Below are 56,300 nucleotides of genomic sequence, written 5' to 3'. Positions count from 1 at the left end.
GTGCTCCGGTCAGCAGCCGTTCCTCCGCTAGCAGAGGTTGGGGCGTCAGGTGGGGTCGACCGGGGTGAGCTCGGGGCGCTTGGCCCGGACGGTGTCGCCACTGGACTTGCCCTTGAGCCGGCGCTGCACCCACGGCGCCAGGTGGGTCCGGGCCCATTCGGCGTTGGCCGCAGCCGCCTCGCGTCGGGCGAGGGGCGGGGCCGGGGGCAGCGGGGTGGACCAGTCGGCCCGGTCGGTGTCGTGCCCGAGCGCCGACAGGGCGTTGAGCGCCACGCGCCGGTGCCCTTCGGTCGTCATGTGGATCCGGTCCTCGGACCACAGCCGGAAGTCCTGCAGCGCCGTCATGCCCCACTGGTTGATGACGTAGGCGCCGTGCTGCTGGGCGATGCTGAAGAGGTTGGCCGAGTGGATCGCGTGGCGTCCCCTCAGGTGGCGCAGGACCGGCGCGCCCACCGGGTCGGTCGGCGTCGCCAGCAGCACGTCGGCCCCGGCCTCGCGCAGCCGCACGACCGCGGCCTCGAGCCGGGCGGCGATCGCGTCGAGGTCGGCCTTGGGCCGGAGGATGTCGTTGCCGCCGCCGACCATCGACACCAGGTCGGGACCGAGGGCGATCGCGGCATCGAGCTGTGGTCCGATGACGTCGGCCAGCAGCCGCCCGCGCACCGCGAGGTTGGCATAGGCGAACTCGCCCCCCGCCTGGTGGGCGATGACCGCCAGGTGGTGGGCCAACCGGTCGGCCCAGCCGAGGAACGCGTTCTCGCGCTCGGGGTCGGGGTCCGACATGCCCTCGGTGAACGAGTCGCCGATCGCGACGTAGCGGTGCCAGACCTTGCCCCGCTCGGGGAGATGGGTCAGGTTGTCCGCCATCGGCTCGGGGGCGACAGCGTCGTTGGTGGTGTCGTCGGTGGTGGTGGCGTCGGTGGTGTGGGCGTCGCTCATGGGAGCCTCCAGTCGATGGGTGCGGCGCCCTGCTGGGCGAGGAGTTCGTTGGCACGGCTGAACGGCCTGCTCCCGAAGAAGCCCGAGTGTGCCGACAGCGGTGAGGGGTGGGCACTCTCGACGGTCGGTATGCCGCCGAGGTGCGGCACGAGGTTCCTCGCGTCCCTGCCCCACAGGATGGCGACCAGTGGGCCGCCGCGGCTCACCAGTGCCGAGATCGCTTGTGCCGTCACGGTTTCCCAGCCCTTGCCGCGGTGGCTGGCGGGTTTGCCGGGTCGCACGGTCAGCACCCTGTTGAGCAGGAGGACTCCTTGGTCGGCCCAGGGCGACAGGTCTCCGGTCGACGGTCGCGGGAGCCCGAGGTCGGTCTGCAGCTCCTGGAAGATGTTCACCAGGCTGCGGGGGACCGGCTGCACGTCCGGCGCGACCGAGAACGACAGGCCCACCGCGTGTCCGGGTGTCGGGTAGGGGTCCTGGCCGACGATGAGCACCCGCACGTCGTCGAGTGGCCGCTCGAAGGCTCGCAGCACGTGCACACCAGGCGGCAGGTAGCCCCGTCCCGCCGCGACCTCCTCGCGCAGGAACTCACCCAGCGAGGTCACCGCCCCGGCCACGGGTTCCAGCGCGACCGCCCACGACGGGTGGACGAGCTCGGTGAGGGCGGCCGGCGGCATACCCAGAAACTAAACCCCTGTCAGCGGAAGATCGCGGCCAGGTCGTCCAGCCGCGTCGGCACCAGCCGGAACCATGCCCACGTCCCCCGGCGCTCGCGGGTGACCAGACCCGCTTCGGTGAGCACCTTGAGGTGGTGGCTCACCGTCGGCTGGCTGAGCCCGACTGCGGGGGTGAGGTCGCAGACGCAGGCCTCCTGGCCCTTCGACGAGCGGATCAGGGACAGCAGCTGGAGGCGAACCGGGTCGGCGACCGCCTTGAGCAGGTATGCCGTGGCCTCCGCCTGCTCGCGCCCCATCGCCTCGTCCGTGGTGAGCGTGCCGCAGCACGCGTCAGCACCTGCCGTGGGGTCGCTGGCCAGCGCGTCCCGGGTGGCGAGGTTGCCGGGGGTGGTGAGGGTGACGAGGGTGGGGCCGGGCACGGGATCTCCTAGAAATAGACCTGCATCGATATTGACAAACATCGATGCAGCCGATTCACTTCCTGCATAGACAATAGTCGATGAACCAAGGAGTCCGCTCATGTCCCGTGTCCAGCTCGCCCTCAACGTCGCCGACCTCGAGAAGTCGGTCGAGTTCTACGCCACCCTGTTCGGCACCCAGCCGCACAAGCGTCGCCCTGGCTACGCCAACTTCGCCATCGCCGAGCCGCCGCTCAAGCTGGTGCTGATCGAGGTCCCGGCCGACCAGCGTGGCGAGGGAACGGCGCAGGCGCTCAACCACCTCGGCATCGAGGTGGACAGCAGTGCCGACGTCGAGGCGGGGGCGACGCGGTTGCGCGAGGCTGGTCTGGCCGCGTTCGACGAGCGGGACACGACCTGCTGCTACGCGTTGCAGGACAAGGTGTGGGTGCACGACCCGGCCGGTGCGCCTTGGGAGGTCTACACCGTGAAGGACGACAACCCGGCCGACGGACGTCCGGCCACGGCGAGCCTTCCGGTCGTGTCTGGCATGAACGACGGCGGGTGCTGCACCACGGCCACGGCCACGGGCGCCGCCACCGCCACGGGCGCGGTGCCGCAGGAGGCGTGTTGCTGAACCACCCACTGCGCGCCCGACTGGCCGCCGAGCTGGTCGGGACCGCCGGCCTGCTCGCCGCGGTCGTCGGGTCGGGCGTGATGGCCCAACGGCTGAGCGAGGACGGCGCCGTCCAGCTGCTCGTCAACGCGCTCGCCACGGTGGCCGTGCTCGGCGTGCTCATCAGCTCGTTCGGACCGGTCAGCGGCGCCCACTTCAACCCCGCGGTGACGCTGGCTCAGGCCCTTCGTGGCCAACACCGCTGGAGCGACGTCGCGCCCTTCGTGGCCGTCCAGCTCGCGGGTGGCGTTGCGGGCACGGCCCTGGCCAACCTCATGTTCGGGCTGCCCGCACTTCACCTCTCCCACCACGAGCGAGGGGGTGCCGGTCAGCTGCTGGGCGAGGTCGTCGCCACCGCGGGGCTGGTCATGGCCATCGGGCTGCTCCGCGACGGCCGCCGGGCCGCCCTGGTCGTACCCGCGTGGATCTTCGGCGCCTACTTCCTGACCTCCTCCACGTCGTTCGCGAACCCGGCCGTGACCCTCGCGCGCGCGTTCTCGGACACCTTCGCGGGCATTGCGCCGGCATCGGTCCCCGCCTTCGTCGCCGCCCAGCTCGTCGGCGCCGCGGCCGGCCTCGGCCTCCTGTTCACCGTTCAGCTGCACACCGTCCAGGTCCCCACTCCTGAAAGCGAATCCGTATGAGCGACAAGCCCTCCGTCCTGTTCGTCTGTGTCCACAACGCGGGCCGCTCGCAGATGGCCGCGGCATACCTGGCGCATCTCGGTGGTGGCGCCGTCGAGGTGCGTTCGGCCGGGAGCCAACCAGCCGACCAGGTGAACCCCGCCGCGGTCGCCGCCATGGCGGAGGAGGGCATCGACATCGCCGCGCAGACGCCCAAGGTGCTGACCACCGAAGCCGTCCAGGACTCCGATGTGGTGGTCACGATGGGGTGCGGCGACACGTGCCCCTACTTCCCCGGCAAGCGCTACGAGGACTGGGTGCTCGACGACCCGGCCGGGCAGGGCGTCGACGCCGTGCGGCCGATCCGCGACGAGATCCGGGGACGGGTGGAGGCGCTGCTGCGCGAGCTGGGCGTCGAACCCGTCACGAGCGCCTCCTGAGGGTCCGGGTGCGTGGGGTCGACTTCGCCGCAGGGCCGTAGCCTCGTGGCCGTGACTCCTCGCTGGCCCGTCGTCCTCTTCGACTTCGACGGCACCCTTGCCGACACCATCCCCCTGATCGTCGCGTCCTACCACCACGCGCTCGGGTCGGTCCTCGGCGAGGAGGCCGCCGAGGACGAGGTCCGGTCGTGGATCGGACGTCCCCTCCAGCCCGTGCTCGAGGAGCGCTACCCCGGTCGCGGCGCCGAGCTCACCGACGTCTACCGCGAGTGGAACCTCGCCAACCACGATGAGCTGATCCGCACCGTCGACGGCGTCCCCGAGCTCCTCGACGACCTGCATGCCGCGGGCGCCCGGACGGGCGTCGTCTCCTCCAAGAAGGGCGACACGGTGCGCCTCGGCCTGCGTGCCGTGGGCCTGGCCCATCGCATCGATGTCCTTGCAGGACAAGAGGAGACCGAGCTCCACAAACCACACCCTGCACCCCTCCTGTATGCCGCGGCGCAGCTCGGTGCCGCCCCGCGCGACTGCGTCTACGTCGGCGACGCCACGGTGGACGTCGAGGCTGCCCGCGCCGCGGGGATGGGTGCGGTCGCCGTCACCTGGGGCGCCGGCCCCGAGCCGGCGCTCGCCGCGACCCGACCCGATGCGGTGGTGGAGGACGTGGTCGGCCTGAGGGCGGTCCTCTTCGCCCCTGCCCCCGCGTGAGCGGCGCGCCCTAGACTCGCCGCGTGCACGGCTACAGCGACCAGAACCTCGAGGCCCTCGGCGACGCGATCCTCGCCTACTCCGCCGACCGCCTGAAGCTCGACCCGGTGCCCCTCGACGGCCCCCGGACGCTCGCCGAGCTCGACGCCCTGGCCGGTGCCACCATCACCGCCGAGGGCATCGGTGGCATCGAGGCGCTCAAGCTCTTCGAGGAGGACCTGGCCCCGGCCTGCATCTCCACCGACCACCCGCGGTACCTCTCCTTCATCCCGTGTGCGCCGACCGAGGCCGCCGCGATGTTCGACCTCGTCGTCGGGGCGTCGTCGATCTACGGCGGGTCCTGGCTCGAGGGCGCGGGTGCGGTCTACGCCGAGAACCAGGCGCTGCGCTGGATCGCCGACCTGGCCGGCCTCCCGCCGGAGGCGGGTGGTGTCTTCGTCCCGGGCGGGACGATAGGCAACCTGTCCGCGCTGGTCGCCGCGCGGCATACCGCCCGCACCAACGCGGCCCTGGAGGGCAGGACCGGAGCGGGCGCCCGACCCTTCCGCGTCGCCGCGACCCACGGCGCGCACTCCTCGATCCAGTCCGCGTGCGACGTCATGGACGCCGAGTTCGTGGGGGTCGACGTCGACGACATGGGCCGACTGACCGGACCGGCCCTGCGCGAGGTGCTGCTCGCGAACGGCCCCGAGACGTTCTTCGCCGTCGTCGCGACCAGTGGCACCACCAACTTCGGGATCGTCGACGACCTCGCCTCGGTCTCCGAGGTCTGCCGCGAGCTCGGGATCTGGTTCCACGTCGACGGTGCCTACGGTGGCGCCGGGCTGGCCGCGCCGTCGGTGCGCGACCGGTATGTCGGCATCGAGCACTGCGACTCGTTCATCGTCGACCCGCACAAGTGGTTGTTCGCGCCGTTCGACTGCTGCGCGCTGCTCTACCGCGAGCCGGCCCTGGCCCGCGCGGCGCACACCCAGCACGCGTCCTACCTCGACGTCCTCAACGACGCACCCGACTGGAACCCCACCGACTACTCGGTCGGGCTGACCCGTCGAGCCCGGGGCCTGCCGTTCTGGTTCTCGCTGGCGACCCACGGCACGGATGCCTACCGCGACGCCGTGGAGCGCACGCTCGAGGTCACGCGGTTCGCAGCCGACGAGATCGGCCGGCGTGACTACCTCGAGGTCGCCCGCGAACCAGACCTGTCGGTCGTGGTGTTCCGGCGGCTCGGCTGGTCGGCGGCGCAGTACCAGGAGTGGTCGGACCGGCTGCTGGCGGACCAGTTCGCCTTCGTCGTCCCGACCTCGCACGCCGGCGAGACGCTGACCCGGTTCGCGATCGTCAACCCGCGCACCTCCGAGGACGACATCGTCGCCATCCTCGACACCATGGCCTGAGGAAGTCCTTGGAAGTCCTTGGCCCGAGGCGTCGCCACCGCCTGGAGACGGCCTGGCCTGAGGCGTCAGGGCCCTCGTGAGGCGAGTGGGACGGGTGTGACCAGACCCATCACAACTGGGCCGATGGGACTACCCGAGTGGAATGACAAGCGTGTGATTCGCTCCGTATAGTTGCCCTGCACGCACTTGGCAGGGCACGTCTGCGAACCACGAAGGACTGAGTCGAGAGTTGAACGCCGCACACGAGCAGGATCACGTCAGCGCCCCCACGGAGCTGGGTGACCGCGACCGCGAGATCATCGCCTTCGAACGGCAGTGGTGGAAGTACGCCGGAGCCAAGGAGCAGGCGATCCGCGAGCTGTTCGACATGAGCGCCACCCGCTACTACCAGGTGCTCAACGCCCTGATCGACTCCCAGGCCGCCCTCGAGGCCGACCCGATGCTCATCAAGCGACTGCGCCGGTTGCGCGCCTCGCGCCAGCGGGCCCGCAGCGCCCGGCGGTTGGGCATCCAGCTCTGACCGAGCCCCGGTTCACCAACGCCCGTGCAGAAGCGACTGTACGGGCGTTGTTGCGTCCCGGGCCCACCCGCCACCCCGTCCGGAGACACGACGCGCCGCGGCGACGGCGGTTCAGGGCCGGAAACCTCGGCGCGGCGTGTCCTCGGTATGCCGCGCGCGAACCGGTGTCCCCGGCCCGCTCCCGCGTGGTTGACTTCGCGGGTGGGCGAAGTGCGAACCCGGCTGGCAGGTCCCGACGACGCGCTCGTCGTGGCAGCACTCACGCTGCAGTGCGCGCGCCACCGGGGTGGTCAGGGTGAGCCCGGCTTCCTCGACCGCTACGCCCGGGCCTGGCTGGCCTCCTGCAACGCCCACCCGGTCTGGATAGCCGAGGCCGGGGACGAGCACGCAGGCTACCTCCAGGCGGCAGTCGTGGAGCCGCTGCCGTGGCCGGGACGCCCGGCAGGAGCGGGAGCCGACCTCGTGGTCGACACCTTCTTCGTCCGACCTGAGCACCGGGGCATCGGCGCGGGCGAGGTGCTGCTGCGAGCCGCCGTGCAGTGGGCGCGGGACGCCGGCTTCCGACAGGTCCTGGTGTCCGCGGGGACCCACACCACGGCGATGGTCGAGCGGGTGGGGTTCGTGGCCGACGCCCGGGCCCACCGCCTGGAGCTGTGATGGGGGCCGCCCTGCGGATCGGGTCGATCGTCGTCAACGTCAGCGACGTGCCCAGGGCGATGGCCTTCTGGGCCGCGGTGCTCGACTACGAACCGCGTTACGAGCCGGAGCCCGACTGGGTCATCCTCCAGCCCCGCGACGGGGCCGGTCCCAACCTCTCGCTCAACCTCGGGGAGTCCAGACCCGAGGCCTTCCCGCACGTCCACCTCGACCTCTACGCCCCCGACCAGGCCCACGAGGTGGAGCGGCTCGTCGGTCTCGGGGCGCGACGCGTGGAGGACTGGCCCTACCCCGAGGAGGAGCACGACTTCGTCGTCCTCGAGGACCCCGACGGCAACAGGTTCTGCGTCATCGACGCGAGCCCGGAATGATCCGCCCCGGGCCGACCAACTCCCTCACCGACGTCGCGGGGATTCGCGTAGGGCACGCCACTCGGCGCGAGGCCGGCTGGCTCACCGGCACCACGGTCGTCCTCGCCCCGGACGCGGGGGCGGTGGCCGGGGTCGACGTCCGGGGTGGTGCGCCGGGCACGCGCGAGACCGACCTGCTCGACCCGCGGAACCTCGTCGACCGCGTCAACGCCGTGGTGCTGGCCGGGGGGAGCGCGTTCGGCCTGGCGGCCGCCGACGGAGTGGTCCAGAGCCTGTATGCCGCGGGGCTGGGGTGGCCGATGGGCGAACCCGGCGAGGTGGTCCCGATCGTGCCGGCAGCCGTCCTCTTCGACCTGGGCCGTGGAGGCGATTTCAGGCACGCGCCGACCGCCCTCGACGGTGCGGACGCCGTGGCGGCCGCCACTGCCGGCCCGGTGCTGCAGGGCTGTGTCGGCGCCGGCACCGGGGCGAGGTCGGGCGGCCTCAAGGGTGCGGTGGGGTCGGCGAGCGCAGTCCTCGACGACGGCACCACTGTCGCGGCCCTCGTCGTCGTCAACTCGTTCGGCGCCCCGTACGACGAGCTGACCGGCGAGCTGCTGGCCCGGCGGCATGGTCTGGGTGACGAGTTCGCGGACGTCGCACTGCCGGCCGCCCACGAGCTCGCCGTGGCCCGCGAACGTGCGGCCGCGGCATACCCAGGCGAGCCGTTGCGTCCCGGGATGGCGACCACGATCGGCGTCATCGCCACCGACGCCACCCTCACCAAGGCACAGTGCCAGAAGGTCAGCGGGCTGGGTCACGACGGACTTGCCCGCGCGGTCAACCCGGTGCACACGCTGCTGGACGGCGACACGTTGTTCACCCTGGCGACAGGCGAGCGGCCGGTGCCCGAGCTGGCTGAGCTGCACGCCTTCATGGTGGCCGCCGGGGAGTGCGTGACCAGGGCTGTGGGACACGCCGTGCTGGCCGCCGAGTCGGTCGCCAACGGGACGGTCGACCTCCGCTCCTACCGTGACGCCTTCCCGTCGGCTGTCAGGATGGGGTGATGGAACCCGACTGGAGCACACCCGAGGGACTCGCCGCGATCAAGGATGCGCTCGCCGCCACGATCGACGGGTGGGAGCCACCTGTGGCGTATGCCGTGGGCATCAGCTCCGCGTCGTCGTCGCCTGAGCTGGAGTTCCCGCACGTCAACGCCCCCGGCGGGAGGCATGCCCTGCCAGCCGTCATCCTGGCCAAGCTGCTCGGCCATGCCAGCGGGTCGCAGACCTATGAGCTGTCCTTGCCCCAGCTGGAGGCGGCAGTGGAGACGCTGCGCCCCGCCGAGGCCTGCACGACGCTCGAGCACCCCAACCTCGCCGCCTGGCGGACCGTCCTGGCCGACCTCGACGCCAACCCGGCCCGGACGGCCTACGCGGTCTTCGTGGGCGACCTCGACGACCCGGTCGAGTCGGAGGCCGACGCGACCCTGCGCACCCTCCTCTGACCCCTGCTCAGCCGGCCTCCCACGCCGCACCCCTGGTGACGTCGCGGTCGCCGGGGTCGGCCAGCCAGGCCTCGGGCTCGTCGTGCTCGAGGCCCTCGGCGCGCCACAGGTCGCCCAGGGTGCGCACCCACCGGTCGCCCTGCCGCACCTCGATGAAGGCGCCGCTCACCAGCCCCCACACCGAGTCGTCGATCTCCTCGAGCAGCGGGTCGGAACCGTCGTCGCAGGCGTCGCAGCCGCAGGCGGGGATGACGGCGACCGCCGTCGCCGGGTTGCCGGCGCCGATGACCACTCCTGCCTCGAGGCAGTCGTCGATCCGGCTGTGGATCGCCACGAGCGAAAGGGCGCCAGGGCGGACAGGGTCGAGTCTCTCGGTGCGGGTTGCGAACACCGAAGGCTTCTCGCGCCACGCGGAGTCCACGTCGCGGAGCCGGTGGCACAGACCCTGGGCCTCGAGCACCTGCGCCCAGGCCTCGAACCGTGCGCCCAGCAGCCGGTACTTCGCCGGGTCCAGGATGCGCGAGTACTCCTCCTCGTGCGGAGCGGTGCCCGTGGGCCGAGGGTTCGGCCAGGGGCGGAGGCCGCGAGAGGTCGCGGCGAAAGCCGTCTCCACCGCGTCCGTCAGCGCCGTCCGGTCCATGCCTCGACGGTAGGCCGTGTGGTCGCGGCCTCGCACCGGAGTTTCCGCGCCCCGCGCCCGGTCCCAGGCGGGCCCAGCCCCGCGCCCGGTCCCCAGGCGAGCCCTAGACCTCTACGTCCATGGAGTCGAAGGCGAGCTCGACCGTCTCGAGGACGATGTCGCTGGAGGCGGCATCCAGCGGGCTCAGCCGGTAGACGGCCGGGAAGGCGTTGCGGAACCTCCAGGTCAGGACGAGCTGACCGGTCCCGTCAAGCAGCTTGACGGCGACGTTGCGGTCCACGGTGGGGTCGCCGTTGCGCGCGGCCTCCCACCAGTTCCAGAGGTCGAGGTTCGCGGTCAGGCCCCGGCTCAGGACCAGGTGCGAGTAGCTCGCCAGTCCGGGCTGCTTGCGCGGTTCGTTGGCCTTGTCGTTGCCCGACCGGTAGGCGATCTCGTCCAGCAGGGCCACCGGGAGGTCGACGCGGGAGAAGGACGCATCGTCCTCGCCGGCGAAGTCGACGATGAAGTTCGAGCCCTCGAACGGGTCGGGGTGCGCAGCCATGAGCCGAGCGTCCCACCGCGAGACCCCACGGGGAACCCCACGGCTCGGACCCGGGCCCGCGGCTTCTGGCCACTCATGCCGGACGAGGACCGCGAATCGGGGTCGGGACGCGGCACCGGTGGCCAGAAGTCGTCAGCGTGCAGGACTTCTGGCCACTCATGCCGGACGAGGACCGCGAATCGGGGTCGGGACGCGGCACCGGTGGCCAGAAGTCGCCAGCGTGCAGGACTTCTGGCCACTCATGCCGGACGAGGACCGCGAATCGGCGTCGGGACGCGGCACCGGTGGCCAGAAGTCGGGGACGGGGGAAGGCGGGTGGGGCTCCGGCCTGCAGCCGCGAGCCCCGGACCCGTTTGCACTCTCCCCCTGAGAGTGCCAATAATGGCGTTAGCACTCTCACCATGAGAGTGACAATCCAGGCCAGTCCAGGGCGAGGTCCGGGGACCGCGGCGACGTGAGCCGCGCAAGCCGGGCCGTCCGTCGCGGGCGCCCGCTGGCCATCGTTTACGTTTCGCGTGGGAGGAACCACCCGAATGGCCAAGATCATCGCTTTCGATGAAGAGGCTCGCCGCGGTCTCGAGCGGGGAATGAACATTCTCGCCGATGCCGTCCGCGTGACCCTCGGTCCGAAGGGCCGCAACGTCGTCCTCGAGAAGAAGTGGGGAGCCCCCACGATCACCAACGATGGTGTGTCCATCGCCAAGGAGATCGAGCTCGACGACCCGTACGAGAAGATCGGCGCAGAGCTGGTCAAGGAAGTTGCCAAGAAGACGGATGACGTCGCTGGCGACGGCACGACCACGGCCACCGTTCTCGCCCAGGCCCTCGTCAAGGAGGGTCTGCGCAACGTCGCGGCAGGCGCCAACCCGATGGCCCTCAAGCGTGGCATCGAGAAGGCCGTCGAGGCCGTCTCCGCCCAGCTGCTCGAGATGGCCAAGGACGTCGAGACCAAGGAGCAGATTGCTTCGACGGCCTCGATCTCCGCTGCTGACCCCCTGATCGGCGAGATGATCGCCGAGGCCATGGACAAGGTCGGCAAGGAAGGCGTCATCACCGTCGAGGAGTCCAACACCTTCGGTCTCGAGCTCGAGCTCACCGAGGGCATGCGCTTCGACAAGGGCTACATCAGCCACTACTTCGTCACCGACACCGAGCGCATGGAAGCGGTCCTCGAGGACGCCTACGTCCTCGTGGTCAACTCCAAGATCTCCGGCATCAAGGACCTGCTGCCCCTCCTCGAGAAGGTCATGCAGTCCGGCAAGCCGCTGCTCATCATCTCGGAGGACGTGGACGGCGAGGCCCTGTCGACCCTGGTGGTCAACAAGATCCGCGGCACCTTCAAGTCGGTCGCCGTCAAGGCTCCCGGCTTCGGTGACCGTCGCAAGGCCATGCTGGCCGACATCGCCATCCTCACCGGTGGCCAGGTCATCTCCGAGGAGGTCGGCCTCAAGCTCGACACCGCGGAGCTCGACATGCTCGGCCGCGCTCGCAAGGTCGTCGTCACCAAGGACGAGACGACCATCGTCGAGGGTGCTGGCGACGCCGACCAGATCCAGGGTCGCGTCAACCAGATCCGCGCCGAGATCGACAAGTCGGACAGCGACTACGACCGCGAGAAGCTGCAGGAGCGCCTGGCCAAGCTGGCCGGCGGTGTCGCAGTCATCAAGGCCGGTGCCGCGACCGAGGTCGAGCTCAAGGAGCGCAAGCACCGCATCGAGGATGCAGTGCGCAACGCCAAGGCTGCCATCGAGGAGGGGATCGTCGCCGGTGGTGGCGTGGCCCTGCTCCAGGCGACCAAGGCCGCGTTCGAGAAGCTCGAGCTCGAGGGTGACGAGGCCACCGGTGCGAACATCGTTCGCGTCGCAGCCTCCGCTCCGCTCAAGCAGATCGCGATCAACGCCGGTCTCGAGGGCGGCGTCGTGGCAGAGAAGGTCAGCACGCTCGATGCAGGGTGGGGCCTCAACGCCGCCACCGGCGAGTACGTCGACCTCATCGCCGCGGGCATCATCGACCCGGCGAAGGTGACGCGTTCCGCGCTGCAGAACGCCGCGTCGATCGCCGCGCTGTTCCTCACCACCGAGGCCGTCATCGCCGACAAGCCCGAGAAGGCTCCCGCGATGGCCCCCGGTGGCGACGAGATGGGTGGCATGGGCTTCTGACGGAGCCCAGCAACCCGGCATACGCCGCAACGCCTGAAGGGCGGTCCACCGAGAGGTGGGCCGCCCTTCGGCCATCCCCCGAGAGGCTGCGCCGCCTCAGGCACGTCCGGGCGGAGCAGGAAATTCGATGCAGTGCCCCACGCAGGGGGTATGCCGTGTAGAACGGTCCCGTGCCGACTCACCTCCCCGCGGGGCCCCTGACCCTGGGGCCGCTGCTCCGCTACATCGGCGAGACGTCGGCGAYGGTCTGGGTCCAGACCCGTGGCTCGGCCGTGGTGCAGGTGCGGGCGTTCGACCGGGAGTGGTCGGCGCCCACCTTCGGAGCGCACGGGCGGCACTACGCCCTCGTCGTCGTCGACGGCCTGGAGCCGGGTGCCACCGGCGACTACGCCGTCGACATCGACGGTGACCAGGTGTGGCCGCCGGTCGATCCCGACCACCCTGACCTCCCAGCCAGCAGGATCCGGACCCTGCTGCGCAGCGAACCCACCCGACTGGCCTTCGGGTCGTGCCGCACGACCGTCCCGCACGACGCCGAGGGAAACGCCAGCAACGGCGTGGACGCCCTCCGCGCGTACGCGTACCACCTGAGCCGACCCGAGCGGGACGAGCAGGACTGGCCCCACCTCGTCTGCTTCCTCGGCGACCAGGTGTACGCCGACGAGACCAGTGAGGAGATGCAGGAGTTCATCGCCTCGCGGCGCAGCCTCGACGAGCCACCCGGCGAGGAGCTGAAGGACTTCGAGGAGTACTCCCACCTGTACTTCCTGGCCTGGAGCGACCCGCTGAACCGCTGGCTGCTCTCGACGCTGCCCAGCGCGATGATCTTCGACGACCACGACATCCGCGACGACTGGAACACCTCGCAGAGCTGGAAGCGCGAGATCAACCAGACGTCCTGGTGGCACGAGCGGATCGTCGGTGGGCTCTCCTCGTACTGGGTCTACCAGCACGTCGGCAACCTCTCGCCCGAGGAGCTGGCGCAGGACGAGGTGTGGCAGCTGATCGTCGCGCACGCGCAGGGCGGTTCGACCGACGAGCTCGACCTGACCCGCGTGCTCGACGACCTGGCCGAACGCGTCGACCGCCAGCCCGAGACCTACCGCTGGAGCTACGCCCGAGACCTGGGGGAGTCCCGGCTCGTGGTCGTGGACTCTCGCGCGGCCCGCGTCCTGGAGCCCGAACAGCGCTCGATCCTCGACGACTACGAGCTGGCGTGGCTGGACGGCCAGCTGCGCGGCGACGTCGACCACCTCTTCATCGGCACRTCGCTGCCGTTCTTCATCGCGCAGGGCATCCACGACCTCGAGGCGATCAACGAGGCGATGGCCACCGGGGCCTGGGGGCCGCGCGTCGCCAAGTGGGGCGAGAAGATGCGCCGCGCCGTCGACCTCGAGCACTGGGCGGCGTTCCAGGACGGCTTCGCCGCCGTGCTCGCCATGGTCGTGGAGGTCGCCAGCGGCAAGCGGGGCCAGCGGCCCGGCACCATCACGTTCCTTTCGGGTGACGTGCACAACTCCTACGTCACACAGATCCCCCCGGAGCAGCTCCCGGCCGGCAGCAGTGCGATCCTGCAGGCCGTCTGCTCACCGATCCGCAACCCCCTGCCCCGACAGGTCCGCATCGCCCAGGCGTTCCTGGGCAAGGGCCTCGCCCGGCCACTGGCCTTCCTGGTGAACCGCACCGACAAGGTGCCCAACGCGCCCTACCGGTGGGACGTCACCGATGGTCCGTGGTTCGACAACAACCTGGCCACGCTCGAGGTTCGAGGACGTGGCCTGGTGATCCGCTGGGAGGCGGGGGAGGTCAGGGGCGACCGCTTCGACGCGCCCGATCTGCGCCAAGTTGCCCGGGTTGTCGTGCACTGACCCCGGGTGTCCGATGGGTCCGTCGGATCAGGGTCTCAGGGTCGACTCAGGGGCGGGTGGGGGTGCAACCTGAGGGTGCAGGATGAGGGGAATCTCTAGCGTTGGCACCGTGAGAACTGACGCCGTGAGAACAGACCTGTGAAAACCACTGCCATGACTTCGGGAGCACCGATGACCGCCACGCCCTCCACCTCCGCAACCTCGACGACGGACAAACCGCCCTCGGCGACCCCGGCCGCCCGGGTCGTGGACCTGCACAAGGTCTACGGCAAGGGGGAGGCGCAGGTCCGCGCCCTCGACGGCGTCAGCATCGACATCGCCCGCGGGGAGTTCACCGCGATCATGGGCCCCTCGGGCTCGGGCAAGTCGACGATGATGCACTGCGCGGCCGGCCTCGACGCGGTGACCTCGGGTGAGGTCTACATCGGGGACGTCGACATCACCCGGCTCAAGGACAAGGCGTTGACCCTGCTGCGTCGCGACCGGATCGGGTTCGTCTTCCAGGCCTTCAACCTCATCCCCACGCTCAACGCGGAGGAGAACATCCTGCTGCCCTTGGCCATCGCAGGGCGCACGCCGGACCCGGCCTGGTTCGACACCGTGATCGACACCGTCGGCCTGCGTGACCGGCTCAGCCACCGCCCGAGCGAGCTCTCCGGCGGCCAGCAGCAGCGCGTCGCCTGCGCCCGCGCGCTCGTCAGCAAGCCCGAGATCGTCTTCGCCGACGAGCCGACCGGCAACCTCGACTCGACGTCGGGGGCCGAGGTGCTGGGGTTCCTGCGCCGCAGCGTCGACGAGTTCGACCAGACCATCGTCATGGTCACCCACGACGCCAACGCTGCCGCCCACACCGACCGCGTGGTCTTCCTCGCGGACGGCAAGGTCGTCGACGAGATGCGTGAGCCCACTGCCGAGAAGATCCTCGAGCGGATGGCGCACCTCTCCGCGCAGGCCGGCGCCTGACATGTTGCGTGCCAGCTGGAAGAGCCTGATGGGCCGCAAGCTGCGGCTGTTCATGAGTGCCTTCGCCATCATCCTCGGCGTCTCGTTCGTCTCGGGATCGCTGATCTTCACCGACACGCTCGGGAAGGCGTTCAGCGGGATCGTCGACACCGTCGGCGATGTCGTCGTGCGTCCCGACAGCGTGAGCGGCGACTTCGACAGCGCCCCCTCGTCGGCCACCATGCCGGGGGCCATGGTTCGCGACCTCGCGTCGGTGCCCGGCGTGGCCCGCGCCGACGGCAACGTCACCGACCCGACCACCTTCGTCGTGTCCACCAAGGGCAAGCTCATCGGCGGCCAGGGAGCCCCGGGACTGGGCCTGTCGTGGAACGACGCGCCGACGGCGGCGGGTGAGCCCCCGGCATACATCAAGCAGGGGCGCTCGCCCCACCAGAAGGGCGAGGTCGTCCTCGACGCCGGCACCGCGGAGCGAGCCGGCTACAGAATCGGTGACGAGGTCACGCTGGCCACCAGCAGCCCCACGCCGATCGTGCGCGCCACCCTCGTGGGTCTCGCCGAGTTCAAGTCCGGTCTCGTGGGCGCGACCCTCACCTTCTTCGACACCAAGACGGCCCAGGAGCTGTACCTCGGCGGCAGGGACGAGTACACCGACGCGTGGGTGACGGCCAAGGACGGCGTCAGCCAGGAGGACCTCGCCAAGGCGGTCCAGGCCAAGCTGCCCGCTGGCTACGAGGCCGTCACCGGCAAGGCCGTGGCCAAGGAGTCGCAGAACTCGATCAACCAGGCCCTGTCGTTCATCAACACGTTCCTGCTGGTCTTCGCCGGGATCGCGCTGTTCGTCGGGTCGTTCCTCATCGTCAACACGTTCTCGATCCTGGTCGCCCAGCGCAGCCGCGAGCTCGCGCTGTTCCGCGCCCTGGGTGCGGCCCGCAAGCAGGTGACGCGCTCGGTGCTCTTCGAGGCCTTCGTCGTCGGCCTCGTCGGTGCGACGCTGGGTCTGGGCCTCGGGTTCGTCCTGGCCCTGGGCATCAAGGCGCTGTTCGCGCAGTTCGGGCTGGACCTCAGTGGGTCGCCTCTCGTCTTCGAGTGGACCACCGCCATGTGGTCGTATGCCGTGGGGCTGCTCGTGACGATGATCGCCGCCTACCTGCCCGCGCGCCGCGCCGGCAAGATGCCGTCGGTGGTGGCGATGCGCGACGACGTGGCCCTCCCCGAGTCGGCGCTGCGCTGGCGCCTGCTGGTGGGCACCGTGCTCATGGTCGGTGGGCTCGTGGCCGGCTACCTCGGTGCCTTCACCGACATCGACCACTCGGCGCTGTACGTCGGTGGTGGCGTGTTCGGCCTGCTGCTCGGGGTGGCGCTGACCAGTCCGGTGATCGGTCGTCCGGTGATCGCGGCCTGTGGCTTCGTCTACCGACGTCTCTTCCGCACGGTCGGGGTGATGGCCGAGCAGAACGCCATCCGCAACCCACGTCGCACCGCGGCCACGGCCTCGGCCCTGATGATCGGCCTGACCCTGGTGTCGATGATGTCGGTGTTCGGGGCGTCGGCCAAGGCGAGCGTCGACAAGTCGATCGCGCAGAACTTCGTCGCCGACTACGTCGTGTCCAACGCGATCGGTCAGCCGTTCTCGTCGACCATCACGGCCGACGTGGCCAAGGTCCCGGGCGTCGAGGTGGCCACCCCGGTGCGCTACACCGTGTTCAAGAAGGGCGGGGACAGCCAGTTCGCCGCCGCGGTCGACCCGGCGACGTTCGCCCGGGCCGTGCCGATCGAGGTCCTGGAGGGCAAGCTGTCCGGCCTCACCGGAAACACGGTCATGCTCACCGACAAGTCCGCCAAGGAGCTGGGCCTCGGTCTCGGCGACACGGTCAAGGCCTCGATCGCCGCCGGCAAGGAAGGCACCTACACCGTCGCCGCGATCTACAGGTCGATGGAGGCCATGGACATCCCGGTGCTGACCTCGATCGCGACCGCCACCGCGAACGGACGGCCTGAGCAGGACAGCCTCACGTTCGTCGTGCGTCAGCCGGGGGCCGACAAGGCGGCCATCGAGGCGGGCATCGACAAGGTCATCGCCGACCTGCCCACCGTCACCCTCAAGGACCAGGACGCGTTCGCCGCGGAGCAGCGCAAGCCGATCGACCAGCTGCTCTACATGATCTACGCGCTGCTCGGCCTGGCCGTCGTCATCGCGGTCCTGGGCATCGTCAACACCCTGGCGCTGTCGGTGATCGAGCGGACCCGCGAGATCGGGCTGCTGCGGGCCGTCGGCCTCAGCCGCCGCCAGCTGCGGACCATGCTGCGGCTGGAGTCGGTCGCGATCGCCCTGCTGGGAGCGGTGCTGGGGGTGGTCCTGGGCCTCGGCGCCGGCTGGGGTCTGCAGCGCTCGCTGGCCGACGACGGCATCGACGTGCTGGCGATCCCTGTGCCGCAGCTGGCGATCTTCGTGGTGCTGGCCGGTGTGGTGGGCGTGCTCGCAGCACTCTGGCCCGGGCGGCGCGCCTCGCGGCTCGACGTGCTCAAGGCCATCACCACGGAGTGACCGAGGCATCGGCGTCGAGGTGACGCGTGGCCCGGACCCACCTGCGGTCCGGGCCACGCGACGTCAGCTGAACATGCGCAGCGTCTGCGCCTCGGTCTCGGCGTAGTGCGCTCCGGCGGCGGCCAGCACACCGCCGATCGAGTCGAGCGAGGCCCGCACCTGCTTCTGGGTGCCCTGCCACTCGGCGACGAGCGACTGGAAGCGCGCGGAGGCGGTGCCCGTCCACGCTCCCTGGAGCCCGTTGAGCCGCGCCATCATCGCGGTGACCTGGCTGTCGATCTCGCTGGAGATGCGGGCGATGTCGCCCGACGCGGCGTGGATCCGCTCGGTGTCCACCGTGAACTGTGCCGACATGGTTGTCCTCCTGACCCCTGCGGTGCCCCCATGACATCCGCCTGTGGCGAGGCTAGGCACCTCCCCGGCGTCGTCCCCGGGTTATCCACAGGGCCGACCGGCCGGAGCGGTAGCGTCAGCCGGGTGACGATCTGGATCGACCCGCCTGCATGGCCCGCGCACGGGCGCCTGTGGTCCCACCTCGTCAGCGACACGTCGTACGACGAGCTGCACGATTTCGCTGCAGCCCAAGGGATTCCGCGCCGCGGCTTCGAGGGTGACCACTACGACGTGCCCCAGGAGAGCTATGCCGCGCTCGTCGCGGCAGGTGCCGCCCCCGTCGACGGCCGCGAGGTGGTGCGGATCCTGCAGCGCAGCGGACTGCGGATCCAGAAGCGCAAGCACGAGCGCGTCGTGCAGGCCGTGCCCGGGGCGCCTTGGCTGCCACCGGGCTCACGGGCCGACGTGATCGCCTCCCGTCAGGACGCGCCGCCGGCCAACACGGTTCTTGTGCGGCTGGCCCTGGTGCGCGGGCCCGACCTGCTCGTCGTCGAACGACCGGACGGCGGCTGGGACCTTCCCACCCGAGCGGTGGGCGACCACGAACCGGGCGAGACGATGGCCGCGCTGGTCGACGACCTGATGGGCTCGCCCACGACCGTGTCGCCGACTCTGCTGGGCTACGTCCGCAACACCGTTCCGACACCCGACGCCGACTATCCGTGGCCGGTCCCCAAGGCCTGCTTCGCCGTCTACAGCGACCGCCTCGCCCCGGCGGAGGAGGCCGGCCACGGCACCTGGCTGGAGCCCGATCGCGCAGAAACCGCACTGTCGCAACGCCATTGGTGGCCATTGATCGAGTACCTGCAGCACCTGGAACGCCGACGATGAGCCGAACGGTGCTGGCCCGGCTGCGGGACGTGCCCTTCGCCGACGGTTCGGTGGCCCACGTCGAGCTCGTGCGCTCCGACGACCTGGCGCCGGAGTCGGAGGTCTTCGCAGCGATGGTGGTGCTCCAGGATGCCGACGGCAGGTATGCCGTGGTCTTCAGTCCGCGACGCGGCGAGTGGGGGCCTCCCGGTGGTGCCCGCGAGCCGGGCGAGACGGTGCTCGAGTGCGTGTTGCGCGAGGTCCGCGAGGAGACCGGCCTCGTGCTGTCGAGTGAGGACCTGGTGCCCTGGGGGCAGGAACGGTTCGAGCCGCAGTCACCGGGACGGTGGCCGGCAGAGGGTGGTGCGATGCAGCTCTACCGAGCCCGCATCCGCTCGGCGGCACCGGAGCTGACCGCCACCGAGGACGACGCGGTCGACCCGCAGTGGGTCAGCGGGGAGGAGTTCCGCAGGCGCTCCGGCGAGCGCTTCTGGTGGCCGCTCATCGAGGACGCGCCGCCGTCAGGGTCTCCAGCTCGGCCGCCAGGTTGAGCCGCGCGGCGTCCTCCCAGTTGTCCCGGGCGAAGGTCGTCGCGTAGATCGACTCGCGGTCGATGAAGGGCCGCAGGATCGCCGCCCGGGCTGACGCGAACACGTCGTCGGGCACGGCGGCATACTCCTGGCGCACCTGGACGGTGTACTCGTCGTAGCGGGCACGCGGGGCGCTGAGGATCCACAGGTCTGCGTCGTGGAAGGCGGCGGGCAGGCCCTCGTGGGCCAGCTCGTGGGTCTGCGTGGCAAGGACGAGGTCGCGCACGACCTCGATGTCGTCCTGCGCGAAGCCGAGCGCGCTGAGGTCGCGGACGGCGAGCTCGGCGCTGTGGATCTCGTTGTCACCGGGGGCCGTCGTGGGGTCGTAGACCGCATCGTGGAACCACCCGGCCAGCCGCCCCAGTGCCGCCTCGCGCGCGGAGATGACGTGGGCGCGCTCGAGGTCCTCGAGCGCCCAGAACAGCTCCACGAGGTGTCGCGTCGTGTGGTAGCTGCGGTGCTCCTCGTCGAGCCTGCGCACCAGGTCGGACCCGATCGCCAGGACGGCGTCCGAGTGCGCTCCCGGAGCGAGCTCGGCGACGTCGAGCTTCCACCACGTGATGAGGGCCGGCACGGGGCGAGTCTGACAGAGCCCCGGGCCGCGGAGGGCGCAGTCGCCGCGACGACGCGCCAGGACCCCCGACGCTAGGGCCGTTGGGCGAGCTCGGCAGGCAGCGGCTGGGCGTGGACGACGGTGAGGGCCGAGACCGCTCGGGTCAGCACGACGTAGAGCCGCCGCAGCCCGGTGCGCTGGTCGGGCTCGGCGGCGGCGATGGCAGCCGGCTCGACGACGACCACCCGGTCGAACTCGAGGCCCTTGGCGACCGTGGCCGGCACGACGTCGACCTGGTGGTCGATGTCGCCGTGGTCCTGTCCGAGCACGCCGTGGTCGATCCCTCGGTGGGTCAGGGCCTTGGACACCTCGGCCACCAGGTCGTCGGGGGCGATGACACCGATCGACCCCGGCTCGGCGAGCTCGCCGGCCACGACGTCCGCGGTGCGCGCCAGGAGGTCGCCGGAGCTCACGGCGACGAGGTCGAGTCGACCCCGGTTGTCGCGGACCGACACGGGTGCGCCCAGGCCGGGCGCCATGTGGGGGAGCAGCTGGGCGGCGTACTCGATGACGCTGGCCGGGACACGGAAACCCCGGTCGAGGACCTCGACATGGCTGCCCGGCTTGCCCAGGTGGTGCAGTGAGGACTCCCACGAGTCGGTGGCCCACGGCGTCGTCCCCTGGGCGATGTCACCCAGCACGGTCGCCGCACCGGTGGAGCACCGGCGGCCGACGGCGCGCAGCTGCATGGGGGACAGGTCCTGCGCCTCGTCGAGGACGACGTGCCCCAACGACGGCGTGCGGGCGATGTGGTCGCCGAGCTCGTCGAGCAGCACGGTGTCGGGCCGCGACCAGCGGACCGTGCCCTTGGAGCGAGCCGGGTCGTCCCACAGCAGGATCCGGCGCTCGTCGTCGGTCAGGAGCTCCTGCGAGTGACGCGCGAGGACATCGGGGTCGGACAGCAGCGAGAACAGCACGGCCTTCGCGTCGAGCGCCGGCCACAGGGCCGCGACGTACTTCTTCACGATCGCGCTGCGGGCCACCTGGTCCTGCACGCGGTCGTCGGGTGAGTCGCCCGCGCCCTCCATCTGCAGGAGGACCGCGTGGGCAAGTCGCTGGGGCAGCATCTGGCGCGCCGCGTCATAGCGAACGCCCCTCGCCTTCAGCTCGTCCAGGATCTCGTTGACCTCGTATGCCGGCACGCGCCACTTGCGCACGCCTCGGGGCACCACGAGGGGTTCGGTCGCGCGCTGCACCGCCGACCACACGGCATACCGAAGCACGTCGGCGAGGCGCGCATCGCCTTTGAGGACAGCGGTTTCGGTGCTGTCGGTGCCACGGACCGGCACGGACGCGACGAGTTCCTCGATCGTGGTGTGGCCGACGGCCACCTCCCCGAGGGCCGGGAGAACGGCGCCGATGTGTTCGAGGAAGGCCCGGTTCGGGCCGATGACGAGGACCCCGGACCGGGCGAGGCGGTCGCGGAAGGCGTAGAGCAGCCAGGCGGCTCGGTGCAGGCCCACGGCGGTCTTGCCGGTGCCCGGTGCCCCCTGGACGCAGATCGTCTGGTCGGCGCCCGCGCGGACGATCTCGTCCTGCTCGGGCTGGATGGTGGCGACGATGTCGCGCATCGGCCCGACGCGGGGCCGCTCGATCTCCTCGGCCAGGATCTGGCTGCGGACGTCGTGCTCGGCCCGGTCCTGGAGGTGCTCGTCCTCGTAGGCCGTGATCGCGCCGTGGTCCAGCCCGAACCGGCGCCGGAGCACCACCCCCATCGGCTCGGTCCGCGAGGCGCGGTAGAACGCCGTCGACATGCCGGCTCGCCAGTCGATGACCAGCGGGTCGCCGGCCGAGTCCGCGACGTGGCGACGCCCGATGTACCAGCGTTCGTCGGTGTCGGTGTCGATGCGGCCGAAGAAGAGCGTGGTCGACGGGTCGTCCTGGAGCGAGGCGGCACGCAGGTGCAGCGTGCGGGCGAGGTGCTCGGCGGAGATCGGGTCGTGCGCCTGGATCTTCAGCGAGAGGGTCTGCTCGCGCATCCGGGTGAGGGCTTCGCGCGCGGCGACGAGGTAGTCCTGCTCGCGCGTGAGTTCGGGGGCGGGAGCGGTTGCAGACACAAGGGTCTACCTTGCCACCGAGCGACCCCCGCGTCGAACGGTTTTGTCGCGAACCGCCGCCGAACGATCAGCTCGGCGAGGGGCGCGAGGTCGTGAGCACGGCCTGCACCAAGTGTTGGGCGAGCTGGTCGTTCGCCGGTCATCGATGGCGGCGCAGGGCCGGGCGCTCTCGGAAAGGAGACGAGGCGCCCAGCCCGGCCGGGGGAGGACCGGCGGTCAGTTGGTCGCTGCCGCCTTGGCCACGAGGGTCGCGGTGAGGTTGAGCTGCTTGCCGTTGCGCAGCACGGTCAGGGTCACCTTGTCGCCGACGGCGCGTTCGCGGATGTTGGCCACCAGCGACAGGGCCGAGTCGACCCGCTCGGAGTCGACGGCGATGACCACGTCGCCCTTCTGGAGGCCGGCGTCGGTGGCCGGGGTGTTGGCCGCGATCGCGGTGATCTCGGCGCCGGCGCGCTGGCTGGTGCCGTCGGAGGCCGTGCCGTCCCCGAGGCTGACCCCGAGGAAGGCGTGCTCGGCCTTGCCGGAGGAGATGAGCTGCGACGCGATGCTCTTGGCCTCGTTGGCCGGGATGGCGAACCCGATGCCGATGCTTCCGCTCTGGCTGCTGCTCGACGAGCCGAGGCTGGCGATGGCGGAGTTGATGCCGATCAGCTGGCCTGAAGCGTTGACGAGCGCGCCACCGGAGTTGCCGGGGTTGATGGCCGCGGAGGTCTGGATCGCGTTGGTCACGACGGAGTTGCCGTCGCTGCTCGTCTGGGGCTGCTGGTCCTGCCCGGGCAGGCTCTGGCCGAACGGGTCCTGCTGCTGGCTGTTGTCCTCGGCGGCTGTGGTGACCGGGCGGTTCAGCGCGCTGACGATCCCGGTGGTGACGGTCCCGGCGAGGCCGAGCGGGTTGCCGATCGCCATGACCGGGTCGCCCACCTTGATGTCGTCGGAGTTGCCGATCGCGATCGGCTTGAGGTCGCTCGGGGCGCTGCTCAGGGTGATGACGGCCAGGTCCGTGCTGGGGTCGGTGCCCGCGACGGTGGCCTTGTAGGTGCGCCCGTCGTTGAGCGTCACCGTGATGCTCGCGCCGGAGCCGGCGCCGCTCACCACGTGGTTGTTGGTGAGGATGTGGCCCTTGGCGTCGATGACGACGCCGGACCCCTGGGCCTCGCTCTGGCCCGACTTCACGGTGATGGCCACGACGCTGGGCGCCACGGCGGCCGCGGTGGCCGTCCAGTTGGGGTTGGTGGCGGAGGCCTGGACCACCGGTCCGGCGTCCGCGCCGCGGCCCAGGGTCGACGTGCTCGCAGCGGAGGAGGTCTGCGAACCGTCGGCCAGCTGGACCGCGGCGTAGGTGCCGCCGCTCGCGAGGAGGGCGGCGAGCGCCGCGACGGCGGTGAGTTCCGTCAGTCGGCGCCGTTTGCCCGGCTGGGCAGGCTCTGCCCCGTCCCGAGTGGGAAAGGATGGGGGCGGCCCAGCCGGAGTCTGTGAGAACGGCGGGTATGCCGGGTGGGCACCCGTCGCGGGGAGGCCCAGGGCCGCGTGGTCGCGCGGGAGCTCCTGGGTCCGGTTGTCAGGTGTCGTGATCTCCTGCGTCTGGCCGAACCAGACCGGGGCCGCCGGCTCGCCCTGGGCAGGAGCGCCCTGCGTCGGCGCGGCCCACAGCTGGTCATCGTGCGATGCCGTCGGCTGCTGGGGAGGCTGGGCGCCGTCACCGGTGGTGTCCGGTCGGGTGTCCGGGTGGATCTGGGTCATGGCGTTCGCGCTCCTTGGTGTGGCTTGGTGACCTGAGTCAACCGGCCCAAGGTCAAGGGGTGCTGGGCGCCGCCTGAGAGTTGCCTGTGGGCAGCTCCACGATGAACGTGGCACCGCCGCCGGGGGTCTGGGCGACGCCGATCCGTCCTTGGTGCGAGTTGACGATGGCGGCGGCGATGGCCAGGCCGAGGCCGTTGCCGCCACCGGTGCCGCGCACCCGGGACGGGTCGGCGCGGTAGAACCGCTCGAAGACCTTGCGTGCCTTGTCGGGATCGACTCCCGGCCCGTGGTCGCGCACTTCCACGACGATGTGCTTGTCGGATTCCCTTGTGCCCACAGCGATTTCGAGAGGTGAGCCACTGGGGGTGTGGTTGAGGGCGTTGGAGACGAGGTTGGCCAGGAGCTGGCGCAGCTTGGCGTCGTCCCCCGGCGCCACCGTCGGACCCAAGGGCCCGGACAGCCCGGAGACGGCGATCTGGCGGGTGGGGTCGATGGCGCGGGCGTCCTGCGCGGCGTCGGCCGCCAGCACCGTCAGGTCGACGGGTGCGAAGCGCAGCGGTCGCTGGTCGTCCAGGCGGGCCAGGACGAGCAGGTCCTCCACCAGGCCGCCCATGCGGGTGGCCTCGCCCTCGATCCGCGTCATCGCGCTGGCCACGTCGGCCGGCTCGCTGACCGCGCCCTGGCGGTAGAGCTCGGCGTAGCCTCGCACGGCCGCGAGCGGGGTGCGCAGCTCGTGCGAGGCATCCGCGACGAACTGTCGCATCCGCTCCTCGGAGGCCTCGCGCGCGGCGAATGACTGCTCGATCTGGGCGAGCATGACGTTGAGCGAGCGGGACAACGAGGTGACCTCGTCCTTCGCGGTCCGGGTGGGGATGCGGCGGGCGAGGTCACCGTCGGCGATCGCCGCCGCCGTGTCCTCGATCTGGCGCAACGGGCGGAAAGCCCGGTGCACGGCATACCAACCTACGAGGCCCATTGCCCCGAGGACGACGAGACCGATGAGCAGCTCGACGAGGATCAGCCGGTTCACCGTGTGGTTGACGCCGTTGAGGGGCACCGCGACGACGAACGTGGCAGACCCTCCGCCGATGCTGCCGGCCACGGCCCGCCACTGGAGCGGGGAGTCGACGGATCCGATCGTGAAGGGCTTGCCCGTGCGGACGCGCGCGTCGGCGAGGGGGAGGGCGCCGACGCGCGGCAGGGCATCGGCCGTGCTGGAACGCACCGTGATCGGGTCTTCGCCGTCGGTCGGCACGAGGACGAAGGCGTAGTTGCTCGGCAGCCTGGCGTTGCTGCTGCCCCGGACGACGGCGGACAGGGCCTGCCGGGCGATCGGCGCCGCCGCGATGCGCAGGTCGGTGTCGATCCGGCTCATCAGGTCACGACGCATCAGCGCTGCCGTGGCGCCGGCGGTGAGCGTCAGTGCGGCGAGCAGCAGGGTCAGCAGCACCGCGACGAGGCGCACCCGCAGCGGGAGGTCCTCCAGGCGCTGCCGGACGCGGTCTCCGGTCGACTCCCTCGCCGGACCGCCGCCGGGAGTCATGGGAAGCGTCCCCGCCGCGGACGCTGGCGTTCCCACTACGCCTCCGGCGGCTTGCGCAGCACGTAGCCGACGCCGCGCTTGGTGTGGATCAGCGGCGGCACACCCTCGAGGTCGATCTTGCGGCGCAGGTAGGAGATGTAGGACTCGACGATGCCGCTCTCGCCGCGGAAGTCGTAGTCCCAGACGTGGTCGAGGATCTGCGCCTTCGACAGGACCCGGTTGGGGTTGAGCATGAGGTAGCGCAGCAGCTTGAACTCGGTGGGGGAGACGTCGATCGAGCGACCACCCCGGCTCACCTCGTGGGAGTCCTCGTCGAGCTCGAGGTCCTCGAAGCGCATCGAGGCCCCCTCGTCCACCTCGCCGCGGGTGCGCCGCAGCACCGCTCGGATCCGGGCGACCACCTCTTCGAGGCTGAACGGCTTGGTGACGTAGTCGTCACCCCCGACGGTCAGCCCCTTGATCTTGTCGTCGACCGAGTCGCGCGCGGTGACGAACACGATGGGCAGCTGGCGACCGGTGTCGCGCAGCTTGCGGGTCACGGTGAAGCCGTCCATGTCCGGGAGCATGACGTCGAGGACGACCAGGTCGGGCTCGTGAACGGTCGCGAGGTGGAGGGCGGTGGCGCCGTCGGCAGCCACGTGCACCTCGAAACCCGCGAAGCGCAGGGAGGTGGCGAGCAGCTCACGGATGTTGGGCTCGTCCTCGACGACGAGGAGGCGCGCCTCGGGTTGCACAGTGGTCACGTCACCCAGTCTCGGGCCTGAGTCTGGGAGTTGTCTGTATGCCGTCTGGACGAGTCAGGCGGTGGCGTCGACGTCGTCGGCGTCGACGATGCGGTAGGCGTAGCCCTGCTCGGCGAGGAAGCGCTGCCGGTGCGCCGCGAACTCGGCGTCGACGGTGTCGCGCGAGACGACGGTGTAGAAGTGCGCTGTGCGGCCGTCTCCCTTGGGGCGCAGCACCCGGCCGAGGCGCTGGGCCTCCTCCTGGCGGGAGCCGAAGGTGCCTGACACCTGGATGGCCACGCTGGCTTCCGGGAGGTCGATCGAGAAGTTCGCGACCTTGGACACGACCAGCAGGTTGATCTCGCCGACGCGGAACGCCTGGAAGAGCTTCTGGCGCTGGGCGACCGGCGTCTCGCCGGTGATGACGTCCGCGTCCAGCCGCTCCGACAGCTCGGCCAGCTGGTCGAGGTACTGGCCGATGACCAGGGTGGGCTCACCCTTGTGCTGGGCCACGATCCGCTCGACGACGGGGTTCTTGACCGGGCTGCACGAGGACAGCCGGTAGCGGTCCTCGGGCTCCGCCACGGCATACGCGAGGCGGTCGGCGTCGGGGAGGGTGACCCGCACCTCCACGCAGTCGGCGGGAGCGATGTAGCCCTGCGCCTCGATGTCCTTCCACGGGGCGTCGTAGCGCTTGGGGCCGATGAGGGAGAACACGTCCGCCTCGCGGCCGTCCTCGCGCACGAGGGTCGCGGTGAGCCCGAGTCGACGACGGGCTTGCAGGTCGGCGGTCATCCGGAAGATCGGCGCGGGGAGGAGGTGCACCTCGTCGTAGATGATCAGGCCCCAGTCGCGGGCGTCGAGCAGGTCGAGGTGGGTGTAGACGCCCTTTCGACGGGTGGTCAGCACCTGGTAGGTCGCGATCGTCACCGGTCGGATCTCCTTGCGGGCACCCGAGTACTCGCCGATCTCCTCGTCGGTGAGGCTGGTGCGCTTGAGCAGCTCGTCGCGCCACTGCCGCGCCGAGACCGTGTTGGTGACCAGGATCAGCGTCGTCGCCTTGGCGACCGCCATGGCTCCCGCCCCGACCAGGGTCTTGCCGGCGCCGCAGGGAAGGACGACCACCCCGGAGCCGCCGTGCCAGAACCCGTCGACCGCCTGCTGCTGGTAGGGCCGCAGCGACCAGTCGGCGTTGTCGAGGTCGATGGCGTGGGCTTCGCCGTCGACATAGCCGGCCTCGTCCTCGGCGGGCCAGCCGACCTTGAGCAGCTCCTGCTTGAGGTGGCCGCGCTCAGAGGGGTGCACGATGACGCGGTCAGCGTCGAGGCGCTCACCGATCAGCGGCTTGATCTTCTTGTGCCGCAACACTTCCTCGAGCACCGGACGGTCGGTGGTGCGCAGCACCAGGCCGTGCTCGGGGTCCTTCTCCAGCGTCAGCCTGCCGTAGCGGTCCATCGTGTCGGCGACGTCGACGAGCAGGGCGTGCGGCACGGCATACCGGCTGAAGGTGATGAGGGCGTTGACCACCTGCTCCGCGTCGTGACCAGCGGCGCGCGCGTTCCACAGGCCCAGCGGGGTCACCCGGTAGGTGTGGATGTGCTCGGGTGCGCGCTCGAGCTCGGCGAACGGGGCGATCGCCCGCCGCGCCTCCTCGGCGCGGGGGTGGTCGACCTCCAGCAGCAGCGTCTTGTCGCTCTGGACGATCAGGGGGCCATCAGGCATGACCTAGTACGACGAGTCGTAGGTCGTGGTGCCACTCGTCACGGCGACCGCGATGACCAGGCCGACGACGATCACGGACAGCACGAGCCCGACGCCGAAGGCGATCCAGCCCCACTTGGTGTACTTGGCCGAGGTGGATGGGTCGTCCTTCTTGGCCGCGGCCATGATGCCGAAGACCAGAGCGACGATGCCGAAGCCGCACCCGAGCGTGGCCAGGCCCGAGACGACGAGGAGGGCGATGGTGTTGCCACTGAGGGACCGCGGTGTGGCATAGGTGGGAGCGCCGTAGCCCGGAGCGCCGTACACAGGGGCGCCGTACGCCGGGGCGCCGTAGGGCGGAGCGCCGGCGGGCGGGGCCCCGTAGGGCGGAGCGCCGGCGTAGCCACCCTGCGCCTGGCCCTGGGTGGGGAACTGCTGACCCGCGTAGGGGTTCGGCTGCCCCGCGCCGGGAGCGCTGGCGTAGGGGTTCGGCGGGGGAGGCGGCGCACCGGCGCCGGGCGCGGGCGCGCCATACGGGTTCTGCGGGGCGGAGCCGGGCGGCGGGCCATAGGCGGGCTGGCCACCGGGCAGGACGCCGGGAGGGGGGCCTGGCGGCGCCGGCTGCGGGGTCGGCTGCGGTGCAGCAGGGCTGGCGGGAGAGGCGGGTGCCGGCGGGATCGGCGGCACTTCCTGGGTCTGGTCGGTCTCGATCGGCGCCGTGGGGTCGCGGAACTCGGGGGTCTCGTCGTTGCGTGGTGTGTCGCTCATCGTGCGTCCCTTCGGGCGTCGCCTGCGTTCGGGTGCAAATCTAACCCTTGCCGCGGGGGACCGTTCGCCAGTCCGGGAATGGCAGGATCAGACCGTGACCATCGGACTGCCCCAGCGCGAACCAGACCCGGAGCTGCCGAGCCGGGTCACCATCTACGAGGTCGGCCCACGGGACGGCCTGCAGAACGAGAAGGCCATCGTCCCGGCCGCCGTGAAGGCGGAGTTCATCCGCCGGCTTGCCGCCGCCGGGCTGGAGACGATCGAGACGACGTCCTTCGTCCCGCCGACGTGGGTGCCGCAGCTCGCCGATGCCCGCGAGGTGCTGGACGACCTCGGGGACCTCGGCCGCGGGGCCCGCCGACCGGTGCTCGTGCCGAACGACCGCGGTCTCGACAACGCGCTCGAGGCAGGCGTCGGGGCGATCGCGATCTTCGGGAGCGCCACCGAGACGTTCGCCCGCAAGAACCTCAACCGCACCGTTGCCGAGTCCGTCGAGATGTTCGCCCCCGTCGTGGCGCGCGCCAAGGAGGCAGGACTGTGGGTCCGTGCCTACGTCTCCATGTGCTTCGGCGACCCGTGGGAAGGACCGGTCCCGGTCGAGCAGGTGGTCGACGTCTCGCAGCGGCTGATGGACCTCGGCGCCGACCAGCTCTCCCTCGGCGACACCATCGGCACCGGCACCACCGGGCACGTGAGTCGCCTGCTCGACGCCCTCGAGGCGCGCGGCATCGGTGCCGACCGGATCGGCGTGCACTTCCACGACACCTACGGCCAGGCGCTCGCCAACACGATGACGGCCCTGCGGCACGGAGTCACCGTCGTCGACGCGTCCACGGGCGGCCTCGGTGGCTGTCCCTACGCCAAGAGCGCCACGGGAAACCTCGCCACCGAGGACCTGGTGTGGGCCCTGGACGGAGCGGGTGTCGAGACCGGTGTCGACCTCGCCGCCCTCGTCGAGACGAGCGTGTGGATGGCCGGCCACCTGGGCCGCCCGTCTCCCTCCGGGGTCGTCCGCGCCCTCGCCGGGGCGTGACCTCGACGCAGTCCTGATCTGGGGTCGGTTGCCTCGGGCGGTGGATGTCCAGCCATCACGTCCAGCCACCGCGTCCAGCCACCGCGTCCAGCGAAAAGCGCAGCCTCGTGCGCCGTCACGGCGCCGTCACGGCAACAACCACTGCCAATTATAGGCAATCGTGGGCAAGGACTAGCCAATGCATGGCTATCTCTGGCAACCTTCCTGCTCGAACGCACCCGCGTTCGAATCCACAGGGGAGGACACATGCAGTTGAGAAAGGTGTTGGTCGTCGCCGCGACGACCGTGGCGATGGTCGGTCAGACCGCCGCCGCATGGGGGGCGCCAGGGGGAGCTGACGCCGACGTTGAACGCATGATCGAGGCAAAGACCGGTCAGGTCGGGCACGTGGTCCCGGCGGCGGGTCTCGACAGGGGTGGGCACCGGATCAAGCCGGCCAAAGGCCTCAAGACCTGGATCCAGAGTGACGGGTCCGACGTTCGCCTCGTCGCCAAGCTGACCGAGGGCCAGACGTCTGGAGTGTTCGAGGACGTGGTGCCGGCGGGCTGGACCATCGACAAGGCCGTCGACGGTGCCTACGACGTCCGGGACGCCGACGGCCGTCAGACGGGCAGCCGCATTCTCGCTCCGTGGGCGGTCGATGCGGTCGGCCGGGCGTTGCCGACCCACTTCGAGGTCCAGGGTCAGAGCCTGCGGCAGGTGGTCGACACCACGGACGCGGCATACCCCATCGTGATGGACCCGACCGTGGTGTCCGGGTGGTACTACTTCTATCCCGTCGCCTACATCAAGTTCAACTGGTCGGAGACGTGGAGGCTGAAGGCCTTCATCAACGACAACCGGACCCTCGTCGCCGGGCTCGTCTGCAACTTCATGCCCGACCCGGTCTCGCGGACGACCTGCCAGGCCATCTTCATCCTCGTGCGGACCGACATCATCAACACCGTCAACGCCGCCATCGCGCATCGCAAGTGCTACAAGGTCAGGATGCCGATGACCGGTGGTGGCGCGGCCCTGGCGGCCTACGATTCCTACTACGTGACCTGTTGAGGGGGACTTCCATGAACTGGACCTCGGAACCGGCAACGATGTGGAAGGCCCTGAACGGCGCCTGCCTCGAGGGCACGGTCATCGTCTGCCTCTGGCTGGGGTTCTGCGTGGTGACCGGCACGCCGTACCCGTCGTGGTCGGCCATCGGGTTCTTCACCGCGGGCTGGTTCGTGGTCACCGCGATCCGGCACGTGATCTTCAGTCGCACACGATCGTGACCTGAGGGGAGGCCTTTCGCACCCGATGGGGAAGGCCTCTCCTCAGCCCTGCACGGCGCCGGTGACGCGGTGGATCGACAGCGTCCGCGCGGCACCGTCGGCGGTGCCGTGCACCCTGCCACCCTCCACCCGGTCGGGGTAGAAGAGGATCCGCTGGGTCCGCCCGTCCGCGTCGGAGTAGCCCAGCCAGACCGCCTGCCGGTCCGCCGCAGCGTCGCGCAGGACCGCGAGGGTGGTTGTCGGGTCGGTGCTCGGCAGGCTCGGTCCCGGCCTGCTCGCCACCTGCTCGCGCTGGTATGCCGCGGCCTCCTCGCCGGCGCGCAGGGCACCGACCATCGTGGTCACGAGCTCGTCGTCGACGGCCTGGGCCGTGACGGGGGCGGGCCGTCGCTGGAGCGGCGTGCGATGCTGCCCGGCGGTGGGCACGATGATTCCGCCGTCAGGCGTCTCGGCGGCGGGCGCGAAACCGTTCTCGCGCAGGAAGTCCAGCACCGTGTCGGCGGCCACGGGTGACACGAGGATGGTCGGGGCGATGCTCCGCAGCTGCAGTGGTGAGAGCTCCCTGTCGGCGATCATGGCGCCCAGAGTCGCCTCGTCGTCGCAGCGGATGTAGGCCCGCATCGCACCGACCCGCGCCTGTCCGTGCCTGCGGGCGACATCGCGGATCAGGTAGTCCAGCGGCTGCGGAACGGGGGTGTGACTGGCATCGGTCAGGGCTCCGAGCACCTGGTCGACGGACCACCCGGCGTCCAGGCACCGCCGCACCGAGTCCTGGTTGAACCGGTACACCGTGGCACCACCGCGTGACTCGACGTCGGCCACGAGGCGCATGAAGGTGGCCAGGCCACCGGCCAGTGGCCCGGGAGCGATGGCGGTCAGGTCGGCCTGGAGCAGCACGTGCTCGATGGGCTCGGGCAGGTGCGGCTGCATCGCGGCGGCGAGCTCGGCGTCCGCTCGACCCGCCAGCAGTGCCCGACCGGCGGTGGAGATCGCGCCACGGCCGGTGACGCCCAGCCACTCGGCCTCGCCCAGCACCGCGGCGACCACCGTGTCGAGGCTGGCAGGGACGCGCCGAGGTCGCCGCCAGCTCACGGCGGTGCCCACACTGCCCCGCTCGGGGGCCAACCCCGTCGGCGCCGCGGCCAGCTCCTCGAGGACGTCCCTGCGCAGTCCGCGGGCCGGCGGCCAGTGGGCGTCCGGACCCAGGGCGTTGACGGTGCCGGACGCGCCGGCGGGCGTCGTGCCCACCAGGTGCGGGGCGCGGGTGGTGAGCAGCCAGGCCCGGGCGAGCACGGCCCAGCGCTGGTCGCCGGGGTGCTGCTGCCACTCGTCATAGGCGGGGGTGGGAGCCCACGACGGATCGAGGGAACCATCGTCCGCGAGGAGGCCCGCGGCATACGTGAGCTCGGCGACGAAGGCCGCACGGCCTTCGTCCACGTCGAGCACCGAGGCGAGACGCTTGAGGTCTCGTACCGCGAGGCCTCCGGAGCGAAGCACCCGGGGCGGGCGAAGACCCCATTCGGCGGCGAGCTCGTCGACCAGGGCGAGCAGGTCCGTGACCTGCTGGCCGGCCGCGGCGTCGACCTCCGCCGCCGCGCGGGGCTGGCCTTCGAGGGCGGGGGGCCGCAGCGCCGGGGCGGCATGGCTGCGGCCGTCGCGCAGGGCCAACGCCACCTCGCGGGGCAGCACCAGCTGGTCGGCCGTCGGGGAGAAGACGAGGTGGTGCTCGAGCAGCCACCGCGCGCCGTCGGCCAGCCGGTCGGGCGTGCCCGGGGGGAGGACCGCCAGCGGGGGACCCCAGGTCAGTCGGTCGAGGATGGCGCGGGCCGCGGGTGGGGCGTCGGCGAGCAGCGTCGGGACCTGCCCCGTCGGTGGTACGTCGACGAAGCTGTCGGCGGCCCGAGGCCCCAGACCCGCGGGGTGGGGGAGAACCTCGCCGACCGTGCGGGTCACCCGCAAGCCCTCGGGACTGCGCCACAGGAGGGCGAGCGTCCAGAGGTCGTCGAGCAGGGGTTCGATCTCCCCGGTCGGGACCCCGAGAAGGGCGCCCACTGCTGTGGTGTCGAGCGGCGAGGTGGCGGCGACGGCGGCTTCGAGCACCTGGAGGTGGGCCAGGTCGAGTGAGTCGACGGCGCGCTGGACGCTGGCGCGGGTGCTGGCCCGGGCCGCGAGGGACGACAGGTCGGCGGGCGCAGGGCGGGCCAGGTCCTGGCGACGTCGCAGGAGGGTGGCGAGCTGGTCGTCGGTCCGCTCCCGCACGTCGTCGGCCATCGACCGTGCGGTTGACCGGGTCGTCGCTGTGGCGGGAGACCCGGCTGCGGACCGCGGGGTCGGCAGACGGGGTGAGGAAATGGCGGCCACCGCACCACGGTAGTCGCCCTGGGCAGGTGCTCAGGACTCTCAGCCATTTCCCATGCCACACACAGGCTTGACCTGCACACTTGTGGCAACGAGAGGACGCGCCATGTCGGAGCCCACCGAACCCACGAAGCCCCGCACTCCCAAGGGGGCCGCCAAGCCACCCGTGGATCCTGCCACGCAGGGTTCGGGGCCGGAGGCGGCGAGCGCGCCACCCGCGGCCACGCAGCCACTGCCCGCAGTCTCCGCGGCAGAGGGCTCGGGTCCTGTCAGCCCTGTCGGGCCGGGCGGCGCCGGGGGTCCTGGTGGTGGCCCTGGTGGTGGCCCCGGCGGTCCGGGAACCCCTGGCGGGTACGCCGCGCCCGGTGGCCCCCCGCCGAGGCGCCCCGGACTGTGGCGCCAGGCGACCTCGACGACCGGTGGAACCATCGCCGTGATCGTGGCTGGCTGCCTGGTCGCCCTGATGGTGCTCGCCCTGATGGGCGTGGCCGGACTCGTGGCCGTGCGTGCCATCGGCCACGACGACCGCTCCGACCGGATCGAGCGGGTCGGCGACGGGGGCATGCTCCCGCCCGGTCAGCAGAAGAAGCTCGACCGGCTCCCGAAGGCGCCCGAGGGCCAGCGCAACGGCCAGGGCGACGGCCAGGGCAACGGCCAAGGGAACGGAATGGGCCAGGGCATGGGCAACGGCCTGGGTCCGCTCATGCGCGAGGCGAGGGGGCTCGGCAACGTCCAGCACGGTGAGTTCACCGTCGAGGACAACGGCAAGGCCACCGTGATGACGCTCCAGCGCGGCGAGGTGACCAAGGCCAGCGCCACCTCGATCACGGTCAAGAGCGCGGACAACTTCACCGCGACCTATGCGATCGGTGCCGACACCCGTGGCCGGGCCACCAACCTCAAGGTCGGCGACTCGGTCCTCGTCGTCGCCGAGAAGACCGGCGCCAAGGCGGTCCTCGTGACCGGGACTCGCAAGGACTGACCACCTGCCTCCCCCCACTGAGGACACGCCACGCCGGGCTTGGGACTGCCCACTCCCGGATCGCGCGGCGCGTCGTGTCCTCGGACGGAACTTCGGACGAGCCCTGGGCAAGCGCCGCTAGCGTGGGCGCCGTGACCTCTCCCAGTGGTGAGCAGTGGACCCTTCGGCGCGGACGGCAGGAGGCCACCGTCGTCGAGGTGGGCGGCGGCCTGCGCACCTACCGCGTGGACGGCACCGACGTCGTGGCCGGCTACGCCGACGACGAGGTATGCCGCGCCGGCCGCGGTCAGGTGTTGATGCCGTGGCCGAACCGGATCCGGGACGGGAAGTACTCCGTGGGCGGGCAGGAGCGTCAGCTCGGCCTGACCGAGGCGGTCCTGCGCAACGCCAACCACGGTCTGGTGCGGTGGGCCACCTGGCAGCTGCACTGGCACGACGACGACTGGTCTGCGCTCACGGTGCGGACCCGGCTGCATCCCCAGCCAGGCTGGGACGGCATCCTCGACCTGAGCGTCAACTACGTCCTCGACGAGGGGGGCCTGACCGTCAGCGTGCACGCGACCAATGTCGGCCCGACTCCTGCACCGTTCGGTTTCGGGGCGCACCCCTACATCGCCCTCGGTGAGACTCCGCTGGCCCAGGTCGAGCTCGCCATCCCCGCGGCTCGAGAGGTGCTGGTCGACGACCGCCTGATCCCGACGGGGACGGGGCCCGTGCGTCCCGAGGTGGACTTCCGCACCGCTCGCGCGCTGGGGGCGACCGAGCTGGACACCGCGTTCACCGACCTGTCACGGTCCGCGACCACCGGAGCCTGGGAGGTCGTGGTCGGCGGGCTCGCGACCGGCGAGGTCACCGTGTGGGGTGACGAGTCGCTGAACTGGGTGCAGGTGTTCACCGCCAAGGGCCGCGACACCGGAGTCGACGGTGTCCGCGGCATCGCCGTCGAACCGATGTCGTGCCCCGCGAACGCCTTCAACTCCGGTGAGGGACTGGTCGTCCTCGAACCGGGTCAGTCCTGGTCGGCCCAGTGGGGCATCGAACCGGCCGTGCTCAGCTGACGGCGCTCGCACCCGGCCCAGCCGCGGCGGGGCCAGTGGTGGGCACTGCCTGCATCGGAGGGGTCGCTGGCGAGGTCGGCAGCGCGGGTGCTTCCGGTCCGGCCGCCGATCCCGCTCCCGGACCCTTGGGTGCCGCATCGTTCTGGAGGCCGCTTGGACCCGTGGGCGTCGCATCGCCCTGGAGACCGTTGACGAGCGGGGTGATCCGGCGTTCGACGGCGAAGGCCAGCACCACCATGAGCGCGCACCCCACGACGATCATGGCGATGAAGGCCGCCGACCAGTGGTGGTTCAGCATGAAGCCGGCGACGACAGGGCCCAGGATCGTCCCGGACTGGAACGCGCCCGCGTTGACGGCGTTGTAGCGGCCGCGGAGGTGGTCGGGGGCCATGTCGTTGGTGATGGCCGGGATGGTCGGCTGGAGCAGCGTCTCGCCGAGGGCGAAGGTCGCGTGGAAGGCGAGGACGCCGACCGCGGCCGCGACGCCACCCGGGGCGAACCCGGTCAGCCCCAGGACCAGCCACGCCAGCGCCCACAGGGCGGACATGCCCATCAGGACCCGGGTGCGTCTGCGCCCGGTGATGCGGCGCAGGACGTAGAACTGCAGCCCGACGATGACCGCCGTGTTCACTGCGAAGGCGAACCCGATCACGCTCGTCGACACCTGGCTGACCTGACGGGCGAACGCCGGGAAGCCTGCCTCCATCTGGCCGTACCCGATGAACACCCCGAGGAAGGTCAGCAGGGTGACCCACACGACCGCGGGGTTGCGCAGGATCGTGAGGTAGGAGCCCGCCGCCGCGCTCTCGCCCTCGGGCTTCTCGGCGCGGCCGTGGACGTGGCGCAACGGTCCGAGGAGCAGCCCGATCGGCACCAGCATCGAGGCGGCGTCGGCCAGGAAGATCACGGTGAACGTCGACGGGTCGGCCACGTCGGCGTAGAGGCCGCCGATCACGCCGCCCAGACCGATGCCCAGGTTGACCAGCGCGAAGTTGATCCCGAAGTACTGCTGGCGCGTGGCCCCGGTCGTGATCGCCGCGACGAGCGCGTTGAAGGCCGGCCAGGACACCCCGAAGTTGAACCCGAGGAAGACGAACGCCAGCGCCACCACGACCGGCGTCGTCGCGAACGCGAGGATGACGCAGCCGACCATCTGTGCGCCGGTGCCCCAGAGCAGCATCCGGCGCGCGCCGAGCCGATCGGTCAGCGCGCCTCCCGGCCCGGTCACGAGGAGGGCGACGAGGGCGATGAAGGCCATCAGCAGGCCGGCGAGGTCGAGCGAGATGCCGCGCACCTCGTGCAGGTAGATCACGGTGAACGGCAGGGTCAGGCCGCGTCCGAGGGTCTGCACCGCCACGGTCGAGAGGAGCCATCGGCCCTCGACCGGCAGCCCCGCCCAGAACTCACGTAGCCCGGACTGGCTCGACGTCGACGACTCACTCACCGGACAATCCTCCCGCACGCCACCGACAGCTCGATACCGGTTTTCCACCGGCGGCGACCGGGGGAGCAAGGGCTGCGCACGCGGCATACCAGGACTGCGTCCGGCTCACGCACCACGGTGACCTGACCGTGACGCGACGCGTGGTGACGGGGAAACAGAAAGGATTTGGACCCACCCGATAGCCTTGGAAGTGCGCATTGACGCACCCCCAAACTTTCGAGGCAAGAGGAAGACAAGTGCCTACTGGCAAGGTCAAGTGGTACGACGCGGAGAAGGGCTTCGGCTTCATCTCCGACGACGACGGCAGCGACGTGTTCCTGCACGCGAACGCCCTCCCCGAGGGCGTCGCCACGCTCAAGGGCGGCGCGCGGGTGGAGTTCAGCGTGGCCGAGGGGCGCCGCGGCACGCAGGCGCTCGCCGTCACCCTGCTCGAAGCCGCGCCGACGGTCACCGCGGGCAAGCGCGAGGCGTCGCGCAAGTCCCCCGAGGACCTCGCGCCGCTCGTCGAGGACGCCATCAAGCTGCTCGACAACGCGTCGAACGCACTGCGCCGCGGTCGTCGTCCCGAGAAGGACCACGCCACCAAGCTCGCCGCGGTGCTGCGCTTCCTCGCCGACCAGATCGAGCCGTGATGGCGCCCGCGCAGCAACCACACGGTTCGGCTTCGCCAAAACGCGACGCGGTCCTGGCCGCAGCGGTCGACGTCGCCCGTGAGGCCGCCGAGTCGATCGCCGAGCACGGCACCGTCGGTGACCACCTGGGCATGCAGATGGACGACGAGCGGCTGGCCACGCACTTCTTCGCGTGCGACGCCAAGGCCTACCCGGGCTGGCGCTGGGCGATCACCGTCGCCCGCGTGTCACGCGGCAAGGTCGCGACCGTGTGCGAGACCAACCTCGTGCCCGGCGAGGGCGCGCTGTTGTCGCCCGAGTGGCTTCCGTATGCCGACCGCCTGGCTCCCGGGGACCTCAGCGCGGGTGACGTGCTCCCCTACAAGGAGGACGACCCGCTGCTCGAACCCGGGTTCGAGGCGACCGGCGACGAGGAGGTCGACGAGCTCGCGGCCTACGAGCTGGGTCTGGGCCGCAAGCGCGTCCTGTCCGCCGAGGGGCGCGAGGCCGCTGCCCAGCGGTGGTACGAGGGTGAGAACGGCCCGCACGCCGATGTCGCCGAGAAGGCGCCAGCACCCTGCTCGTCCTGCGGGTACTTCCTCCCGATGGCGGGTGCACTTCGCTCTTTTTTCGGCGTGTGCGCCAACGCCTGGTCACCTTCCGACGGTCGCGTCGTAAGTCTTGACCACGGCTGCGGCGCCCACTCCGAGGTCGACGCCGAGCCGGCCGAACCGATGCCGGTCGGTCAGCCCATCATCGACGAGATCGCCTACGACCTCGTCTGACTGAGGCGCCGGGTCTCGCACCGCCCCGGTCCCCGCCCCCGTCCGAGGACACGGCGGGTGCGGCTACTGGGCGCCGGCGGCGTTGCCGCGACCGCGGCGCACGTACGAGAAGCCGATCAGGCCGAGCACGATGCCGGCCACCGGGACCCATGGCCACCAGTCACGCTGGCCCTCGTGCAGCGCGGGCACCGCAAGGATGACTGCCAGGGCGAGGACCCAGCCGAGCTGCGCCCAGACGACGATCCGGGCAGTGCTGACGGCCAGCGGCTTCAGCTCTTCGCCCTGATCGGGTCCCGGCCGGCCGGTCCCCACTCCGGGACGGCCGACCGGACCGTCAGGGGTGGGTTGCGACTCGCTCATGTCGGGCAGCCTATCTTTCACGACGACGCAACAGTCAGGCCCTACTCTGCTGCCCATGGCCAAGCCCTCAACGAAGTCTGCGACACCGCAGCGCCCGTCCCCGAAGTCCCCCTCGACCGGAGGCCTCGACGGCTTCTTCCGGATCACCGAGCGTGGCTCCACCCTCAGCCGCGAGGTCCGCGGCGGGCTGGTCACGTTCTTCACGATGGCCTACATCGTCGTCCTCAACCCGCTGATCATCGGCACCCAGCAGGACGGCACCGGACAGTTCCTCGGCGGCGGCGACATCGTCAAGGCGCAGACCCTGGTCGCGGCCGGCACCGCGCTCATCGCCGGTGTGATGACGCTGCTCATGGGCGTCGTCGCGAACTATCCGCTCGCGCTCGCCACGGGTCTGGGGCTCAACGCGTTCGTGACGTTCGGCATCGCCAAGCTGCCCGAGATGACCTGGGCCGACGCGATGGGCCTGGTCGTCCTGGAGGGCGTCATCATCCTCGTGCTCGTGCTGACCGGCTTCCGCCAAGCCGTGTTCCGCGCGATCCCGGCGCAGCTCAAGACCGCGATCTCGGTCGGCATCGGCCTGTTCATCACGATCATCGGCCTCGTCGACGCCGGGTTCGTCCGCCGCACGGGCGTCGGGCCGGTCCCGGTCGAGCTCGGCATCGCCGGCAACCTCAACGGCTGGCCGCTGCTCGTCTTCGTCATCGGTGTGCTCGCGATCATCGTGATGATGGTCCGCAAGGTGAAGGCCGCCATTCTCTACGGCATCCTCGGTGGCACGGTCCTGGCGATCATCGTCGAGGCGATCGCCAACATCGGCGGCCAGTTCGACGCCACCGGCAAGTTCGTCAACCCGGCCGGCTGGGGGCTCAACGTCCCCGGGCTGCCCGACAAGATCGTCGACGTCCCCGACTTCTCCCTGCTCGGCAACTTCAACCTGCTCGGCTCGTTCGACAAGCTCGGCTTCGTGGCGGCGCTGCTGCTCGTCTTCACGCTGCTGCTCGCGGACTTCTTCGACACCATGGGCACGATGGTCGCCGTCGGCGCCGAGGGCGGCCTGCTCGACAAGAACGGCAACCCGCCGAACTCCGACAAGATCCTGCTCGTCGACTCGGTCGCCGCGATCGCCGGTGGTGCGGGCTCCGTCTCGTCGAACACGTCCTACATCGAGTCGGCCGCAGGTGTCGGCGAAGGTGCCCGCACGGGTCTGGCCTCGGTCGTCACCGGAGTGATGTTCCTGCTCGCGACCTTCCTGGCGCCCCTCGTCAAGGTCGTCCCCTACGAAGCCGCGACCCCGGCCCTGGTCGTCGTGGGCTTCCTGATGATGCAGCAGGTCAAGGGCATCGACTGGGACGACCTCGACATCGCCATCCCGGCCTTCCTCACCATCGTCCTGATGCCGTTCACCTACTCCATCACCGTCGGGATCGGCGCCGGCTTCGTCGTCTACACCCTCATCAAGGTGGTGCGCGGCAAGGCCAGCGTGATCCACCCGCTGCTGTGGACCGTGTCAGCGTTGTTCGTCATCTACTTCGCGATCACCCCGATCAAGGAGATCCTCGGCGTCGGCTGACGCCTCCCCGACCACAGCGTGTATGCCGCGTGGCCCCGTGAGGGGGGCCACGCGGCATACCTGCGTCTGGGCCTTGGAAACACCCGCTGAGGTGAGTCGAAATACTTAGCACAGGTAATGAGTTATGCTAAGTATCGACCAAGGAGGCACAAATGACCCCACCCGCCGCACGCCCACGCCGCRCTGCCGAGGCAGGTCTCTCGCCTTCCGCGATCTATGCCCTCGCCGGCGAGCTGCGTCTCGCCTGCATGCGCATCTCCCGCCGAGTTCGGTTCGAGAGCACGGATGTCGTTGCGCCGCACCAGTTCTCGGTGCTCTGCCGTCTCCAGGAGGCACCGCGCACGCCGAGTGAGCTCGCGGAGATCGAGAAGGTGAGCGGCCCCAGCATGACCCGCACCGTCGCGGCGCTCGTCGAGCGCGGGCTCGTCGCGCGCACCGACGACCCCGCAGACCGACGCCAGGTGATCCTGTCGCTGACGAGCGAGGCGAGCACCCTGCTGAAGGACATCCGCCGCAAGCGCGACGCCTGGATGTCGGTGCGCGTCAGCCACCTCACCCCCGCCGAGCAGGACGTGCTGCTGCAGGCCTCGGCCATCCTCACCCGGGTGGCCAACGAGTGAGCCCCACCTTCTCCTCGCTCGACGTCCGCAACTACCGCATCTACGCCACCGGTGCGTTCATCTCCAACATCGGCACCTGGATGGGCCGGGTCGCCCAGGACTGGCTGGTCCTGACCGAGCTGACCAACCACTCGTCGACGGCGCTCGGCATCGTCACCGGGCTGCAGTTCCTGCCGTTCCTCCTGCTCGCCCCGTGGGCCGGGATGATCGCGGACCGCTATCCGAAGCGGCGGATCCTGGCCATCACCCAGACCTCGCTGGCGCTGTCGTCGCTGGCCCTCGGACTGCTCGTCGTGACCGGGAGCGCCGAGCTGTGGATGGTCTACGGCATCGCGCTGTTCACCGGGATCGCCACCGCCGTCGACAACCCCGCTCGCCAGACCTTCGTGTCCGAGATGGTGCCGCGCGACCGGCTGGCCAACGCCGTGTCCCTCAACAGCGCCTCGTTCAACGCCGGCCGGCTCGTGGGTCCCGGCGTCGCGGGCCTGACCATCGCGGCGTTCGGCACGGGCTGGACGCTGCTGCTCAACACCCTGACCTTCGTGGCCGTGATGATTGCCCTGGCGTCGATGCGCGTCAGCGAGCTGCGACCCGCGCCCGCCCTCGCCCGGGGGAGCGGCGCCATCCGCGAGGGGCTCGCCTACGTGCGCAGCCGCCCCGACCTGCAGCTCGTCATGGCCTTGGTGTTCGTCCTCGGCACCTTCGGGATGAACTTCCAGATCACCACGGCGCTCATGGCCACCAAGGAGTTCGGCAAGGGTCCGCAGGAGTACGGCCTGCTCGGCTCGATCATGGCGATCGGCTCGCTCACGGCGGCGCTGCTCTCCGCCCGCCGGGCCAGGCCGCGACTGCGGATCCTGCTCGTCGCGCTCGTGGGCTTCACGATCGCGAGCGGGCTGGCGGCGATGGCTCCGACGTACCCGTTGTTCGCCCTCGCGCTGATCCCCGTGGGCCTCACCGCGCTGACTGCCCTGACGACAGCGAACGCGATGGTCCAGCTCAGCGTCGACCCGGCCATGCGCGGTCGGGTGATGGCGCTCTACATGGCGATCTTCATGGGCGGCACGCCGCTCGGCGCCCCCCTCATCGGCTGGATCGGCGACGTCGCCGGCCCCCGCTGGACGATCGGCATCGGCGCCATCGCCGTCGGGCTCATGCTGGTGGCGGTGTCCATCCGGATGGCCAGGCGCGAGAATGTCCAGGTGACCTATGAGTCCCAGCGGCGACCGCGCATCAGGATCCGCACGCTCCCGCAGCCCGAGGTCTCCGAACCCGTCCCCGAGGCGGTCCGGTGACCCCGCTGTTTCGCCGGCGCGTGACCATCGCCGTTCTCGTCATCGTGGTCGCCGTGGCCGTCGTCGCCAGCCTCGCCGGCAACTTCCGCTGACGGGTTCCGACTTCTGGCCACACAGCCCGCACGTGCCCGCTCGAGGTGGGCCCAGTTGGGGCACCGGTGGCCAGAAGTGCCGACCCTCACCCGACTTCTGGCCACCTGTGCCTCACCGGGGCGCAGCGACCCGGCCCAGCTGCGGCACCGGTCGCCAGAAGTGGCGTGGAGCGGGCTGGGAGCCGAGCCCGGCATACCCAGAGCGGAGCGGTCGGGCGGAAGCCGTCTGGTCAGTGCAGCGTGCAGAGGATGGCGATCCCGAGCGGGTTGAGCACCGGGTCGTAGCCGGCGGGGCACTTGCCGTTGACGGGCAGCACCTCCAACGGCAGCGGGGCGGGGGTCGAGCTGCTCGGGCTGGGGGCCGGAGTGGGGCTGGGGGCGGGAGTGCTGCCGGTGACGCCACCGACCACTCCGCCGACGACCCCGGTCACGGTGCCCCCGACGCCGCCAGAGGTGGCCGACGGCTGCGGAACCGGCGAGGCGGAGTCGCCACCCGATCCACCCGCACCACCCGAACCAGGCTTCGCCGGCGTCGCCGAGCCGCCCTTGCCGGGCGCGGTCGAGGCTGCGGGCTGTGATGCCTTGACCGGGTCGTAGCTCGCCATGGTCTGGGGTTCACCGGACGGCAGGTAGGGCGTGTCGTTGCGCTGCGACTCTGACAGGTCCGAGCCCGGGACGACCGTGTAGCCACCCCGGTAGCCGGCCGCGATCGCCAGCACCTGGTCGACGTAGGCATCGCTGTGGTTGTACCGCAGGACGGCCGAGCGGGCACCGGAGTCGGTGCTGAGGTCGCCAGGACCCGAGCACAGGTAGACCGCGGTCGCCGTGGCGGCGTCGGCCATGTTCTGGGGATCCTTGCGGCCGTCGGCGTTGGCGTCGACGCCGACAACGCGCCAGGTGCCGGGGATGAACTGCATCGGGCCGACCGCGCGGTCCCAGGTGAGGTCGCGGTCGTACGAGCCACCGTCGGTGTCGTGGATGACGGCCGTGTTGTTCTGGCCGTTGAGGGGTATGCCGTAGATGCCGGGGCGGACGGTGCCGTCGCGGTCGATGCCGTTGCCGCCGTAGCGACCGTGGTTGGACTCGACCTTGCCGATCGCGGCGATCAGGGCCCAGTCGATCCGGCACTGGGCGTCGGCGGCGTCGACGATCGTGGCGGCTCGCCGGTAGGCGTCCAGGGCAGCCGCGGGGATGCCGTTGGCGCTCATCGAGGCAGGGAGGCCGGCCGACTGGTAGAGCGGGGTGGGCTCGGCCTCCGGTGGTGCCGGCAGCTCAGGGAGCCGGGGAGCGTCGAGGCCGGTGAGCGGTTCGCCGGGCACGGTGACGACCGGGGTGTTGTCGGCGACGATGTCGGTGGCGGGGTGGCCTCCCGTCGCTGCCAGGGCCACTCCGGCGCCGATGAGGGCGAGCGCAGGCACGGCTCCGGCGATCTTGCGCCACGGCAGTCGCATCGTGCGGGTCATCGTCCGGCTCCTCGACATCGTTGTCCCACCACATGGTGGCCCCCAAGGGGGTTACACGGGGCTCAACGAGCGGTAGGAGCGGAGGTTACGCGCGGGGGTGGTCCTCAGGACGTCCGAATGGGGCTTCGCAGAAGGTGTGCAGGGTCGTGAATCAGCCCACAACGTGCTCAATGCACGCAATCAGGGCGGACACGTCCTCGGGGTCGACCGCGGGGAACGTCGCGACCCGGAGCTGGTTGCGACCGAGCTTGCGGTAGGGCTCCACGTCGACCACGCCGTGCGCGCGCAGGGTCTTGGCGATCGCGGCAGCGTCCACCTCGTCGGCGAAGTCGATCGTCGACACCACCTGGGAGCGGGCGGCCGGGTCCGTCACATACGGCGACGTGTATGCCGTGCGCTCGGCCCAGTCGTAGAGGCGTCCGCTCGAGTCGGCGGTGCGCTTCACGGCCCACTCGAGGCCGCCCTGGCCGTTGATCCAGTCGATCTGCGAGCGCAGCAGGGCCAGGGTGCCCAGCGCGGGGGTGTTGTAGGTCTGGTTGAGGCGGCTGTTCGACACCGCGGTCGGCAGGCTGAAGAAGTCGGGCACCCAGCGACCGGACCCGGCGATCTCGTCCACCCGGTCCAGCGCGGCCGGGGAGAACGCAGCCAGCCAGAGGCCACCATCGGCCGCGAAGCACTTCTGGGGGCCGAAGTAGTAGACGTCGGACTCGGCCACGTCGACGGGCAACCCGCCGGCACCGGAGGTGGCGTCGATGAGCACGAGTGCACCCTCGTCGGCACCCTCGACCCGCTTGACCGGTGCCATCACACCGGTGGAGGTCTCGTTGTGCGGCCAGGCGTAGACGTCGACACCGGCTTCCGCGCGCGCCGTGGCGAGCGAGCCGGGGTCGGCCTTGATGATCGTGGACTCCCCGAGGAAGGGCGCCTTGTCGGTGACGCTGGCGAACTTGGCCGAGAACTCACCGAACGCCAGGTGCTGGGCGCGCTCGCGGACCAGGCCGAAGGCCGCGATGTCCCAGAACGCGGTCGACCCGCCGTTGCCGAGGATGATCTCGTAGCCGTCCGGCAGGCTGAACAGGTCGGACAGCCCCTCACGGACCGCGCCGACGAGGTTCTTGACCGGCGCCTGGCGGTGCGAGGTGCCGAGCAGGGTCGTGCCGAGTCCGGCGAGGTACTCGACCTGCTCGGGGCGCACCTTCGACGGCCCGGAGCCGAAGCGGCCGTCCTTGGGCAGCAGGTCGGCAGGGATGGTGGGCGTCGCGGGGGCGGCAGTGTCGGTCACCGCGTCAGTCTCTCATCCCGTCCCGAGGCGTGGGACGTGAGGTCCACCACCCGGACGCACGGCAAAGGCGAGAGGTATGCCGCGTGGCTGGCTCAGCCACGCGGCATACCTCGTCTGCGGCCCCGGGGGGCTGGGGGGCTCGCGTCAGGCGCGGTAGCCGGAGACGGCGTCCAGGCTGCGAGGGGCCTCGCCGATGTAGCGCGAGCTGGGCCGGATCAGGCGCCCGGTCTTCTTCTGCTCGAGGATGTGCGCCGACCAGCCGGCCGTGCGCGCCGCGGCGAACAGCGGCGTCATCATCGCGCCGGGGACCTCGGCGAAGTCGAGCAGCACGGCGGCCCAGTAGTCGACGTTGGTCTCGAGGACGCGGTCCGGCTGGCGCTCGCGCAGCTCGGCCAGGGCAGCCTGTTCGAGCTCCAGGGCGACCTTGAACCGCGGGGCGCCGAGGCGCTCGCAGGTGTCACGCAGCACGGCCGCGCGGGGGTCGTAGGCCCGGTAGACGCGGTGGCCGAAGCCCATCAGCCGCTCGTGGCGGTCGAGCACGCCCTTGACGTAGGCGCGGGCGTCACCGGTCTTCTCCACCCCCTCGATCATGTGCTGCGCACGCGACGGGGCGCCGCCGTGCAGGGGGCCCGACAGGGCGCCGATCGCGCCCGACAGGCAGGCGGCGACGTCGGCCCCGGTCGACGCGATGACGCGCGCGGTGAACGTCGACGCGTTCATACCGTGCTCGGCCGCGGAGATGAAGTAGGCGTCGATCGCCTCGACGTGCTTGGGGTCGGGCTCGCCGCGCCAGCGGATCATGAAGCGGTCGACGATCGTGCGGCCCTCGTCCACGCGGGACTGCGGCACCATCGGCGATCCCTGCCCGTGGGCGGACTGGGCGATGAACGACAGCGCCATCACGGAGGCGCGGGCCAGGTCTTCGCGGGCCTGCTCGGCGTCGATGTCGAGCAACGGCTTGAATCCCCACACCGGCGCGAGCTGGGCCAGCGCCGACTGCACGTCGACCCGGATGTCGCCGGAGTGCACAGGGAGCGGGAAGGGTTCGGCCGGCGGCAGCCCCGGGTCGAACTCGTTGTCGACCAGCAGACCCCACACCTGCCCGAAGCTGACCGTCCCGACGAGTTCCTTGATGTCCACGCCGCGGTAGCGCAGCGAGCCGCCTTCCTTGTCGGGTTCGGCGATCTCTGACTCGAAGGCGATGACGCCCTCGAGTCCCGGCTTGAAGTCGCTGTCGGACATCGGTGTCCTCTCGGCCTTGGGGGGAAGGTGGGGCGTCCCTGTGGGGGGCGTCCGGTGACCTACTGGCTGGTTCATTCTGCACTGTCCGGCTGATGGGCCACTATGGCCCGGTGCTGAGAGCCGAGACCGACTACGACGGCGACGCGTTCGCCGAGGACCTCAGCGGGTCATCGGCAAGCGGCTCGCGCTTCCTCGAGTGCACCTTCCAGCGGTGCGACCTGAGCGAGCTGCGCGCCCCGCGTTCGCGCTTCTCCGAGACCAGCCTGTATGCCGTGCACGGAGCAGGCGTCGATCTCGCCGAGTCGTCGTGGAGCGACTGCCTGGTGGAGGGAGCGCGGCTCGGCGCCGTGGCGATGTACGGAGCCGAGCTGTCCCGCGTGCGGTTCGAGCGCTGCAAGATCGAGTTCCTCAACCTGCGTGGGGCAAAGCTGCGTGACGTCGCGTTCGTCGACTGCCAGCTCGCGGAGGCCGACTTCGCCGAGGCGACGCTCACGGGGGTCTMGTTCGAGGGGTCGCGCCTGGTGTCGCCGGACTTCACCAAGGGGACCTTCAAGGACGTCGACCTGACCGGGGCAGACGTGGCCGGGCCGCGTGGGGTGGCGGGCTTGCGGGGCGCGACGGTGTCGGCGCTGCAGCTGATCGACCTCGGGCCCGCGCTCGCCGCCGAGCTGGGCATCAAGGTCGCCGACTGACGGCCTAGTCGTCTGCGCCCCGGGCACGCCACACTCGCGGTATGACCAGGCATGCCGCACCAGGCACCCAGCTGGTCCCGAGCGGGCTCGGGCCGGTGGAGGTGGCTCTGCAGGGCGGCGGCGACCGGCACGTCCTGTTCTTTCCGGGTGGACACTGCTCGGCGATCACCCCACTGGGACAGGACGTCTACGACGAGCTCGGCTACCAGGTCGTGACCGTCAGCCGCCCCGGGTACGGCGCGACCGGCACGGGTGACCTCTCCGCGGCGCAGTTCGTCCCCGCGGTCGTCGAGGTCGCGGCCGCGTTGGGGATCGCCCGGTTCGACGCGGTCGTCGGCGTCTCCTTCGGAGGGCTCCAGGCCCTCCACACGGCTGTCTCCAGCGACCTCGCGGAGCGCCTCGTCCTGCACAGCTGCGCGCCCTCCAGGCTCGTCTTTCCCGACACGAGGCGGGACCGGGCGATGGCCAGGATCGTCTTCCACCCTCGGGTCGAGCGGGCCACCTGGGCGGCGACCAGGGCGATGGTGCGCACCGACCGGGGGCTACGACTCATGATGGGCGAGCTGTCGACGCTGCGCGCTGGAGAGTGGTTCGACACGTGGTCGGCCTTCGAGAGAGGGCAGGCGCGGGCGACTCTGCTGTCGATGCGCTCGGGCAGGGGCTTCGTCCTCGACGTCGCCCAGGGCCGCGACGGGGCCTCGCCCGAGCGCGAGCGGATCCAACGGGCCGTGAGCGTGCCCACGCTGGTCACCGCGTCGAGAACGGACGGGGGAGCAGCCTTCGCGCACGCCCTCGACTTCGAGGCGACCATCACCGGCAGCACGCTGGTCGAGACTGGAGCCTTGAGCCACTTCGCCTGGGTCGGAGCGTCGCGGGGCGTGCTGCTCGAGAGCCTCCGCGAGTTCCTGGGGACGTAGGGCCCCGGGGGGACTTGTGGCTCGCGGCGTAGCCGCTCAGGCCTTCCGGTCCTGGCGCTTGTCACGGACTGCCATGGAGTTGCCGACGGTGCGGACGTCGAAGAGCTCGGTGGCCTTGAGCAGCTTGCTCAACGAGGCGTACCCGTGGTTGCGGGAGTCGAAGGACGACTGGTTGGAGATGCGGTTGCCGACCTCCGCCACGCTGGCCCAGCCGTCGTCGTCCGCAGCGCGCTGGATCGCGTTGCGTAGCAAGCGAACCAGGCCCGTGTCCTGACGCAGCTCGAGCATCGTCTTCCGCGCCGGTGGTGTGCTGCCCTTGCGCGCCGCGACGGACTTCTGCGCCACCGCCTTGGTGGCCTTGGCGGTGTCCTTCGTCGTGGATTTCGCAGTGGCCTTCGTCGTGGCCTTCGTCGTGGATTTCGCTGTCGCCCCGGTCGCGCTGGTCGCCCTGGAGGCCCCTACGGGGGCAGGCTCCGACTCCATGGGCGTGACCGGCGCGGCGGCGTCGGGCCCCAACGCGGCCACGTCGTTGACCTCGTCGGGCTCGGCCAGCTGGTCGAGGAAGAGGAACTTGGTGCAGGCCGAGCGGAACGGCTCGGGCGTCTTGCGCTCGCCGAACCCGTAGACCGCCGCGCCCTTCTCGCGCAGGTGCATCACGAGCGGGGTGAAGTCCGCGTCCGACGACACGATCCCGAATGCGTCGGGGTGGTCGTTGTAGAGCAGTGACATCGCGTCCACGACCATCGCCATGTCGCTCGCGTTCTTGCCGCGGCTGTAGTCGTACTGCTGCATCGGCCGGATCGCTCGTGGGTGCAGCACGTCGGCCCACGGCCTGAGCCCGGCCTTGGTCCAGTTGCCGTAGGCGCGGCGAATGCTGGTCTCGCCGTAGGCGCTGAGCTCGTTGAGGATCAGGTCGATCTTCGTCGCCGAGGAGTTGTCGGCGTCGATGAGCAGGGCGATCCGGGCGCGGGGGTCCATGGGGCCCGACGCTACGGCACCGGGGCGCGGCCACGCGGCCACGCGGCATACAGTCGCCTCGTGCCGCTGCTCCTGGACCTGACCCCGTTGCGGGGCCACGCGGCATACCGGCGGCTGTATGTCGGGTTCACCCTCTCCAACGTGGGTTCCCAAATGGCTGTGGTCGCCATCGGTCTGCAGGTCTACGAGATCACCAGGTCGACCGCGGCCGTGGGAGTCGTGGGGTTCTGCGCGCTCGTGCCGCTGGTGGTCATGGGGCTCTACGGCGGCACGCTCGTCGACCACTTCGACCGGCGCACGGTCGGGCTCGTCGCCCAGGCCGTCGCGTTCGTGGCGAGCATCCTGTGCGCCCTGCAGGCGTGGCTCGGCAACACGCACGTGTGGGTGCTCTATGCGTTGGTGGCGTTGTGGAACGGTGCGTTCGCGGTCTCCTCGCCTGCCCGGACGTCGATCTACCCACGGATCCTGCCCCGCGACCTGTTGCCGGCGGCGAACGCGCTGTCCGTGTTCGCGATGAACGCCTCGATGACCGTGGGTCCGCTGATGGCCGGCTTCCTCGTCGACTGGGGTGGGTTCAAGGCGGCCTACACGACCGATGCCGTGATCACGACGGCCGCGCTCTGGGGGCTGGCCAGGCTGCAGCCACTGCCGCCCGAGCCCGAGGAGGGCGCCGCGCCGAGCCGGCCGGGACTGCGGTCGGTCCTCGACGGATTCGCTTTCCTGGCAACGCGACCCAACGTGCGCATGACCTTCGTCGCCGACATCTGCGCGATGCTGCTGGCCCAGCCACGGGTGCTGTTCCCTGCTGCGGGCGCCATCATCTTCGGGGGCGGCGCCAAGACGGTGGGGGCCCTGTCGGCCGCGGCCGCGGTGGGCGGGATCGTCGCGATGTTCTTCTCCGGGCGGCTCGGACACGTGCGTCGTCAGGGCCTGGCGATCCTGGTGTCCATCGTCGGCTGGGGCTTTGCGATCGCCGGCTTCGGTGCCGCGATGCTGGCGGCCGGTGGGGTGCTGTCCAGGGGTGCGGCGCTGTGGCTCGGGCTGGTCGCCATGGCGGTGGCGGGGGCGTCGGACTCGGTGAGTGCGGTCTTCCGGACGACGATCCTGCAGGCGGCCACACCGGACCACCTGCGCGGCCGGCTGCAGGGCGTCTTCATCGTCGTCGTGGCGGGCGGGCCGAGGCTGGGTGAGATGGCGGGTGGCTTCCTGGCGAGCGGGATCGGCGAAGCGATGACCGCCGTCGTGGGTGGGCTCGCCTGTGTCGTCGCCATCGTCGTACTGGGCCGGTTGCAGCCGGGCTTCGTGCGCTACGACGCGCGCCACCCCGTGCCCTGAGCCCAGACCACGCGACTGTCGCCGCAAGCGCTGATGCGGGTCAGACCGAGCTGCCGCGTCGCAGGGCGGCGCGGCGGCGTTCGTCGGTCGCGTCGGCCATCGCCCACCGCACCGTCGACGTGGCGACCCCGCCCAGCGGCCGTCCGACGAGGCGCTCTGTGACGGGCAGCCACGGCAGCCGCAGCGGCTGCCTGGCCCACCGCGGGAGCATGGCCACGGCACCAGCGGCCAACGCGGCATACCCGGGTCGGGCTGCCAGCGGCAGCGGCGGGTGGACGAGCAGGAAGCGCGCCGCCTCGCGGGCGGCCGCGGTGGACTCGAGCTCAGGACGGTAGGCCTCGATGCACGCCTTGAGCCCGGCCACGGTGCTGGGTGGGTCGACCACGCCGAGCGCGCCGGCGACGATGCCGCCCTGCTCGACGTACAGGTCGGCCTCGGCGTCACTCAGGGGTGACACCGCGTAGCGCTGGTAGGCCGTGAGGAAGCTGTCTGCCTCGGTCGCGTGCACCCAGGCCAGCAGGTGCGGGTCGCCGGCGGAGTACGCGCGACCGTCGGCCGCCTTGCCGCGCACACGGTCGTGGATCGACCGCACGCGCGCGATCTGCTCCTGCGCGTGGTCGATCGTGCCGAAGGTCGTGGTGGCCAGGAACTCGCTGGTCCGCTGCAGCCGTCCCCAGGGGTCGCCCTTGTAGCCCGAGTGCCCGGCGACGCCCGCCATCGCGAGCGGGTGCAGGGACTGGAGCAGGAGGGCACGGATGCCGCCGGGGAACATCGCCGCGTCGGCGTGCACCCGCCAGATCGGGTCGTCGGGCGTGAACCAGCGTGGGCCCTCGGCGCCCCAGATGCGCTCGGCCTTGGCCTGGGCGTCGGAGCCGGCGACCTTGGAGCGCAGCGCGTGGGCGAGCTGGCGCCGAGCCCCGTCGGCCATCGGCGCCAGGAGGGTCATCGCGAGCGTCCGGTCCGGCGGCGAGGGAGCTGCTTGAGGCGTGCGGCCGGGGTCGGGAGGTCGGCCGGGCGGACGCGGGTCGACAGGTCGCTGTTGGCGATCAGCTCGGCGAGCGGAGTGGTGGAGGTGGGGTGGGCGGCGATGGGGTCGTCGGCCGAGAAGACCACCCACACGGGTTCGCTGTGGTCGGCCCGCGGGTCGAACGTCTTGAGCACCGTGCCCTCGCGCACCGTCGCCGCGTGCTCGATCGCCCGCCGCCGGGCCCGCTGCCGGTCCAGCGCCGTCTGGGCGGCCTTCATGGCCGGCTCCTTGGCCTGCTGGGCCAGCACGACCACGTGGGGGCCGTACTTCACGCCCCACTTCACGAGGTTGCCGACGGCCTTGCCTTTGCTGGGCATGCTGCCTCCCTGACGACTGGTCCGGCCTTCACCCTAATCTCGACCCATGGAAGATGTGCGGCACGTGGACACTGATCGCATTGACTACAGCGGCGAAGGGATCTCCGAGGGCGACATCGCGCCGACGCCGTGGCAGCAGGCCAGGCGCTGGGTCGACGAGGCGGTCGAGCGCTCGCAGGCGCAGTCCGACGTCCCGGAACCGCTGGCCCTCTCCGTCGCCACCGTCGACGCCGCCGGGCGGCCCAACGTGCGGACCGTGCTGATGCGCTTCTTCGACGAGCGCGGACCGGGCTTCGTCACCGGCACCGAGTCCACCAAGGGTCTCGAGATCGCCGCGACCGGTGGGATCGCCGCCTCGCTGACCTGGCCGGCGATGTTCCGGGCGATCCGGTTCCGCGGAGTGGCGCAGGAGGTCTCTCGCGAGGAGGTGGCGGGCTACTTCGGGTCACGGCCGTGGGCGTCCCGGATCTCCGCGTGGGCCTCGCGACAGTCCCAGCCGATCGAGGGTCGCGCCGGCCTCGAGGAGGCCTACGCCAGGTATGCCGCGCAGTTCCCCGACCGCGGGAACGCGGACGACGTGCCCGTGCCCGACTTCTGGGGCGGGTACCGCGTGCTGTGCGACGAGGTCGAGTTCTGGGGCGGCCGGCGCAACCGGCTGCACGACCGTCTCGTCTTCAGCAGGGTCGCGAAGGGTTCGCTGGACGAGCCGGCCGCCTGGACGCTGTCCCGCCGCCAGCCCTGACCTCTCTGTCCCTCGCCCCCGTCCTCGGGTCGATGTAAAAACGCCGGGGATCACCGGCGGGTTTACATCGACCCGTCAGGAGGGGTGGCAGAGGGTCAGGAGGGGTGGGTCTGGGTCTGGACCTCGGTGTCGCCGTGGCCGGAGTTGGCGCCCTCGCTGGGCTCTCGCTCCTTGCGGCGCAACAGGAACGACGCCAGCGCCAGGAAGATGATCGTGCCGGTCAGCAGCCCCATCAGCCGCAGCGTGTCGGCGAACTCGGGCTTGCCCAGCAGGTCGGGCGCCTTGACCGACAGCACGACGATCTCCTTGATCGAGGCGATGATGCCGACCAGCAGGAAGGGTTCGGCCACGAGCTCACGCCTGGACAGGGTGGTGCGTACCGCGAAGAGAAGCTCGACGACGATGAAGACGAGCAGCAGCAGGTCGAGGATGTCGGCGGCCACCTCGACCACCCCGCCGGTGCCGAGGTCCCCGAAGGTCAGCACGGTCTTGCCGATCACCACGGAGGCGACGGCGAACAGGATCACCGCCACGGCGAGGTAGATGACGTTCTCGACCCGCTCGATGGTTCGTTCGATCCAGTCCGTCATGACGGACATCCTGTCCGACCTGCGGTGATCCGTCACCCGGGTGGCTACTGGTCCGTATGCCGGGATGGCCATTGCCGGATCCCCGGCCGCCGTCACACTTGTGAACTGAATCACACGCGCACGCCAACGGAGCCGTTCGCGCGGTCCCATCCCCGACCGCCGAATCCCCTCAGGAGCCCCATGGCGCCCGCCATCCACCCCGTCGTCGCCGACGTCACCGCCCGGGTGACCGACCGCAGCCGCGCCAGCCGCACGGCATACCTGCAACGCATCTCTCGCGCCGCCTCCGAGCTGAGCCTGCGCCCGGCGCGCACCGACCTCGGCTGTTCCAACCTCGCCCACGCGGTCGCCGCGTGCGGCGGCAGCGACCGGACCACGATGGCGGCCGACACCGGTGTCAGCCTCGGGATCATCACGTCCTACAACGACATGCTCTCGGCGCACGCGCCGTTCGAGCACTACCCGGCCGCGATGAAGCAGACCGCCCGCGAGGTCGGTGCCGTCGCCCGCGTGGCCGGTGGCGTGCCTGCGATGTGTGACGGCATCACCCAGGGCCGGGCGGGCATGGAGCTCAGCCTGTTCAGCCGCGACGTCATCGCGATGTCGGCCGCCATCGCACTCAGCCACGACGTGTTCGACGGCGTCCTCATGCTCGGCGTCTGCGACAAGATCGTGCCCGGGCTCGTGGCCGGGGCCCTGTCGTTCGGCCACCTGCCGACCGCCCTGGTGCCGGCCGGCCCGATGGCCTCGGGCCGCTCGAACGCCGACAAGTCCGAGACCCGCAAGGCGTTTGCCGCAGGGGAGGTCGGGCGCGACGAGCTGCTCGCGAGCGAGGTGGCGTCGTACCACTCGCCCGGCACCTGCACCTTCTACGGCACGGCGAACTCCAACCAGATGCTCATGGACGTCATGGGACTGCACCTCCCAGGAGCGGCGTTCGTCCACCCCGACGACCCGTTGCGCGCGGCCCTCACGGCGGCGACGACGGTCCGGGTCGCCGAGATCGCAGCGTCCGACGCGCCGTACGGCATCGGCCAGGTCGTGGACGAGAAGACGGTCGTCAACGGGGTCGTCGCCCTGTTGGCGACCGGCGGCTCGACCAACCACACGATGCACCTCATCTCGATGGCAGCCGCAGCGGGCATCGACCTGACGTGGGAGGACTTCGACGACCTGTCGGCCGCGGTCCCGTCCATCGCCCGGATCTACCCCAACGGCCCCGCCGATGTGAACCACTTCCACGCAGCCGGCGGCACGCCGTTCCTCATCGGCACCCTGCTCGACCACGGACTGCTGCACGAGGACGTGCTGACCGTCGCCGGACCAGGGCTGCGGCGCTACACCCAGCGGCCGGTGATGATCGGCGGACAGCTCGGATTCGTCGACGCCGCAACGGAATCCGGTGACCCGGCCGTCCTTCGCCCGGCCGACGACCCGTTCACCGTCGACGGCGGGCTCCGCGTCCTCGGCGGCAGCCTGGGTCACGCGGTCATCAAGGTGTCGGCCGTCGCGGAGGAGCACCGGGTCATCGAGGCTCCAGCGCGTGTCTTCACCGACCAGGTCGGCTTCCTCCAGGCGTTCTCCCGGCGCGAGCTCGACCGCGACGTGGTCGTCGTGATCCGCGAGCAGGGTCCCAGCGCCAACGGGATGCCCGAGCTGCACGCCCTCACCCCTTCACTCGGAGTGCTCCAAAAGCGTGGGTATGCCGTGGCGCTGGTCACCGACGGCCGCATGAGCGGGGCGTCGGGCGCCATCCCGGCGGCCATCCACGTGACTCCCGAGTCCGTGCACGCCGGGCCGATCTCGAAGATCCAGGACGGCGACGTCATCCGGGTCGACTCTCTCACCGGTCGGCTGGACGTCCTCGTCGACGACGACGAGTTCGCGGCCCGGGTCCCGTCGCCGCGCGTCAGCGCAGAGGGGGTCGGCACCGGGCGCGAGCTGTTCGCGTCCATGCGGGCCGCCGTCGGTCGCGCCGACGAGGGAGCCCACGTCTTCGGCAGCCTCGGTCACGTCTGGGACCGAAGCGATGCCGCCCCGTTCGCCAGCCACGAGGAGACCCGATGACCACCGCCCACACCCTGACCGCCACCGGATCGCCGGCACCCACGAAGCCGGTGCTGCACAGCGAGGCGGACATCCTCGACCTGGCCCCGGTCATCCCGGTGGTGGTCCTGGACTCCGTCGAGCAGGCGGTGCCGTTGGCGCGGGCGCTGGTGCGCGGCGGCATACCCGTCATCGAGATCACGCTGCGCAGCGCTGCCGGCCTCGGCGCGATCGAGGCGGTGGCCTCGCAGGTCGAGGGCATGGTCGTCGGCGCGGGCACGGTGGTCACGCCGGAGCAGGTGCAGCAGGTCAAGGACGCGGGGGCGCAGTTCCTGGTCACCCCGGGATCGCCGCCGCGCCTGCTCGACGCCGCGCTCGCCAGTGGCCTGCCGCTGCTCGCGGGCGCCGGCACCCTGACRGAGATGCTCGTGCTGGCCGAGGCCGGGCTCGAGGCGATGAAGTTCTTCCCGGCCGAGGCCAGTGGCGGGCGGCCCTACCTGTCTGCGGTGAGCGGGCCGTGTCCGCACCTGCGGTTCTGCCCGACGGGTGGGATCACGCCCGAGACGGCGGCCGCGTGGTTGGCACTGCCGAACGTCGGCTGTGTCGGCGGGTCCTGGCTGACGCCGAAAGACGCTGTGGCGCAAGGGGACTGGGACCGCATCGAGGCCCTGGCCGCCGAGGCCGCCGCCCTGCGCCACCCCTGACGCACGCCCCTGGGTCGACTTCTGGCCACCGATCCCGCTCCGACAGCGCTCAGACCGGCGAAGTGGGCCATGCGTGGCCAGAAGTCGGCTGCGGGCATGGAACAGCCCGTGGGCTTCGCCTCGCCGACAACGATCGGCTCGGCTTGCGCAGGGGACGACCTGCACGGCCCACGGGCTGCGGTGAACTGCTTGGGATTGCGCCGGATGGCGGACCTCGAGCAGTCGAGGTGCGCTAGCGCGCAGTCACCTCACGCGTCCAAATTGAAATCACTTCTTGGACCACCTCCCTTCCGTGTAGCTCGACGCTAATTCGGGAAGGTCGGCTGGTGCAACGGTTTTATCGAAACTGTTGCGGGCTCAGACGGAGGTGACGACCTCGTCGTAGTCGAGGCGGGGCAGCCGGTCCATCCAGGCGCCCTCGGCGGGGCGACCGATGTTGACCACCGCGATCGTGCGGTGGGCACCGTCGGGGAAGAACTCACGGTCCACGCCGTCGGCGTCGAACCCGGTCATCGGCCCGGCTGCCAGGCCGGCCGCACGGACGCCCAGGATGAAGTAGGCGACCTGCAGGGTGGCGTTGAGGGTGGCCGACCCCTCGCGCATCTCGTCGTTGCCGGCAAACAGGTCGCGTGCACCCTCGAAGTGCGGGAAGACCTTGCCGAGCTCGTCGTGGAAGTCGGTGTCGGCAGCAAGCACGGCCACCAGGGGAGCGGTGGACGTCTTCGCCTTGTTGTTGCCGCCCATCAGCTCGACCAGTCGGCCGCGTGCCTCGGGCGTGCGCACCAGGACGATCCGCAGCGGCTGGTTGTTCATCGACGTCGGCGCCCACTTCACGAGGTCGTAGATGGCGCGCACCTGCACCTCGGTCACCGGCTCGTCGGTGAAGGCGTTGGCGGTGCGGGCGTCGCGGAACAGCAGGTCCTGAGCCTCGGGGGACAGCTCCAAGG

At 71.0% G+C, this 56,300-nt stretch carries 56 protein-coding genes; 32 read left to right on the top strand and 24 right to left on the bottom strand.

Going from position 1 to position 56,300, the window contains the following annotated elements; all coding sequences use genetic code 11:
* Positions 1-45 precede the first annotated feature (45 nt).
* The 3 genes from AC1DVZ_RS11445 to AC1DVZ_RS11435 form a co-directional block, all read right to left on the bottom strand.
* On the bottom strand, positions 46-867 hold the full coding sequence (locus AC1DVZ_RS11445) for an SGNH/GDSL hydrolase family protein (RefSeq protein ID WP_477618321.1): 822 nt from the start codon (positions 865-867) through the stop codon (positions 46-48).
* A gap of 68 nt (positions 868-935) precedes the next feature.
* A complete protein-coding gene (locus tag AC1DVZ_RS11440) occupies positions 936-1,613 on the bottom strand; it encodes a uracil-DNA glycosylase (RefSeq protein WP_477618317.1) in 678 nt (225 codons plus the stop codon).
* Between the two features lie 20 nt (positions 1,614-1,633).
* Entirely contained in the window at positions 1,634-1,972 is a 339-nt protein-coding gene (locus AC1DVZ_RS11435; protein ID WP_477618320.1) for an ArsR/SmtB family transcription factor, read from the bottom strand.
* A gap of 160 nt (positions 1,973-2,132) precedes the next feature.
* Between AC1DVZ_RS11435 and AC1DVZ_RS11430 the strand changes: the two genes are divergently transcribed.
* The 10 genes from AC1DVZ_RS11430 (at position 2,133) to AC1DVZ_RS11385 (ending at position 8,886) form a co-directional block, all read left to right on the top strand.
* On the top strand, positions 2,133-2,648 hold the full coding sequence (locus tag AC1DVZ_RS11430) for an ArsI/CadI family heavy metal resistance metalloenzyme (protein ID WP_477618316.1): 516 nt from the start codon (positions 2,133-2,135) through the stop codon (positions 2,646-2,648).
* Complete coding sequence (locus AC1DVZ_RS11425) at positions 2,639-3,331, top strand: aquaporin (protein ID WP_477618315.1); 693 nt, start codon at positions 2,639-2,641, stop codon at positions 3,329-3,331. The genes AC1DVZ_RS11430 and AC1DVZ_RS11425 overlap by 10 nt, the downstream gene beginning before the upstream one ends.
* Positions 3,328-3,750 (top strand): arsenate reductase ArsC, encoded by a 423-nt coding sequence (locus AC1DVZ_RS11420; protein WP_477618314.1) that lies wholly within the window; start codon positions 3,328-3,330, stop codon positions 3,748-3,750. Before AC1DVZ_RS11425 ends, AC1DVZ_RS11420 begins: the two co-directional genes overlap by 4 nt.
* Positions 3,751-3,801: 51 nt before the next feature.
* Positions 3,802-4,458 carry an HAD family hydrolase gene (locus tag AC1DVZ_RS11415; RefSeq protein ID WP_477618313.1) on the top strand — a complete coding sequence of 219 codons (657 nt, stop codon included), beginning with the start codon at positions 3,802-3,804 and terminating at the stop codon, positions 4,456-4,458.
* A gap of 23 nt (positions 4,459-4,481) precedes the next feature.
* A complete protein-coding gene (locus tag AC1DVZ_RS11410; protein WP_477618312.1) occupies positions 4,482-5,852 on the top strand; it encodes a pyridoxal phosphate-dependent decarboxylase family protein in 1,371 nt (456 codons plus the stop codon).
* Between the two features lie 229 nt (positions 5,853-6,081).
* Positions 6,082-6,372 carry a DUF3263 domain-containing protein gene (locus AC1DVZ_RS11405; RefSeq protein WP_477618311.1) on the top strand — a complete coding sequence of 97 codons (291 nt, stop codon included), beginning with the start codon at positions 6,082-6,084 and terminating at the stop codon, positions 6,370-6,372.
* A 201-nt stretch (positions 6,373-6,573) separates the two neighbouring features.
* Entirely contained in the window at positions 6,574-7,029 is a 456-nt protein-coding gene (locus tag AC1DVZ_RS11400; RefSeq protein ID WP_477618310.1) for an N-acetyltransferase family protein, read from the top strand.
* Complete coding sequence (locus AC1DVZ_RS11395) at positions 7,029-7,400, top strand: VOC family protein (protein ID WP_477618309.1); 372 nt, start codon at positions 7,029-7,031, stop codon at positions 7,398-7,400. Before AC1DVZ_RS11400 ends, AC1DVZ_RS11395 begins: the two co-directional genes overlap by 1 nt.
* Positions 7,397-8,446 (top strand): P1 family peptidase, encoded by a 1,050-nt coding sequence (locus tag AC1DVZ_RS11390; protein WP_477618308.1) that lies wholly within the window; start codon positions 7,397-7,399, stop codon positions 8,444-8,446. The genes AC1DVZ_RS11395 and AC1DVZ_RS11390 overlap by 4 nt, the downstream gene beginning before the upstream one ends.
* The gene (locus AC1DVZ_RS11385; RefSeq protein ID WP_477618307.1) at positions 8,446-8,886 is read left to right on the top strand and encodes a hypothetical protein; all 441 of its coding nucleotides are present in this window, start codon (positions 8,446-8,448) and stop codon (positions 8,884-8,886) included. The genes AC1DVZ_RS11390 and AC1DVZ_RS11385 overlap by 1 nt, the downstream gene beginning before the upstream one ends.
* 7 nt (positions 8,887-8,893) lie before the next feature.
* Here the strand turns inward: AC1DVZ_RS11385 and AC1DVZ_RS11380 are convergent, their stop codons facing one another.
* Positions 8,894-9,526 carry a DUF6226 family protein gene (locus AC1DVZ_RS11380; protein ID WP_477618306.1) on the bottom strand — a complete coding sequence of 211 codons (633 nt, stop codon included), beginning with the start codon at positions 9,524-9,526 and terminating at the stop codon, positions 8,894-8,896.
* Positions 9,527-9,629: 103 nt separating this feature from the next.
* Positions 9,630-10,067: a phage tail protein gene (locus AC1DVZ_RS11375; RefSeq protein WP_477618305.1), complete on the bottom strand. Its 438-nt coding sequence runs from the start codon at positions 10,065-10,067 to the stop codon at positions 9,630-9,632.
* Between the two features lie 533 nt (positions 10,068-10,600).
* Here AC1DVZ_RS11375 and groL point away from each other — a divergent pair.
* The 4 genes from groL to AC1DVZ_RS11355 all read left to right on the top strand — a co-directional run bounded on the left by groL (position 10,601) and on the right by AC1DVZ_RS11355 (position 17,602).
* Positions 10,601-12,226, top strand: coding sequence for a chaperonin GroEL (gene groL / locus AC1DVZ_RS11370; protein ID WP_477618304.1), 1,626 nt, complete (start codon positions 10,601-10,603; stop codon positions 12,224-12,226).
* Between the two features lie 170 nt (positions 12,227-12,396).
* On the top strand, positions 12,397-14,094 hold the full coding sequence (locus AC1DVZ_RS11365; RefSeq protein ID WP_477618303.1) for an alkaline phosphatase D family protein: 1,698 nt from the start codon (positions 12,397-12,399) through the stop codon (positions 14,092-14,094).
* A 171-nt stretch (positions 14,095-14,265) separates the two neighbouring features.
* Positions 14,266-15,057: an ABC transporter ATP-binding protein gene (locus AC1DVZ_RS11360; RefSeq protein WP_477618302.1), complete on the top strand. Its 792-nt coding sequence runs from the start codon at positions 14,266-14,268 to the stop codon at positions 15,055-15,057.
* A gap of 1 nt (position 15,058) precedes the next feature.
* Entirely contained in the window at positions 15,059-17,602 is a 2,544-nt protein-coding gene (locus AC1DVZ_RS11355; RefSeq protein WP_477618301.1) for an ABC transporter permease, read from the top strand.
* 63 nt (positions 17,603-17,665) lie between these two features.
* On the opposite strand, the gene AC1DVZ_RS11350 is transcribed toward AC1DVZ_RS11355, so the two are convergent.
* A complete protein-coding gene (locus AC1DVZ_RS11350; protein WP_477618300.1) occupies positions 17,666-17,956 on the bottom strand; it encodes a WXG100 family type VII secretion target in 291 nt (96 codons plus the stop codon).
* A gap of 123 nt (positions 17,957-18,079) precedes the next feature.
* Between AC1DVZ_RS11350 and AC1DVZ_RS11345 the strand changes: the two genes are divergently transcribed.
* The gene (locus tag AC1DVZ_RS11345) at positions 18,080-18,826 is read left to right on the top strand and encodes a DUF4031 domain-containing protein (RefSeq protein WP_477618299.1); all 747 of its coding nucleotides are present in this window, start codon (positions 18,080-18,082) and stop codon (positions 18,824-18,826) included.
* Complete coding sequence (locus AC1DVZ_RS11340) at positions 18,823-19,356, top strand: NUDIX hydrolase (protein ID WP_477618298.1); 534 nt, start codon at positions 18,823-18,825, stop codon at positions 19,354-19,356. The genes AC1DVZ_RS11345 and AC1DVZ_RS11340 overlap by 4 nt, the downstream gene beginning before the upstream one ends.
* Here AC1DVZ_RS11340 and AC1DVZ_RS11335 read toward each other — a convergent pair.
* The 7 genes from AC1DVZ_RS11335 to AC1DVZ_RS11305 form a co-directional block, all read right to left on the bottom strand.
* Positions 19,307-19,969 carry an HD domain-containing protein gene (locus tag AC1DVZ_RS11335; protein WP_477618297.1) on the bottom strand — a complete coding sequence of 221 codons (663 nt, stop codon included), beginning with the start codon at positions 19,967-19,969 and terminating at the stop codon, positions 19,307-19,309. The genes AC1DVZ_RS11340 and AC1DVZ_RS11335 overlap by 50 nt on opposite strands.
* Before the next feature lie 71 nt (positions 19,970-20,040).
* Positions 20,041-22,065 carry a HelD family protein gene (locus AC1DVZ_RS11330; RefSeq protein WP_477618296.1) on the bottom strand — a complete coding sequence of 675 codons (2,025 nt, stop codon included), beginning with the start codon at positions 22,063-22,065 and terminating at the stop codon, positions 20,041-20,043.
* 216 nt (positions 22,066-22,281) lie between these two features.
* Positions 22,282-23,805, bottom strand: coding sequence for a S1C family serine protease (locus AC1DVZ_RS11325; RefSeq protein ID WP_477618295.1), 1,524 nt, complete (start codon positions 23,803-23,805; stop codon positions 22,282-22,284).
* Positions 23,806-23,857: 52 nt separating this feature from the next.
* Positions 23,858-25,348 carry a sensor histidine kinase gene (locus AC1DVZ_RS11320; protein ID WP_477618294.1) on the bottom strand — a complete coding sequence of 497 codons (1,491 nt, stop codon included), beginning with the start codon at positions 25,346-25,348 and terminating at the stop codon, positions 23,858-23,860.
* A gap of 35 nt (positions 25,349-25,383) precedes the next feature.
* Positions 25,384-26,091, bottom strand: a complete 708-nt coding sequence (locus tag AC1DVZ_RS11315) for a response regulator transcription factor (RefSeq protein WP_477618293.1) — start codon at positions 26,089-26,091, stop codon at positions 25,384-25,386.
* Between the two features lie 54 nt (positions 26,092-26,145).
* On the bottom strand, positions 26,146-27,792 hold the full coding sequence (locus AC1DVZ_RS11310; protein WP_477618292.1) for a DNA repair helicase XPB: 1,647 nt from the start codon (positions 27,790-27,792) through the stop codon (positions 26,146-26,148).
* Between the two features lie 3 nt (positions 27,793-27,795).
* Positions 27,796-28,539, bottom strand: a complete 744-nt coding sequence (locus tag AC1DVZ_RS11305) for a CD225/dispanin family protein (protein WP_477618291.1) — start codon at positions 28,537-28,539, stop codon at positions 27,796-27,798.
* 100 nt (positions 28,540-28,639) lie between these two features.
* Between AC1DVZ_RS11305 and AC1DVZ_RS11300 the strand changes: the two genes are divergently transcribed.
* The 3 genes from AC1DVZ_RS11300 (at position 28,640) to AC1DVZ_RS11290 (ending at position 30,840) form a co-directional block, all read left to right on the top strand.
* Positions 28,640-29,572, top strand: coding sequence for a hydroxymethylglutaryl-CoA lyase (locus AC1DVZ_RS11300; protein WP_477618319.1), 933 nt, complete (start codon positions 28,640-28,642; stop codon positions 29,570-29,572).
* A 246-nt stretch (positions 29,573-29,818) separates the two neighbouring features.
* Positions 29,819-30,622 (top strand): hypothetical protein, encoded by an 804-nt coding sequence (locus AC1DVZ_RS11295; protein WP_477618290.1) that lies wholly within the window; start codon positions 29,819-29,821, stop codon positions 30,620-30,622.
* An 11-nt stretch (positions 30,623-30,633) separates the two neighbouring features.
* Positions 30,634-30,840, top strand: a complete 207-nt coding sequence (locus AC1DVZ_RS11290; RefSeq protein ID WP_477618289.1) for a hypothetical protein — start codon at positions 30,634-30,636, stop codon at positions 30,838-30,840.
* 42 nt (positions 30,841-30,882) lie between these two features.
* Here AC1DVZ_RS11290 and AC1DVZ_RS11285 read toward each other — a convergent pair whose 3' ends face one another.
* Positions 30,883-33,201 carry a helicase-associated domain-containing protein gene (locus AC1DVZ_RS11285; protein ID WP_477618288.1) on the bottom strand — a complete coding sequence of 773 codons (2,319 nt, stop codon included), beginning with the start codon at positions 33,199-33,201 and terminating at the stop codon, positions 30,883-30,885.
* 103 nt (positions 33,202-33,304) lie between these two features.
* Between AC1DVZ_RS11285 and AC1DVZ_RS11280 the strand changes: the two genes are divergently transcribed.
* Together AC1DVZ_RS11280 and AC1DVZ_RS11275 are read left to right on the top strand one after the other, a co-directional pair.
* The gene (locus AC1DVZ_RS11280; RefSeq protein WP_477618287.1) at positions 33,305-34,180 is read left to right on the top strand and encodes a hypothetical protein; all 876 of its coding nucleotides are present in this window, start codon (positions 33,305-33,307) and stop codon (positions 34,178-34,180) included.
* A 131-nt stretch (positions 34,181-34,311) separates the two neighbouring features.
* Positions 34,312-35,238, top strand: coding sequence for an aldose 1-epimerase family protein (locus AC1DVZ_RS11275; protein WP_477618286.1), 927 nt, complete (start codon positions 34,312-34,314; stop codon positions 35,236-35,238).
* Here AC1DVZ_RS11275 and AC1DVZ_RS11270 read toward each other — a convergent pair.
* Positions 35,231-36,682, bottom strand: coding sequence for an MFS transporter (locus AC1DVZ_RS11270; protein ID WP_477618285.1), 1,452 nt, complete (start codon positions 36,680-36,682; stop codon positions 35,231-35,233). The genes AC1DVZ_RS11275 and AC1DVZ_RS11270 overlap by 8 nt on opposite strands.
* Before the next feature lie 236 nt (positions 36,683-36,918).
* Here AC1DVZ_RS11270 and AC1DVZ_RS11265 point away from each other — a divergent pair, with 236 nt between their 5' ends.
* Complete coding sequence (locus AC1DVZ_RS11265; RefSeq protein ID WP_477618284.1) at positions 36,919-37,314, top strand: cold-shock protein; 396 nt, start codon at positions 36,919-36,921, stop codon at positions 37,312-37,314.
* Positions 37,314-38,078, top strand: a complete 765-nt coding sequence (locus AC1DVZ_RS11260; protein ID WP_477618283.1) for a DUF3027 domain-containing protein — start codon at positions 37,314-37,316, stop codon at positions 38,076-38,078. Before AC1DVZ_RS11265 ends, AC1DVZ_RS11260 begins: the two co-directional genes overlap by 1 nt.
* 63 nt (positions 38,079-38,141) lie before the next feature.
* Here AC1DVZ_RS11260 and AC1DVZ_RS11255 read toward each other — a convergent pair whose 3' ends face one another.
* Positions 38,142-38,438, bottom strand: a complete 297-nt coding sequence (locus tag AC1DVZ_RS11255) for a DUF2530 domain-containing protein (protein WP_477618282.1) — start codon at positions 38,436-38,438, stop codon at positions 38,142-38,144.
* Between the two features lie 55 nt (positions 38,439-38,493).
* Between AC1DVZ_RS11255 and AC1DVZ_RS11250 the strand changes: the two genes are divergently transcribed.
* The 3 genes from AC1DVZ_RS11250 (at position 38,494) to AC1DVZ_RS11240 (ending at position 41,926) form a co-directional block, all read left to right on the top strand.
* Positions 38,494-40,011 (top strand): NCS2 family permease, encoded by a 1,518-nt coding sequence (locus tag AC1DVZ_RS11250; protein WP_477618281.1) that lies wholly within the window; start codon positions 38,494-38,496, stop codon positions 40,009-40,011.
* A 152-nt stretch (positions 40,012-40,163) separates the two neighbouring features.
* Entirely contained in the window at positions 40,164-40,631 is a 468-nt protein-coding gene (locus tag AC1DVZ_RS11245; RefSeq protein WP_477618280.1) for a MarR family winged helix-turn-helix transcriptional regulator, read from the top strand.
* The gene (locus AC1DVZ_RS11240) at positions 40,628-41,926 is read left to right on the top strand and encodes an MFS transporter (protein WP_477618279.1); all 1,299 of its coding nucleotides are present in this window, start codon (positions 40,628-40,630) and stop codon (positions 41,924-41,926) included. The genes AC1DVZ_RS11245 and AC1DVZ_RS11240 overlap by 4 nt, the downstream gene beginning before the upstream one ends.
* Positions 41,927-42,248: 322 nt before the next feature.
* On the opposite strand, the gene AC1DVZ_RS11235 is transcribed toward AC1DVZ_RS11240, so the two are convergent.
* From AC1DVZ_RS11235 to AC1DVZ_RS11225, 3 genes are all read right to left on the bottom strand, one after another.
* Entirely contained in the window at positions 42,249-43,481 is a 1,233-nt protein-coding gene (locus AC1DVZ_RS11235) for a lytic transglycosylase domain-containing protein (RefSeq protein ID WP_477618278.1), read from the bottom strand.
* A 151-nt stretch (positions 43,482-43,632) separates the two neighbouring features.
* A complete protein-coding gene (serC, locus tag AC1DVZ_RS11230; protein ID WP_477618277.1) occupies positions 43,633-44,763 on the bottom strand; it encodes a phosphoserine transaminase in 1,131 nt (376 codons plus the stop codon).
* A 144-nt stretch (positions 44,764-44,907) separates the two neighbouring features.
* Complete coding sequence (locus AC1DVZ_RS11225; RefSeq protein ID WP_477618276.1) at positions 44,908-46,005, bottom strand: citrate synthase 2; 1,098 nt, start codon at positions 46,003-46,005, stop codon at positions 44,908-44,910.
* Between the two features lie 92 nt (positions 46,006-46,097).
* On the opposite strand from AC1DVZ_RS11225, the gene AC1DVZ_RS11220 reads away from it, so the two are divergent.
* The gene (locus tag AC1DVZ_RS11220) at positions 46,098-46,697 is read left to right on the top strand and encodes a pentapeptide repeat-containing protein (RefSeq protein WP_477618275.1); all 600 of its coding nucleotides are present in this window, start codon (positions 46,098-46,100) and stop codon (positions 46,695-46,697) included.
* A 41-nt stretch (positions 46,698-46,738) separates the two neighbouring features.
* Positions 46,739-47,614, top strand: a complete 876-nt coding sequence (locus AC1DVZ_RS11215; RefSeq protein WP_477618274.1) for an alpha/beta fold hydrolase — start codon at positions 46,739-46,741, stop codon at positions 47,612-47,614.
* 36 nt (positions 47,615-47,650) lie between these two features.
* Here AC1DVZ_RS11215 and AC1DVZ_RS11210 read toward each other — a convergent pair whose 3' ends face one another.
* Positions 47,651-48,592, bottom strand: coding sequence for an NYN domain-containing protein (locus AC1DVZ_RS11210; RefSeq protein ID WP_477618273.1), 942 nt, complete (start codon positions 48,590-48,592; stop codon positions 47,651-47,653).
* Positions 48,593-48,652: 60 nt separating this feature from the next.
* On the opposite strand from AC1DVZ_RS11210, the gene AC1DVZ_RS11205 reads away from it, so the two are divergent.
* Entirely contained in the window at positions 48,653-49,927 is a 1,275-nt protein-coding gene (locus tag AC1DVZ_RS11205) for an MFS transporter (RefSeq protein WP_477618272.1), read from the top strand.
* A gap of 40 nt (positions 49,928-49,967) precedes the next feature.
* Here AC1DVZ_RS11205 and AC1DVZ_RS11200 read toward each other — a convergent pair whose 3' ends face one another.
* A complete protein-coding gene (locus tag AC1DVZ_RS11200) occupies positions 49,968-50,873 on the bottom strand; it encodes an oxygenase MpaB family protein (RefSeq protein ID WP_477618271.1) in 906 nt (301 codons plus the stop codon).
* Positions 50,870-51,271 (bottom strand): hypothetical protein, encoded by a 402-nt coding sequence (locus tag AC1DVZ_RS11195; protein WP_477618270.1) that lies wholly within the window; start codon positions 51,269-51,271, stop codon positions 50,870-50,872. The genes AC1DVZ_RS11200 and AC1DVZ_RS11195 overlap by 4 nt, the downstream gene beginning before the upstream one ends.
* A 64-nt stretch (positions 51,272-51,335) precedes the next feature.
* Between AC1DVZ_RS11195 and pdxH the strand changes: the two genes are divergently transcribed.
* A complete protein-coding gene (pdxH, locus tag AC1DVZ_RS11190) occupies positions 51,336-52,013 on the top strand; it encodes a pyridoxamine 5'-phosphate oxidase (protein WP_477618269.1) in 678 nt (225 codons plus the stop codon).
* Positions 52,014-52,108: 95 nt separating this feature from the next.
* Here the strand turns inward: pdxH and AC1DVZ_RS11185 are convergent, their stop codons facing one another.
* Positions 52,109-52,603: a phosphate-starvation-inducible PsiE family protein gene (locus AC1DVZ_RS11185; protein WP_477618268.1), complete on the bottom strand. Its 495-nt coding sequence runs from the start codon at positions 52,601-52,603 to the stop codon at positions 52,109-52,111.
* A gap of 180 nt (positions 52,604-52,783) precedes the next feature.
* On the opposite strand from AC1DVZ_RS11185, the gene edd reads away from it, so the two are divergent.
* Together edd and eda are read left to right on the top strand one after the other, a co-directional pair.
* Positions 52,784-54,670, top strand: coding sequence for a phosphogluconate dehydratase (gene edd / locus AC1DVZ_RS11180; RefSeq protein ID WP_477618267.1), 1,887 nt, complete (start codon positions 52,784-52,786; stop codon positions 54,668-54,670).
* Positions 54,667-55,353 (top strand): bifunctional 4-hydroxy-2-oxoglutarate aldolase/2-dehydro-3-deoxy-phosphogluconate aldolase, encoded by a 687-nt coding sequence (eda, locus tag AC1DVZ_RS11175; RefSeq protein ID WP_477618266.1) that lies wholly within the window; start codon positions 54,667-54,669, stop codon positions 55,351-55,353. The genes edd and eda overlap by 4 nt, the downstream gene beginning before the upstream one ends.
* A gap of 357 nt (positions 55,354-55,710) precedes the next feature.
* Here eda and AC1DVZ_RS11170 read toward each other — a convergent pair.
* The coding region (locus tag AC1DVZ_RS11170) for a malonic semialdehyde reductase (protein WP_477618265.1) at positions 55,711-56,300 on the bottom strand (590 nt) is incomplete at its 5' end.

The organism is Pedococcus sp. P2_E5 (genome assembly GCF_056403895.1).
The sequence above is the reverse complement of the archived record's forward strand: the minus strand, read 5'-3'. Positions and strand labels throughout refer to the sequence as shown.

Coding starts and splice junctions, on each gene's coding strand:
- AC1DVZ_RS11445 (WP_477618321.1), bottom strand. CDS start 867: ATGGCGGACAACCTGACCCATCTCCCCGAGCGGGGCAAGGTCTGGCAC.
- AC1DVZ_RS11440 (WP_477618317.1), bottom strand. CDS start 1,613: ATGCCGCCGGCCGCCCTCACCGAGCTCGTCCACCCGTCGTGGGCGGTC.
- AC1DVZ_RS11430 (WP_477618316.1), top strand. CDS start 2,133: ATGTCCCGTGTCCAGCTCGCCCTCAACGTCGCCGACCTCGAGAAGTCG.
- AC1DVZ_RS11420 (WP_477618314.1), top strand. CDS start 3,328: ATGAGCGACAAGCCCTCCGTCCTGTTCGTCTGTGTCCACAACGCGGGC.
- AC1DVZ_RS11395 (WP_477618309.1), top strand. CDS start 7,029: ATGGGGGCCGCCCTGCGGATCGGGTCGATCGTCGTCAACGTCAGCGAC.
- AC1DVZ_RS11390 (WP_477618308.1), top strand. CDS start 7,397: ATGATCCGCCCCGGGCCGACCAACTCCCTCACCGACGTCGCGGGGATT.
- AC1DVZ_RS11385 (WP_477618307.1), top strand. CDS start 8,446: ATGGAACCCGACTGGAGCACACCCGAGGGACTCGCCGCGATCAAGGAT.
- AC1DVZ_RS11380 (WP_477618306.1), bottom strand. CDS start 9,526: ATGGACCGGACGGCGCTGACGGACGCGGTGGAGACGGCTTTCGCCGCG.
- AC1DVZ_RS11375 (WP_477618305.1), bottom strand. CDS start 10,067: ATGGCTGCGCACCCCGACCCGTTCGAGGGCTCGAACTTCATCGTCGAC.
- groL (WP_477618304.1), top strand. CDS start 10,601: ATGGCCAAGATCATCGCTTTCGATGAAGAGGCTCGCCGCGGTCTCGAG.
- AC1DVZ_RS11360 (WP_477618302.1), top strand. CDS start 14,266: ATGACCGCCACGCCCTCCACCTCCGCAACCTCGACGACGGACAAACCG.
- AC1DVZ_RS11355 (WP_477618301.1), top strand. CDS start 15,059: ATGTTGCGTGCCAGCTGGAAGAGCCTGATGGGCCGCAAGCTGCGGCTG.
- AC1DVZ_RS11350 (WP_477618300.1), bottom strand. CDS start 17,956: ATGTCGGCACAGTTCACGGTGGACACCGAGCGGATCCACGCCGCGTCG.
- AC1DVZ_RS11340 (WP_477618298.1), top strand. CDS start 18,823: ATGAGCCGAACGGTGCTGGCCCGGCTGCGGGACGTGCCCTTCGCCGAC.
- AC1DVZ_RS11325 (WP_477618295.1), bottom strand. CDS start 23,805: ATGACCCAGATCCACCCGGACACCCGACCGGACACCACCGGTGACGGC.
- AC1DVZ_RS11320 (WP_477618294.1), bottom strand. CDS start 25,348: ATGACTCCCGGCGGCGGTCCGGCGAGGGAGTCGACCGGAGACCGCGTC.
- AC1DVZ_RS11310 (WP_477618292.1), bottom strand. CDS start 27,792: ATGCCTGATGGCCCCCTGATCGTCCAGAGCGACAAGACGCTGCTGCTG.
- AC1DVZ_RS11305 (WP_477618291.1), bottom strand. CDS start 28,539: ATGAGCGACACACCACGCAACGACGAGACCCCCGAGTTCCGCGACCCC.
- AC1DVZ_RS11295 (WP_477618290.1), top strand. CDS start 29,819: ATGCAGTTGAGAAAGGTGTTGGTCGTCGCCGCGACGACCGTGGCGATG.
- AC1DVZ_RS11290 (WP_477618289.1), top strand. CDS start 30,634: ATGAACTGGACCTCGGAACCGGCAACGATGTGGAAGGCCCTGAACGGC.
- AC1DVZ_RS11280 (WP_477618287.1), top strand. CDS start 33,305: ATGTCGGAGCCCACCGAACCCACGAAGCCCCGCACTCCCAAGGGGGCC.
- AC1DVZ_RS11260 (WP_477618283.1), top strand. CDS start 37,314: ATGGCGCCCGCGCAGCAACCACACGGTTCGGCTTCGCCAAAACGCGAC.
- AC1DVZ_RS11255 (WP_477618282.1), bottom strand. CDS start 38,438: ATGAGCGAGTCGCAACCCACCCCTGACGGTCCGGTCGGCCGTCCCGGA.
- AC1DVZ_RS11250 (WP_477618281.1), top strand. CDS start 38,494: ATGGCCAAGCCCTCAACGAAGTCTGCGACACCGCAGCGCCCGTCCCCG.
- AC1DVZ_RS11235 (WP_477618278.1), bottom strand. CDS start 43,481: ATGACCCGCACGATGCGACTGCCGTGGCGCAAGATCGCCGGAGCCGTG.
- AC1DVZ_RS11225 (WP_477618276.1), bottom strand. CDS start 46,005: ATGTCCGACAGCGACTTCAAGCCGGGACTCGAGGGCGTCATCGCCTTC.
- AC1DVZ_RS11215 (WP_477618274.1), top strand. CDS start 46,739: ATGACCAGGCATGCCGCACCAGGCACCCAGCTGGTCCCGAGCGGGCTC.
- AC1DVZ_RS11210 (WP_477618273.1), bottom strand. CDS start 48,592: ATGGACCCCCGCGCCCGGATCGCCCTGCTCATCGACGCCGACAACTCC.
- AC1DVZ_RS11200 (WP_477618271.1), bottom strand. CDS start 50,873: ATGACCCTCCTGGCGCCGATGGCCGACGGGGCTCGGCGCCAGCTCGCC.
- AC1DVZ_RS11195 (WP_477618270.1), bottom strand. CDS start 51,271: ATGCCCAGCAAAGGCAAGGCCGTCGGCAACCTCGTGAAGTGGGGCGTG.
- AC1DVZ_RS11185 (WP_477618268.1), bottom strand. CDS start 52,603: ATGACGGACTGGATCGAACGAACCATCGAGCGGGTCGAGAACGTCATC.
- edd (WP_477618267.1), top strand. CDS start 52,784: ATGGCGCCCGCCATCCACCCCGTCGTCGCCGACGTCACCGCCCGGGTG.